This window comes from Syntrophobacterales bacterium (assembly GCA_031274925.1).
Lineage (GTDB): Bacteria > Desulfobacterota > Syntrophorhabdia > Syntrophorhabdales > Syntrophorhabdaceae > PNOM01.
This window is the reverse complement of the sequence record JAISPL010000004.1, coordinates 1-54,215: the sequence shown is the minus strand read 5'-3', so window position 1 is coordinate 54,215 and position 54,215 is coordinate 1. Positions and strand designations below refer to the sequence as shown.

The following is a 54,215-nucleotide window of genomic DNA, read 5'->3' as shown; positions in this document are numbered from 1 at the left end:
CTTCAATCCGCACCGCAATGGTTTCACCCTCCTTCGAGAGATAAGCGCCCTGGGTCGTAACAAAAAGTGTGTTGAGGTGCTTTTTCATATACTTTTCAAAACTCCGGACAGATACCGCTCTGCGGATTTACGCCTTGTGAGTGTCTTAGGCAAGCATTCGGCAAGAAGTGAACAGTTGTCGCACTTTTTGGTATAGATTGGCTCCGGAGTCTTCTTTGTTTCAATTAGTTCCCGGACCCGTAGGGCTGTCTCTTCCAGTTCGGCTCGCAACGTATCATCAAAGGCCACGTCATGGCGTCGCCTCGTCCTGCCGTAGAACAGCGCACCTTTCAGGACCTCTACGTTCAGCATTTCTTCGAGGCATACCGCCTGGGCGCATAGTTGGATTATGTCGGAATGGTCCATCTTCGGCTTGCCACGCTTGTACTCAACCGGAAACGGTTGCCAATATTCCCCGGATCCGAGGTGAAACTCGACGACGTCAGCGATGCCGACCAACCCGAGACGCATAGAGCGAAGCGGAACCCCTCTCGCAATCCTGACGCTGCCTCTCGACTCGCTTCCCTCATCATGGACGCGCTCATGCATGATCCGTCCTTCAGCGGTGAATCGATTCTCCGCCCACGCCTGCTCCGTGTGGATCAATGCGCACTGCCGTGGGCAAAAAATATAGTGCTGCAACGCAGAAATCATTATGAGGTCTTCTTCGGCGTAAATGGTCACTTTCTTCTCCTGTCACCGCGAGCCTGTGGGTGGATGCAATAGAGTATCTCCATGAAGAAACCGCTCTCTTCCAGTAAATCCTTTTTCAAAATTTTTAACTGTCGGTCAAGAAGACAGTCTTTTTAGTATACCACACAGACTATGATGTTTGCGGCGATTTTAGGGAGCTGGCTCTAAAAATAGGTCATTTCGACCAAATAGGACTTATCCGCCTTATACGCCACTCATCCCTTCTGCTTTCCTTTACTTTGCCATCACCTTTTCCCAAAAGAGCGAATCCTCGCTACCCTAAATAATCCTGAAAATCAAGGAACAATTCATCACAAACTCGCCCTGACCGCTCCGATGAGTTTAAATTCCGTCTTTTTCGAAACACAAGAAGCCACGCTCCCCTCACGATATTCTACTTGCCGATATAAGCCTCTTATATAATCTGGTCATGGAGTTCGCAACCGCCTGCCCACAAACCCAGTCGCAAAAGAAAACCACGGCGTTGAAGACAATTTCCGCCATCCTATTGCGACAGTAATCACAATAACCTCCGTAAGAGGAGACAAGGATTCCCTTCTAAGCTTAATACCCTAGCGCCCGCCCTAAACCAATCGCTTCAACGCCACACCAGGGAATCCTTGATCATCAAGTGGACCATCCTTAGGAAACCTAATAACTTCAGCATAATCTTCAAAAGACCGTGGCGATCTCTCAATGGCAGGGGTTTTAATCAGTTCAAAAAGTCTGTGAGCGGGAGCATTGCCCTTCTCGTTATCGTGAGTATAGACCCAAAGACCTCGCACCGCCATTTCTGCCCGCGCTGCCGAACGATCAAAGTCGAAAAGGTTTGCAAGGGCACTCCATAGAGCCATCAAATCATCAGTGTCCACACCGGTATTTTTGGCTAAAAACGGATTAAAATAACCGTGAGATCGGTAAAGGCCGTAAGGTATTAGGGTCTTACGGCCCATTTCCGTCGTTCCGGTTTCCATCCTTTCCTCTGTAGTACGCGCCTGTCTGGTAATGGCCAAATCAAGAGGTAAAACCGGATTAATGGACCGTGCGAAAGTGAATTGCGCCGGACCGCGCACCTGCCCCGCATTAAGCCGGGCATCCTTTTCACCTGTCGCGAGGACAGCCCCGAACATACGAATATCGAAATACTCCTTGCACAACTGAGACTGAAGCCTGGGGATCACTTTCTTACCTTCCTTCTCTTCTTTGCTGATTGGAGGCTCCACTTTGCCCGCAACTTGTTCTTTTAATGTGTTGAGCGCTACTTTGCTTTGGATAAAAATGGAAACGTTTTGCGTAAGTTGAAGATAGTCACGTACCTTACGTTTAAGCGCGACATCGGTCACCAGACCATGCATGGTTTCAGGATCCACACGGGGCAAGTTTCCGGCGTCAGGATCTCCGTTCGGATTTCCGTTCGTTACGTCAAACAACAAAACAAACTCATGGCGCTTCGTCGGATCAGTATAGCTCATTGATTCTCTCCTTCATCTTTCTCTTTTTCACGGTTAGCCCGAAATGCGGCCCGCCGGTGGTAGAATCCCAAGGCAAAATCAGCTTGCCCTTCGAGATTCAGGATTTTCGGAAAACCTCCAGCCTCAACCATAGAGGACATCACTTTTTCTATCGACTCATTCAATTTTCTGCCGACCTCTGGAAGATGGGCTGTAGAAGCCACATTCATGAGCCGTCCAAAGATTGCCTTAGGCGCCGTTGAGGCACCGCCGTAAGAATTGTTTACGACAGTCCTTTCCAAACGCTTTCCAATTTTAAGAAAAGTCGCTACCTGCTGGGCTTCTTCAAGAATGGCCAGCAGACACCCGCATAAATAAGCGGAGTTTTGGTGATCTGAATTTAACTCATACATACAATCAACCTCCTTTTTATAGTAAAGTCCAAGCTTGATTGATGAAGCCAAAACTTGTAATCTCCAAGTTTCGCGTGCGTCCTGGAGGATATTTGGTATGCGAAACCGATTGACAGCTGCAACCCACAACTCCTCAGGGGGATCGTAACCAAGATACGCGGTCCGCAAAAGCTGCCGGGTAAGATTCGGGTTCTTTGTTTCTAATGCCTGCAGCAATGTGCCTATCGAAAGAGGCCGCGCTTCTTCTCCCCAAGCGGAAACAATACGAGACGCCTCCAGAAACTTCGCAAGGTTCTTTTTGACCTTCTCAAGGGAGACTGCGACCCATTCTCGTAAGGCAATTCTGCCGACATTGGGAGAGAGGATGCCCAAATAAAAACCATAATCATTGAGGCTAAGACTCGAATCCACAGAAGACCACGGGAGCCTGAGCAACTCCAACAACTGTGAAACGGTCGCCGATGCCGGTCCTTTCGGAATCCCGGCAAGCGCTGCTCCGAAGTCAACGGATGACAGGCTGCTCAAGTCGAACACCTTGTCTCCAACTTGAACCGGGGCTCGATCTTTCACCCAAAACAACGCGATCTGGTTGGCCAGAGAATCTTTCTTCTTGTCAAAAACCAATACGCGTCGGTGTTGTTCAGAATTACTCAAATAATTGAAAGCTCTGGAGGCCGTATCGCCGCATTCAAAACAAAGTCCGATGTGAGCCTTTTTGAAGGCGTCAGGCCCCGATATGAAAGATGCAAAGGCGTCAGCATTGATCGAATGCAGGGGTGTATTCCCTACCAGCTTAACTCCCACAGGGATCTTCCCTAAAAGTGCTGCTTCTTTGCCACATACGGCGCATTGCCCCCGTATCAGCCGTTTGTCCTTCTTTCCTCCTGGAGTGCTTCTTGACTGCAGTTCAACCGTCCAGAATCGGCGGGCATCGTCATGTTCGAACAGATGCTGTCCCAACAAGGGACCTGCCCCCGGGACAAAAGAGAGCCAATCCTTAGTCAAGATTTCACCTAATCGAGGGTCCTGGCGCAATCTGCCCTGTTTTAACGCGGCATCCAACCAGTTCATGGCCTCCTTGAGAGCAGGGTCTTTCAAACCCTCCCATGCTTGAAATTTTCTGAGCAATTTGCAAAACGCTTTGTGCTTTTCATCAGCCCGCTTGTCCAACCCGTTCTTATCTTTATTCACGCCTAACGCATATCCGGCTTCATCAATCAGCAGGTGAGCCTCCACCCCGGAAGTCCGGCCGCTAAACGGCCGCGGATGGTTTAACTGGGTTTCTTCCAAGTACACCCTTTCCTCCCATAGGTGCACTATCCACTTGACAGGTTCTTTGTAGTAATAGAAACCAGGATGAGGCAATACGCCTTTCGGTTCAAGATCATGCCCAAGGTCTACCAGTGCCCTAAACATTCCATCCCTCCAAATGATAAAGTTCACGATATCTGTCCTTAGGTACGTTAAGCCACCCTCCCTTGACCTCCGCTGAGAAGAAAAGCGCCTGAGCATATCCGCCCACCGGGCTCTCTTTGCCGGGCCGCTTGAACTCCATCTCAACTCTTTCTACACTTTTAACAAAAGCTATGTCGAAAAGCATCGTGCCAACTGGCAAATCAAGATATGGTGGTTCTTCGTTACTCATAGGCATGACACAGGCAGCGCATTCCCGTGTGCCAAGATAAGGTGTATGATAATGCTGCCCCTTATCTACACGCCTGCGGAACTGATCAATATATTTATAAACCGAATCAACACAGTGAGGCCGGAGCCGTATTTCAGCCTCAATACTGTATGCAACATTTTTCAACATAAGGCTTGAGCGTTGCTGACGTCCATCCTCTATATAAAAAGGTTTGCTCCCTTGCCGGTCCGCCAGTTCGTTCTTTAAAATTACCGTTTGACTGCCTAACTTTAATATGCCAACCCTACGGATCTCATATCTGAATTCCGGTTTCCAGAAAATGGCTTCAAGAACACCACGCGCCGCACTTGGCGTGATGACCGGATAACTAACTCGCTCTACCTTAAATTCCGGACGGGAAAAACACGCATATTCGCCGCTGACATTGATTTTAATTAGCTCATCGTTCTGGCTCATTTGACCCTCCGCTCGCGCATTCGAATCATACTAACTTTGACTTCCGATAGAGCTTAGAGATCTGGCGAAATTTCGCAAATGCAGAAGGCTCCATCATAACCATGTGTCACAAACAATCATTAGCTTCAACTTTCTTGAAAAACTATACAACAGGCGTGAAAAAATGTCAATCTTTATTTCTTTTGTTGGGCTATATTACTTTTAGTAACCTTGATTTTAAATACTACCTCGGTTAGACTATTCCAAGTTGCGGCGGAAACAGCCGTGGATTGAAATATTTCTTTTGTTGGGCAGGAGAATGCCGTCGTGAAACGTTGACGACGTCATTCTCCCGTTACACAATAAGGTCGCTGGGGTCAGTATATCCTTCTATTATGCCTATTTTTTTGTCGTACTTACCTTTCCACAGGTAGAGCCCTTCCGCGCATTGCTCAAGCCAGTCCTTCTTCTGCCCCACTTCATGCCGATATAGGTTTACGAGATACGGCTGGAGCGCCCTCCAGGTAGCACGACTAGGAACCGCCTCCCATGCTGCAAACCGGTCAATGGCGTCTTCATAGGGCACTACCACCGCTACTGTTTCCTTAGGGATTAAACGGTACTTTTCCGCTGTTTTCGGATAATTGAGGTCTTCGCGAAATTTTTGAATCTCATTTTTGTCTAATCCCTCTCTCCGGAAATGGTTATAAAGCATACTAAAATACTGTTTGTATAGATCAGGGTCATGCAGTCGTTCAGCGGAATTCTCACGAAGCAGTAATTTGGCTTGTTCCATGCCTATCATGTAGGGCCCCTTCGGCGCCCTCCCCTCTTTGGGCTCAAAAATAAACACCCTTCCCTTCTTATGGCAGTTCTCCCTGTTACATCGTCCTGCCGCCTGCACTATCCGGTCCAATGGGCCAACGGCTCGGCAAACTATAGGAAAATCCAAATTGACTCCCGCTTCGACGACTTGGGTACTTATAAGGCGCACCGGCTTAGGGTCTTCAGGATTTAATCTCTTTTTGATCTCCTCAAGAGTCTTCTTCCGATGGGCCCCACAGAGAAGGGTGGAGAGGTGGAAGGTATCGGCTACGCCATTCATTGCGGTTATCAGGTCAAGGGCGTCCTTGCGGGAATTGAGCACCACCATGGCTTGCGCAGCACCGCTCACTTTCCTGGCCAGACGCCCCCACGATAGAGGCCTGCGGTAATATACGTACTTAACTCGTTTCAGCACTGCAAAATGGTCAGGATATTGCGGGACTATTTCATGAACCGGCACACCATGGAGTTCTTCAATCCATGCGCTATCTTCATAAGCAGGCTGCGTTGCGGTACAAAGGACTACGGTCGAGCCATATCCGCCTTTCTCAACAGGTGCAGCAAGGGCTCGCACAACATCCAGAGTAGGTCGCAACAACTCAAGAGGCAATGTCTGTACCTCATCGAGAATTATGATAGACCGGGTAATGCGATGGAGTTTCCGTACCTTGGACGGCTTGTTGCTAAACAAACTCTCAAAGAGCTGCACCGTTGTTGTTACGATCAAATGTGCGTCCCAATTCTCCGTCGCCAGGTTGCGGCGGACCGAACGTTCATCCTGACGTTCATCCTGGCGGTCTTTCTTCCGGTCTTCCGAGTCTATTGATGTTTCCATGGCAGAGTGGTGTTCGAGCACTGCGTCGTTCCCGAAAATTTCACCGTACACTTGCGCGGTCTGGTCAATAATACTTGTATATGGAATTGCTACAATTACTCGTGTCATTTGTTTGTGGATTGAGGCATGTTTGAGGGCAAAGGCAAGCCCGCTTAGCGTTTTTCCTCCGCCGGTGGGCACGGTAAGACTGTAAATGCCTGGTTCGCTAGTTGCCGAACTCAGGCAAGCCTCATATACTTCTTTGCGAATTCGGTTGAGCGGGGTGGAGTCGTTAAGGATTTTACGTTGCGTCGTCTCAAGTTTCTTCCACAGCATATCAAGTGTCTGCCACCCTTGACGCATATTTGCCTGCTTGGGATTGAAATGTTTCTCTGTATTAAGATAATCTGCGTCCACCAGGGCCGAGAAGAGCATCCGAATAAACAATTCCCGCCTTGTTGAGGCGTTGTTTACGTCATTACCGGTGAGGCTGAAAGATTGGAGGGGTAATTTTAGAGTTTTTATGCCGTTTTGCATCTGTTCCAGAGAGGAGGGACTTTCTTTTAGAAACGCGCTAAGCTTGGTTACAGCATTCCCGAGGTCGGACAGTCCGGCATGATGCCCCATGATTGCAAGAGACAACTCTTTCCATCCCTCGGGGTCCTTCTGCATATTCCAGATGAAATGATAGACTAGGGCGGCTCCCCATATGGAATGAGGTACCTTTTTGTGCTGCAATTTTTTAGCGCAGGCGTCAAGATAGTCTTGAAAGCATGGATTGATCTTGCCGAGGTCATGCAGCAGCCCAATATTGTACGCGAGTTCTCCCGCGCCGAATTTCTCCGCGAACTCTTTTGCTTTTTCTGCGACCTCCTTCAGATGTTGATCAAGATAATGCCATTCGCATTTATCGTTCGGGGTATGGGCATGCAGTCTATCCATAAGACACCACCCGTTTATTCGACGGGCCAATGAAACATGAGTTGCGGGACGTCTCATCTTTCCTGTCTTTATTATTTTTATACTCAGTTTGTATATGAAGAAGGAACTCTCTGAAAGGCAAATAAGGATTCCGGGCCAACAAATGCTCCAAATCATCCCCCGTAAACTTTGGTTGAAACAACAAATAAAGAGTATATAAGTTTTTCAATTTGTATCATTCGGAAAAGATTAAATCAAGACAACTTGAGGCTTATTCCAGCCAAAAAGCTGCAAGATACTTCAAAAGAGCTGGATTCCGCTTGACACATTGATAAATAAATGCCGAAAAAAGAAGGGCGCTAAATGAATACTAGGTTTGATGCTGTATCGTTTGAGGAGTTTTAAGATGGTTATGCGGCTTATGCCCGGTTTAAACGAAGAGTTCTCCGGGCAAACACCGTCCGTTCTTTGCCGGCTCTCAGTGAGCGCAACCGCCACCATGCCCGCCACATGCGTGCTGCATGGTCAATTCAGGAAGTTCTCCCGCCTTCAACATTTCCATGTTGCCTTTCACTGTGGGCATTACAGCCCCGTATACCCTGATGCCTCGGGAATTAAGCCCCCGAATTGCTCCTGCGCCGATCCCGCCTACAACTACGGCGTCTACGTCCTGGCCGCCGATTGCCATGATGGGATTGCATGCGCCGTGAACATGATTCACATCTGCGTTACTGATAGTAACAACCCGCTCCGTCGCCGTATCTATCGTGACAAAAGCCGGAGCCGAGCCGAAGTGATTATAAACCGTACTCTCCATTCCTTCATCTTTCTGTACCGCAAAGGCTACTTTCATACAAAAACCTCCTGTTTATAGACAATTTTTTCTGTTTCTGCACTGACACATTATTATAATCATATGTTCATAATTGTGTCAAGACCGTGGTTCTCGAGTTGTTATTATCTTGTGTCACGGAACACATGAGAAATCCACACCACGCGAACGTCCGCTACGAAAATTCACTGCAAAACCCCGTGAGTATCGCAAATGCCCTGACATTGGCTTTCTACGCTCTCGCAAATAAAGGCTATACTGCACAAAACACAAGAGATTTCATAGGAGATGAATGGGTTAGGGAGATAAAAATCAGGCACAATCCGGACACTATGAGAATTATCCTCGTCCACAATGGCATCGTGCGTGGAGCGTCCAAGCAGGGAACCAAGCCAACGGGACGCGCATGACTTACGACAAGAAGTTGTTCGACTCCACAGCACAAGAATTATAGAAGACGAGACGGAATCGCAGAAATCAGGCGCGGAGGCACGGATCAATGAAGGAGATTTATGCATGGGGGATGTATACTATGTGCGTCCTCGTTGCGGTTAGAACAGTTTTATGGTCCCCTCTGCCGCCATAACCGTAACCCATCCGCATCCTGCAAATGCAAGGCGCCGAGAAGAGCATGTTCCAATACTGCCGCCAATGTCATGCCCATATCTTTTCCATCCTTTTTTCCTTCTTTCGCAAGATTATTTATATACCTATTATAAAGACCGAACGCGAGATACCGGCGAAGAGATTATAAAATATTGTGAAGAGGGCGTGCCCAGGCAGTTAACCGATACTTTTTATTGATTAACGGACTGATTCATTCTATTATCTTGCCTGGTGTATCATTTGCGTAACTGTATAAAGGTAACAATTCATTCGAATGACGAAAGAAGAGGCCCCGCCGGAGACGCTCCGTCATTAAACTCAGGGTGTCGTTGAACTTCGTCTTAGGCTCCTTCTATTATGGGTTTTCTCCGCAGGAGGGGTCAGGGAAATGCAGTTGCATAGTGAACAAGTTGCGGAATCAATAAACGTGAAAAGTCTGTGGTACGCCGCGAGAATCACAGGAGGCAATGATGAAGAAATCAATAGGCGCGAAGACGATACTCTACCCTACTCCATCGGTGGTGGTGGGCACTTATGATAAGGAAGGGAAAGCCAACGTCATGACCGCAGCGTGGGCGGGCATCTGCTGCTCCGACCCGCCGTGCATCGGCATCTCTTTGAGGAAAGCAACGTACACCTACGGCAGTATTGTCGAGAGGAAAGCATTCACAGTCAATATAGCCTCAGAGGCTTACGTGAAGGAGACGGACTATTTCGGCATCGCATCAGGGGAAAAAGCAGATAAATTCGCCGCAGCCGGACTAACTCCAGTGAGGAGTGAGGCAGTTGACGCACCCTATGTGCTGGAACTTCCCTTTGCCCTTCAGTGCAGGCTCATCCATACCATTGAGATAGGGTTGCATACCCAGTTTATCGGAGAAATTGTGGATATCATTGCGGATGAGTCGGTGCTCAACGACCGCGGGGTCCCCGATCCAGAAAAGGTGAGGCCTCTCGTCTTTTTCCCCAATATAAGGCAGTATTACAGCATCGGCACGCCCCTCGGAAAGGCATTTTCTATAGGCAAAAAACTATAGTCATCTCTCAAGGGCTATTTTAGCGGCAAAGTCGGCTCATCATGTTTATGGGAGATCCTCTCCACGAGTTGCCCAATGGTACCGTCCGTTCGCATTTCCCCAATTACGGCGTTAATCTTCCTTAGAAGAGAGACGTCCCCTTTACGCACCGCTATGGCAATCTGATTATAGCTCAAGGTATCGCCCAAGTTTTCAATCTTAAAACCTATTCTATTTTTTCCGTACATACCGACGACATCGTCGGTGACAACCGCATCGACCTCTCTTTTCTCCAGAGCCGCGAGAGCGTCGTTGTTGGTCCTATATTGCCGGATGCAGCCCGCACCTAACTTTTCTGCATCGTCCTTAAAGGTTGATTCCTCCATTACACCGATGGTCTTGCCTTTGAGGTCTTTAATTGTTTTGAAGGGTGAATGTTTTGACACCATAATCTGGGACCTGGCATGGTAGTAGGGAATAGAAAAATCTACCAGTTTCGCCCTTTCCTCTGTTATCGCCATACTGCCCAAGATCGTATCGTAGTCCCCCGTATTCAGTCTGCCGATTATATTCCGCGAATCCACGGCTATTAATTTTGCATCGACTCCCATTCTCTTAGCCAGTTCTCTGGCCACGCCCACGTCGAATCCGGCAAGCTCCTGCCTTGCGTTGTAGTAACAAAAAGGCGGGTAACCAAGGCCCATTGCGATCCTTATATGCCCTGCCTTTTTTATATTCTCAAGGGAGTCGTTCTTTCCCCCCTGGCACCCAGCAAGATATAGGAGCGATATAACGATGGCCACGGCAACTACCCACGAGACTCCGGTCCGCCTACTCATCCTCATACACTCTCCTTTTAGCCACCAATTTCTGCTTCGCGCTTACCAAATCTTTATATTTGTTTTTATTCCAAAATTCAAGAATAATCACAGTCTGACTTCTGACCCGTCAATAACCAACTCGGCCCGGTCCCATCAGTCCATCTTAAGAGAATGGGAAGTTCTAAATCCTCTGACTGCCAGTCCTTTGGACTGCTCAAAAAAACGCTTCACTAAGGAGGCGTCCTGAGGCTCTTCCTGAAACTGCCTTCGTCCAGGATCATAAGAGACGAACCTTCTTTCTCTGACTAGGGTGGATACGATCTCCCAGTCAATAGGACTCACTCCCGCCGGCAGGCGCCCTGCAAGATCCGAGAGCCTCTTTACCCCCGGCTCCAAGTCGGCCAGATTTTTCACGTAGTTGATAAATCTTGTGAGTTTCATAAAGGTAAAGAGCGTATCCCTCGGAATGAGCGGATTTACGGGGAACATTGCACTTGATCTCAGGGATCTCACCCTGTCCTCCCAATTAAGCCCTACGGTTTCGTCGAAAATAGGACTCCCAGGCGCGAGATAGAATATGCTGGGCCCCGGAAGGAGCCGCTTGCCCATGAGGAAGATCAGGGTCTCTAGAATTTCCCCTGGCGTTTGATCGGGAAGGCCGATGATAAAATGAGTCTCAACGAGATAAGGAGAATCTTCGAGCCAGGGCAGGAGGGAAAGGAAATTCCAGGGGAAGAGCCTTTTTTGCCTCTCCATGACCGGTTTTGAGATATCCACGAGGGAAAAATTGAGCCTCCGGAACCCCGCCTCGTACATTCTCTTCAAGGCAGTCGTGTCCAAGTTTCCGGTATAGATTCCATTCATGGCGGAGAGGGTAAATCCCTTGCCATTGAGGAGATCCAGAACATGCCTGAAAAAGTAAGGATCGAGATTCAGCATGTCATCCTCGAAATCGACAGCGCCAATGCCGAGATCCTTGAAAACCCCGATCTCCTCTTCAATACTCCCAAGACTCCTTTTCCTGTAAGGGATGGATGGTCGGCCGCAAAAGGAGCAGTGAAACGGACAGCCTCTTGATGTCAACAGGAAAGAGTAATTCTTCCTGCCAATCCGATATTTGGCAGGATCAAGGAATCCGCGGTCCGGTATCATGTCGATATCCTCTTCAATGTTGGGTTCGGAAATGCGGAAACCACCCCCTTCCTTGAAGCAAAGGCCATTGATGGTGAGATCTTTACCGGCCACACCCCGGGAAAGTGCCGTTAGCAGCTCAAAAAGCGGGGTCTCCCCTTCTCCTCTTATCACATAGTCAACCGATGCGGACTCAAGCACATGGCGGGGAAAAAGGGTAGGGTGGATTCCTCCCATGACCGTTACAATCCCTCGGTCCACCTCTTTGGCAAGCCTCGCGACCTCAATGGCTTCAAGAGAGTAGGTGGTAAACAGGGAAGATATGGAGACCACATCAGGTTTTTCCTTTGCAATCTCCTTCTTTATCTCGTTCTTATCAAGGCCAAACCGGTAATACCGTCCGAAAAATGAAAACGGCGTACGCACCCCGTCACGGTAATAGTCCGCAAGGTCGGGAAAAGGATGCATCCCAGGGACCACGCGTCTGTGCCCCGTCCTCATATCCATCACTATTACATCCGAGATATCCCGAATCCTAACAGCCAGATATAGGAGCGCCAAGGGATAAGTCCGTATGGACGTGTCGTAGAAATCCTCGATGGGCGGTTGTATGAGGAGCACTTTCACGGCAAAGAGTATAATATGGTTTACCTGTCGTTGACAAAATCTTTGAAGGGTCAAGTTGTCCTGTTCAAATCAGGACTCTCTTGAAGCCATCTCTAGAGCATTTTCTATTTAATTATTTACGTTTTATGGTACATTTTACCGAGCTAATCGGTGGAGTGAACCGGGGCATTTGGCGAAAGTTGCAGACCATCTCACATCTTCCGTCCTCTCCTTCGTGGGTCGTCGTTTATTGAAAAAAACATTGGGGTATAGTAACTTAAGGTATGTTGGACAGTACGCAAAAACGGGAGATCATCACCGCTCACGGATCTAAAGACAACGCGCTGGAGGACATCCATACTCTTTCCCGGCAATGTTCGGAGCACCCCGAGGTCGAGATAATCGGTGGGAAGGATGCCCGCGACCGCATCATTGAACGCTCATCCGCTCTCTTCATTAATACGGAATTCGTCCTGGTCGTCATTGACCCCGACAAGGAACTGGTCCACGACGTAAAAAAGCAGCTTCTCTCACTGAAGGAACGCGTTCACGTCATCATCTACCTCACCTCCCCTCCTTCTGACGGTCATCGGCTTATTGAAGGCAAGACGGTCGTCATGGAGCATAAGAAAGAACGGCGCATTGAAGAGCGCGTACGGCTGCTCATCAGGAAATATGAAAAAAAGATGACCCATCAGGCCCTGCAGCTACTCACCAACAGGATCAAAGACGAATCAATGATCGACATGGAAGTCATGAAACTTGTCTCCTATGTGGGAGAACGGGGCGAGATAAAGTCGAAAGATATTCTCGCGGTAGGAACCGAGACCCATGAGGAGAGCATGTTTGCCCTTTTCGACGCTTTCTCAAGGAAGGACAAAAAACAGGCCCTTGCGGTATTCGAGAACCTTCTGGGGAACGGCCTTCACGTTCTCGCCATTCACAGCTTCCTCGTAAGGCAGACAAGGCTTCTCATTCACGCTAAGGACATGGAGGAGGTGTTCACCGCGAACCAAGAGTATTCGGTCTTCTCAAAGACGTTCGCCAAATGGAAAGGCAGTTCAGGTATCAAGCCCTCGGAGAAGAAGCACTATCTGCCTTTCCAGAAACCCTATTATGCGTTCAAACTTTCCAAAACAAGTGAGCAAATCTCGAAACAGGACCTCATCGCCTTTTTAGATATGTTGACCGCTCTTGACGTGGCCATAAAAAGCGGCACAAAGCATGAGCGCGTCCTCATGGAAGAGGCACTGATAGAGGCTTAAGGCATGGTAAAAATCATACTTTTTATCCTCACCATAGCTTCCACCTATTTCGTGCAGGGTCTCGCATACAGCATTCCCCTCATGACCATACTCCTCTCCCACGAGATGGGTCACTACTTCATGAGCAGGCATTACGGCATGCCCGCGACCCTCCCCTACTTCATCCCTTTCCCTCTCTCGCCCTTCGGTACCTTGGGCGCCATAATAAAGGTGAAGGGCTCCATCACAAACAAAAGAGCTCTATTCGATATCGGTGCCGCCGGCCCCCTGGCTGGTTTTATCGCGGCAGTCCCCTTTGCCATGCTGGGTATCAAATGGTCCACGATTCAGATCGTTGCTCCGGACGCACCCTTTGTCCGACTCGGCGACCCTCTCATATTCCAGATCCTCCAACATCTCATCGTGGGCGAGATACCTACCGGCTACGATCTGGTACTCCACCCGATAGGGTATGCGGGATGGGTCGGCTTTTTCATCACAGCCCTAAATCTCCTTCCCGTAGGACAACTTGACGGAGGGCATGTGCTTTACGCCGTATTTGGTGAAAAAAGCAAATGGATCTTCATAACAGTCGTCATAGCCCTCGGACTCACCGCGATTTTTTATAATCCCGGCTGGCTCCTTCTCGTCATACTCCTCATTATCTTCGGCAGACGTCATCCTCAGCCTGCCGATATGGAAACAGAACTCGACAGCCAGAGGAAGGCCCTTGCCTTTGTGATCCTCCTTATATTTCTACTCTCCTTTACCCCTGCGCCATTCCCCCAATTGAACTTCAATCTTCCCGAGAGCAAGGGTATACCGATATAGGCACCTGCGTCATTCGTGAAACAGAAAATCCCTGAGCGCCCTATTCATGGGATTACTGATATACCCGACAATTTCTCCATACAACAAGGCTCTAACATTCCATGGAGTTGCTTACTGCTTAAAGGCTCCCATTGAGCAGGCCGGATATCAACCTTTCCGATCCCGGACTGACGCGCACCAGGAAAACCATAATCTTTCAAAGATACTGTTTTTAGAACATGATACATTTTAAGAGACGTTTTTACGTTGGTTGCATCTTTTCAATTCCTCTCTTTTTTTCTATACCGTTTGGTGTATAGGAGTCATTTTTCGACCAAGAATAGTCAAGCAAATAAGCCGGCAGCTTCGCGTTTTTATTCCATATAGAACCAAAGACACACAACCTGTGAAAACGTTTTTTATCATCAAATAGTTTTGCATTTCGAGGTAAATCAATGATAATGTGTAAAATAAGGAGGGAATACCATGAATACACTTCAATTTGATAACGAACAACTGTGGCTATACGTCGAGTTTATGCTGAACACGTTCAGAAGGGTTGATGGGTTCTGGTTTCTCGGAGTGGAACATACATACGGTTACGATGCAGCAATCAGGATGAACGAAGAAGTGTGGCACAGGATGGGCAAGATCATGACCCGGGAAATCAAAGAGAAGTTCTCTATTGAGGAAAAAGGGCTGAAAGCCGTCGCCAAAGTCCTCAGGTATTCTCCCTGGTCGCTGATAAGTGGATTTGACATTGAGGAGAAAGACGAAGAAGTGATACTGTCGGCGCCCCATTGCAGTTCTCAGGAGGCTCGGCTAAAAAAAGGTGTAGGAGAATATGACTGTAAGGATATGCACTTGGGTGAATTTGAGAGTATCGTTAAGGAGGTTGACAGTAACGTTCAGGTCGAATGTATCTTTGCTCCTCCCGACCCTCATCCCGAAAAGCTATTCTGCAAGTGGCGCTTCACTATGAGCGGAAGCAAAAAAGACGTCTCTAAAAATCTTACCCAAAATTCAGCGCAATAACCATTTTAGAATACCCATTGCGGGTCTAATCAAGAAGAACATCCCGTGTTAGGACTGGACAAAATGCCAGCCTTGCGCGGCGCGGCCTCTCAATAGAATACGTCTCCTGGCGAAGTAGGCGGGGGTACCTCTGGCGGCACCGTTTTCAATGGTGAATTGACGTTTACCGCGAAAGCGGCGCCATTCCCAAGAAGTCAACAAAAACTCAGGATAGATTTCTATGTACCACTTATGTCTTGGCGATTATTTGTCACTCCTGATAATCCGACGGTTATCTTCCCCATAGATAATGACAAGGACCAGCATTTTACAAGGTCCAACTTCATTGCATTTTTTAATTATCTCTTGAAATGCCTAGGACGGGAATCGAACCCGTACAGCCGCGAGGACCGAGGGATTTTAAGTCCCTTGCGTCTACCTGTTCCGCCACCCAGGCATGAGCTTTGTTATAAGCGGAAAGATCGTATATTGTCAACGAAAATACTCCCTCAACCAAGCGCTTGGATCTATATAACTTGACTTCGCGCTACCTACATGCTATATGACTACTATGATCAACGCAACAATTATATCCAAATTAAGCTGGCGGTGGCAGCAAATATTGTAGGTGTGAGACCGTAATTATCTGGCCATGGACGGTTTCACACCGTTCATGGCCGATTTTGTTTAAAGGCCATGAGTCGTATCATGGCCTTTTTTATTTTTATATTACAGGCCTTCGCCGCTCTGCCGTGCCTATTCCCCGAAAAGGTGCATGAGCGGCCAGGGTATGAGCAGTACCATAATCACATTTAAAGGGGGTACCCCATGAGCAGCAGGAAGTTAACAGTTGTCATCGTTCTCTTTGTTTTTTTCACCGTCTCCCTCCTCGTCTGTCCTTTTTCCGCGAAAAGCCAAACCATCACCCTGAAGTATGCGAACTTCCCTCCCGCCACTACCTTCCCCTGCGTCCAGATGGAGAGATGGGCAAAAGAAGTCGAAAAGAGAACGGGCGGAAAGGTGAAGGTCCAAACATTCCCCGGCAGCACGCTCCTGCCTGCGAAGAATATCTTCGACGGGGTATTGACCGGCATGGCCGATATCGGCAACTTCGCCATGAGCTACCAGCCGGGTCGCTTCCCGATCTCGGAGGCAGTTGACCTTCCACTGGGATTCGCCTCCGCGAAGGCGGCAAGCCTTACATTATACGATCTCGTGGAGAAATATAAACCCAAGGAATTTGAAAAGGTGAAGATTATCACCTTATTTACCTGCCCTCCGGCAGACATCATGACAAGTAAGCCGGCAAAGTCCTTGAAGGATTTGAAAGGCATGGAACTCAGGGTATCGGGTACCGGCGCCGATGTAATCAAAAGATTGGGGGGGATCCCTGTCGCCATGCCTCAATCCGAGACCCCTGAGGCGATACAGAAGGGTGTGGTGAAGGGAATCGTCTCCTCCCTGGAGGTATTGAAAGACATCAACTTTGCCGCTTATTGCCCCTTTGCCACGGAGGCAAACCTCTTTGTCGCCTCCTTTGCGGTGGTGATGAATAAAGATAAATGGAACTCTCTCCCTTCCGATGTAAAGAAAGTGATCGACGACTTACGAAGGGAGCAGGCGGAATGGACGGGAAAATATGTGGACAACCATGTAAAGGAGTCCCTTGCCTGGTCTAAGCAGAAGTACAACCACCAGGTAATCACATTTTCAAAGACAGACAGAACCGAGATGCTGAAACTCTTAAAACCCATGGTCGACGACTACACAAAGAGGGTGACGGGCCAGGGGCTTCCGGGAGAGCAAATATTGAAAGATACCTATCTCTTGAAAGCAAAATACGAGAAAGTAAATAAATGACAGGCGCGGCAAAACGGGCGGCATAACGGACATTATCCAAGGCACCCGCCTTGCCGATCTTTTACTTGGAGAAAACGATGAATCATCTTGACAGGCTGAATATATTTCTCAACAAGCTCTTTCTAATTCTGGGAGGCGTCGCGGTACTGGGACTCATGATCCTTGCCACCAGCAACGTAGTGCTCCGTATTTTTCACATGCCTTACATGGGGGCTTACGAGATCGTCTCGTTCTTGGGAGCGGTGGTGATCGCCTTTGCCCTCGGTTACACCCAGAAAAAGAAAGACCATATCGTCGTTGACATTCTTACCGAAAAATTTCCTGGTCCGCTCAACCGGTTCCTTGACCGCATCAACTATTTCGTGACCCTCATATTCTTCTCAATTGTAACATGGCAGATCTTTGTGTGGGGTATGAAGATATGGGAATCCCATGAAGTCTCCGAAACTATGAAGATCATATACTATCCTTTTGTTTTTTGCGTCTCACTGGGCTTCGGAACGTTGTCTCTCACGCTCCTCATTGATTTGCTTAAAACATTTAAGAAGAAAGAGGAAAATTAGATGGACGGACCTATCGTTGGTATATACGGCATCATCATTATGTTCGCTATCCTGTTCCTGTTTAAAATACCTGCAGGGTTTACCATGGCCCTTGTCGGTTTCTTAGGAGTAGCGTATGTCACCTCCATGAAGGCGGCCCTTGGCATGATAGGAACGGAGCTCTGGAATATCTTCTCGAGTTACGGTCTCACCGTAATCCCCATGTTCATCCTGGTAGGCGAGTTTGCCCATTACGGCGGCTATAGCAACGGCCTCTACAAGGTGACTTACAAGTGGTTCGGCCAGTATAAAGGCGGCCTTGCCATAACGACCATCATGGCATGCGCCATCTTTTCCGCAATCAGCGGCTCCAATACTGCGACCGCCGCCACCATGAGCACCATTGCCATACCGGAGATGAAAAAGTACAACTACCATCCCCAACTGAGCGCTGGTTCGGTAGCAGCTGGCGCAACATTGGGCGTTCTCATCCCACCCAGTATCGTCCTTGTGGTCTATGGCCTCTATACGGGGCAATCCATCGGTAAGCTTTTCTTCGGGAATGTGATCCCCAGCGCCATATTGACCATCCTTATCGCGGCCACCGTGATCTATATATGCCGGCGGAACCCGGAGTGGGGACCTAAAGGCCCAAAAAGCACATGGCTGGAAAGACTGAAAGCCCTTCCAGACCTCATCGATATCACGATTCTCTTTATAATCATCATGTATGCCCTTTTCACCGGAGTGGTCACCGCGACGGAAGCTGCGGCGGCAAGCTGCGCCATAGCGCTCGTCCTGTGCCTCGTGCGGAAAAAAATTACATGGGAAGGCTTTATCGCCTCAATTGTGGATACACTCCGCATCTCCTGTCTCGTATTCACAATAGTGGCGGGTGCTGTCATCTTCGGCAGGTTCTTAGCTGTGACACGTCTACCTTACGAGGCTGCATCCATGATATCAAGCCTCACCCTTCCTGGCTGGGCGCTTTTCTGGATCATTATACTCTGCTACATTATAGGAGGCTGTGTTATGGATGCCCTCGCGTTCCTTCTCGTTTCACTACCCATATTCTACCCTATCGTCATGCAGATGGGATATGACCCAATATGGTTCGGCCAGGTAATATGTATTGTCACCACCATGGGATCAATCATGCCCCCAATAGGTATCTGCTGTTACGTCGTGGCGGGGATGGCAAAAGACATCCCCTTGGGGACCGTGTTCAGAGGGAGTCTCTACTATATCCCGTCTTACATAATTTCCATAATACTTCTCATGCTTTTTCCGTACGCGACAGTCCTTGTGCTGTCGAACATCGTGAAATAGAAGTTTATTGACCGGCAATGCCCGGGGCGGCCCGGGCTGCTGTCTTTCTTGACATTGTTATTTTGGTATCATTCCGTGCAGCAACACCCCCATTCTAATCGCGGCTTGCTTATTTTTTCGAGCATACGGTCAACCGCCTCAGGACCGATATGGCGCCGTACGGATTAAGCCTCGGCAGGCATTTTCTCACACCACGTAATGGGACACAAGCCGACGGGGATAGCGAAAACAAGGGCCGCGGCAGGCATTTTTGCGTTTTCATGTGTCAGGATCGGACACAGTTATATTTTCGTAACGGCGGAAAGATGCAACCACCCCGCGCCACTTTTGAGTTTACCCCACCTTTTCCCGGTGGTGTCGGTCAATTCCTCGACAATGGTATATACGCCGTTGTCGTTTATCGTCCCCGCAACGGCAAAGCTATCCCCTGCGTCTTTGCGGTAGCTTGTCCCCTTATCTACCCTGACCGTGTACGGCGTAATGGGACCCGGCTCCGGTGGGGGTTTGTTCGATTGCCGAAACATGCACGGCGGCAACCCACCCAAATACTTTGCCGCCGTCCTCTGATACAAGGTGAAGCGGATATTTCCCGCTACTTGCTGTCTGGGTTACCTTGCAACGGCTTGCGGGGCGCGTGTTGGCGGCTTTTGCGGCGTCTGCTGATACATACTCGCCGCCCGTAAACTGTACTATGTCCCCTTTCTTAAAGGCTGTGGGCGCGGAGGGCTTGTCCGTGAATTTGTCAAAGTAGCCTTGCCCGTACTTCTCCCGTTGCTTCTTTACCTCCTCGCCTTTGTCTTTTGGTTTTTCGTATTGCGTAAGTATCGTTTGACGCTTCACGAACAGTTTTCGCGCCTCTAAGGGCGGTCATAACGCCACCCTGCAGTTCTTTCACATGAATTCAAGCTGCATGGTCAAGTCGCCTATTGACAAGCACGTTGCTTTCGCAAAGTCAAACAAAGCGTGCTTTCGGCGTATAGATTGTCCATAAGACCCGCCACGGCAAAGTCGTTTAACCCCTTGCTTTTGAGAAAGTCCCATATTGTTTTGTCGTTTGCGGTGGTCGCGCAGGTGAGCTTATCCCTAACAATGCCACGACTTTGTTGATAAACACGTCCCATGGGTAGGAACTGCCGCTGCGTAAAAGCTGCGGACAATCTTTCGTCTTGTTCCACTGATTATGTTGTACGACATTTGCAACAAGGATATTATGCTCCTTACATAAATACGCCGTAAGCTCCGCCGCCATGTCCGTCGCGCCTTGTAAATCGCCGTCGCTGTTCATGCAAATTTCAATACCTATGCCTTTACGGTTTCCGTCCCCGGCGTGGAAGCCGTCCTCATTGTCGGGCAAGTGCTGGTATATGTTCTTTTCGTCCATTGTGTAATGCCACGATACGGGTCCGTTTGTGGCTTTTTCGCCTTTGATGTACGCTGCGTGGCTTTTCACGTCCGCACCTTTTGACCTGTTGCCCGTGTTGTGAATCGTTATAAACGTCATGGGGTTAGCCCTGCCGGGTCTATTCCTCCGCCCCGCGGGTATAAGGTCCTGCATAATGTTCATTCTTTACCTCCTTTTCCATTAGCAGCGGTCCCGTAGCCTATCTGACTTGAACATTATATCCCTCCATGTCCACATCGTACCGTCAATTATGAGGCTTAAGGAGTTCTATCGGATAGGGGATGAATGATCAGGGTCGTCTTCACCTCAACGGGGGTGGAGCGATTGTTAGAGGACCCACTGGTCCCATCGCCTAATTGACCCCAAGGATTATACCCCCATGCCCATACCGAGCCGTCGCTTTTTATTGCCAGGGAGTGATTGCTACCAGCAGCCAGAGCCGTAATACCAGTTAAATAACCCACGCCGTCTTTGCCCTTCACCTGCACGGGGGTATTTCTATTAGTAGTGGTCCCATCGCCCAGTTCACCGGAACCATCATTCTGCCCCCATGCCCACACAGTACCGTCGTATTTAAGGACAAGGACATAATTGTATCCCCCGGCAATGGCCTTGATACCGGTTAAATTCTTCACCTGCACGGGGGTGGGGTGAGGCTTGCTATCGTTGGTCCCGTCGCCCAGTGTACTCCAACCATTCCATCCCCATGTCCACACCGTACCGTCGTATTTAAGGGCGAGGGAGCGCCAGCCTCCCCCGGCAATGGCCGTAATACCGGTTAAATTACCCTTGCCGAGCGGGCCCTTCACCTGCACGGGGGTGGGGCGAATAATAGTGGGCGGCGGGTCTAGGGGCATTTTGAAATTGCAAGACTCACTGGTCCCGTCGCCGATTTCACCGCAATGGTTCCATCCCCAGGCCCATACCGTACCGTCGTCTTTAAGGGCGAGGGAATGATAGTGTCCTGCAACCAGGGCCGTAATACCGGTTAAATTACCCTTGCCGAGCGGGCCCTTCACCTGCACGGGGGTGGGGCGATAGTCAACGGCAGTCCCTATGCCAAGCTGACCAAAAGCATTCCATCCCCAGGCCCATACCGTACCGTCGTCTTTAAGGGCGAGGGAAGTGTGGCTTCCTCCGACGCCCCCTGCAAGAGCCTTGGCGGTGAACGCCGTCGTTAGTGGTACTTGTGGTATTGTTTGTTGTAGTGGTTGCACCCGCTCTACCTGCTGCATGGGCCCGCTCACCTGTATCTCCGGCTTTGTATCTGCGCTTACCATAAATGGCATCAGCGTCAGCATAAGCACAGCTGATAAGAGTATGGCTAAGCACATGTTTTTTCTGTTTTTCATAATTAAGATCTCCTTTTCCGGGAAGCAAGTCTCGGATAATGTGTGTTTTGATTTCTTGTAATCACCCTTCAAAGAAACACTACTTCAATATACCCACTACGTCTTTTTACCCATTCAGTTATCTCATTGCGCAGATCAAAATGGGTTATCAATCGCATTATGTATCTATCGTAGATGCCTTCACATTCTTTTGTAAATATCTTGGCGGCAAACACTCGCCATCTTCCTTTATTGAAAGTTTTTAATTAGATGAAGCTGTATTACCATGAATCTTGCTTTATCGCCCAAAGGTGCAACAATCTTTTTACGGGCAATGGTAAACATGCCGCCAGCAAAAGGCGGGCGGTCTGCCTTAAGCCCGAGACATACGGAAAGACCGGATCCGGCTCTCTGTAATAGCCGCCGATGGCGGCGATAACCCGTGGCAGGGTCCGTTCTGACACTTCCCGCTGTACAGCAAAGCACCGCCGCAGGCTATATGCTTATATGACACACATCGCCCCATCGTAGCCCCTCCGCTAATTTTGAGAAATGTTCTATCTTCATCGTCCCGGCCATAGACCGTGCCGATACACCTGTTTTTGATATATAAAAAAAGAACCTTCCCTGGAGAGAAGTTCTCCAGGGAAGGTTCTGATGCGCTTAATGAGAGGCCGACCTTCAGGGGACAAGCGGTGGTCCCCGGAATAGGGGTACGCCACTTCCGGCGGGTCGAAGATAGCCGCATTACCGGAAGCAAGGGGAGCAAAGAGACGTCAACGGGCATGCCTGGAGACAGGTTCAGAGGCAAAGTGCCTCCCCTTGTTGCCAGTGTGGGTAGAACGTTATGTTGTGTTGTTTCATACAGAGGGAAAAATTATGGTGCTGTCATTTAAATTTAGTATATTTGTAACAGACGGATATTGTCAAGGAATAACGTCAAAAATCATAAGAATATTGGATGCAAAAATATCTGGAATTCTTCCATGGAGGGAGGGATAAATAGGACGCGGAGGATAAGAGCGACATAATTGACAGGAAACGGTGATTTACTGAGGTGAGGGTAATTGGCACACATAGGGTCTTCCTGTGGCGGGGTTTTCGAGGATGACGACGGGCGTCCTGTAGACCTCTTCTAAGATCTCCTTCGTCAATACTTCCCCGGGAGAACCATCCCTGGTTAAGGTTCCATCCTTAAAGAGCAGAATCCTGTCACAATAATGTGAAGCAAGATTGAGGTCATGGAGGATGGTAATGATGGTCAGATTTTGTTCACTGTTCAGTTTTTTGACCAGATCCATGACTCTCGCCTGGTGCGTAATATCAAGGTAACTGGTAGGTTCGTCAAGCAGAAGGAGGCGCGGTTCCTGTGCCAGCGCCCTGGCAATAAAAACTATCTGCCTCTCTCCGCTGCTCAGACTGTTGACGGACCTCTTCCCAAGATCAAGAGTCCCGGTAAGGGCCATAGCGTCATGGGCGTGAGCGAAATCCGTCCTGTTCTCCAGCGCTGACAACCCCTTAAGGTGAGGTATCCTCCCCAGAAGCACAAACTCAAAAACGGACATGGGAAGATCCGTATCCCGGAGATTGCCCGCAACGGCGACCATTCGGGCGAACTCCTTGAAGCTGAAATCACTCACATTCCTGCCATCCAGAGTAATGAGGCCATTGGCGGGCTTTATTACTCTGGAGACAGCCCTCATAAACGTGGTCTTGCCGGAACCATTGGGTCCGATGATTGTTACGAATTCTCCGGTCCTAACCGTTACGCTTATATTCTTCAATACCGGGTCAGACCCGTATCCACACGTGAGGTTTCGTATCTCGAGCATCTACTGCCTCCCAAGAGACAGCTCTTTTTTGGTAAGGGCATAAATAAAAAGAATCCCGCCCAGGATTCCCGTTATTACCCCCACCGGCAATTCCATTGGCATGACAAGGGTCTTGGCCGCAGTATCGCAGAGGATCAGAAAGATGGCTCCCGACAAAAATGAGGCGATCATAACAATCCTGTGGTCTACCCCCACCCACATCCTGACAAAATGGGGAACCACGAGACCCACAAAACCGATGACCCCGGAAATAGATACAGACACTCCGGCAAGGAGAGACGCGACGACGAGAACCGACTGTTTCGTGCGCTCCACGTTGACACCAAGATGTAGCGCCTCATCCTCCCCTAAAGCCAGGGCGTTAAGGTCAACACAGAAAAGATAGGAGACTGCCAATCCGGAAAGGGTCACAAACAGGGAGAACTTCACGAGGATCCAATCCGCTTCACCGAGAGAACCAATGATCCAGAAAAGGATATCATGGAGTTGCTCTGTCCTGGAAATAGACATAATGAGGAGAACAAAAGAAGATGATATGAAGCTCACCATGACCCCGGTGAGGAGAAGGCTCGGGGCTTTTAAAGCCCCCCTACTGGCGTTCATGAGGTAGAGAAAAAGGATCACTAGGAGGCTGCCTGCAAATCCGGCGGCTGGTTGGGCATATACCCCTAACATATGGCCAAGACCCATAATGGCAGCCACCGAAACCCCCAAGGCTGCTCCACCGGATATACCTAAGGTATAAGGTTCGACGAGATTGTTCCGAAACGTCCCTTGAAGGATGACTCCTGCGAGGCTCAGCGCCCCGCCCACCGAAAACCCGAGAATCAGCCGAGGAATGCGTATATCGACAAGAATACTGCGGAACGTGCTTCCATCGTCCGTGAACAGAATAGTGAGGATCCGTCCCGGCGGAATAGCTGCGGCTCCTGTACACAGAGAGAGAAGAGATACGCCGGCAAGCGCCAGAAAAAGGACCGCGATCACGAAGATCCATCGAATGTTTCTTTTCACTACTGTCTGTCTCTTTCCCTGCGTCCGGGGTGAAGTAGCCCCGCTACGGTCTCCAGGGCCTCAACGAAGGTAACAGGGGTGGGGCTGCACATCTTGTACGGATCCATCACGTATACCGCGCCGTCCCTCACAGCCTTCATTGTGCCAAATCTCTGCCACCTTACTTTCTCGCTTTCTGCGACAGCACCTTCCATGGCGACTATGAGGATGACGTCAGGATTAACGGCAAGAACACGTTCCCTGCTCAAAAGCCCTCCTTTGCCATCCTGAATGATATTGACGCCATCGGAAAATTCGATAAAATCATTGAGAAGAGATTCTTTCGCGGCGGCAAAGAGAGGGTTTGCTCCTATTTGAAGAAAGACCTTGGGTCTCGTGAGTTCTTTTGCCGCGGCTCGCATCCGCTTAACTTTATCAAGGCTCGTCCGGGCAATCTTCGTTGCCTCCCTTTCCTTTCCCGTGAGCCTGCCCATCTCTATGAACTGCCCGTTCATTTCATCGAAAGATTCAGGCTCTTCAAAGACGGCTACCTTGATCCCAAGGTTTTTAAGTTTTTTAACTGACCTGGGGTCGGTAAGGGAGGTGGCAATAACGAGATCGGGCTTTAGGGCTGCCACTTTTTCCACGTTTATCCCGGTCACGGTCCCGATCTTGGGTTTTTCCAGTGCCGCTTTGGGCCTTTGGCAATAGACCGTAACACCTGCGATGTTCTTCTCCAGGCCCAGAAGGTACAGCTTTTCCGTAACGGCAGGGCCCAAAGAGACTATCCTTTGCGGGGGGAGCGAGGAAGCGCCTGAAAACCGGGCAAGGGCCGCCACAAGGCACATGATAAGGAAAATGAAAGACAACATCACATAAAGACCTGCCGCATGCGCTTTGCTGCCCAAGTAATCCCTCCTGAAAATATCAGAAAACTGTTTAAACACTTCCCTAAAGTGGCTCTGCCGCCCCGCCGCCTCTCTTCTCTCCTCATGAATTGCCTTTTGCCCGACACCCACGCAGAGCCTCAGGACTCCCATTTTTACCACCCCCGAAAACCTTCGTCAATATGGGATTTGGGCGTACGGCTTGCCTTCACGACGACGGGGACATCCCGGCCGGAACGGGAAATGAGACTGCCCCAGCGCCCATTGGGGCCGCCTTCTCAAAAAGCATACGACAACCCTGCTACAAACTGCCTCTCGGCGGAGGGATAAAAGTTTCTTACCGGCAGGCCGCCAAAGGTATAGCTTGCCGCCCCATACTCGCTGTACCGTTTCCCTGTGACATTCTTTATGCCGAAGTAGGCCTGCGTTCCTTTAAACGTGTATTTCACATTAAGGTCAATAAGGGTCGTCCCTGGAAGCATGGGAAGCTGATTCTGCTGGTCGCTTATGAGATACCGAGGGCCTAAATATGTCAAAATGGCGTTGGCGGTAAGACCTCTCCATATGTAAGTAAGTTTCGATGAAAACTTATCTCTGGGCACAAGCGGGATTCTGTTGCCGTCAAAAACCCTTCCGCCGAATGTTGCATCGGTATATGAGTAAAGCAGGTCAAGGGTCAGGTTCTTCGTGAACGTTAGATGCAGGGCGGCCTCTACACCCTGTCGTTTTGTCTTGTCATAGTTGCCATTGAAAATGGTGTAGGGATTGTAATAGATTTCGTTATCTGTTTTCGCCTGAAAATAGGTGACGCCCCCTCCGATCCAGTCCGCAATATTGTACCTGACGCCAGCATCCAGTTCCTTCGTGACCTGGGCAGCGAGATTAGGATTGACAGGAGGCGTGTTATAGGGATTAAAAAACTCATCGGTGGCGGGCAGTCTGAACCCTTTCGCCCACGTAACGAAGATATTACCCTTCTTGCCAAGGAGATAATTTGCAGAAAATCGGTATGCGTCTTTCTGCTCATGGTCCGTGACATTGATAGGTTTGATGAAACCGCAGCTGTCATTATAGTCGAAGTCATAGGTTACTTTCTGAAGCCGGTATCCCAGGCCAAAGGTCAGGTCTTTGATTGGTGTAAAGTCGTCATTCACATAGAAAGCTCTATCCGTCCTCGTGATCCTGCTCGTGGAATTGATACGATAAGAGGGAATGATACTGAAACCCGATATGTCGGCAGGCACATGGTAATAGTCAAAACCGGCCACGAGTGAATTCTTGAGGCCGAAGACCGGAGTATTGACGGTTATCTTGGGGGTAAATGCGTATGTCTGGGTAGTGTTTCTTCCGTCATAGAGGAATGCTTCATAGTAATACGGATTGCGCCGGTCCCGGTATGAGCCGTAAACCGAAAGGGTTATCTCCCTGGTAAGCTTTATATCCGCCCCGAGATCGGTAAAGCTGTCCTCGGTAAAGCCCCGGTCAAAAGGCGTTTTGGAATTCCGGCGATTATATAGACCGTGCGCGAGGTCTGTATAGGTCAAAGACCCTGGCAGGCCATATCTGTCTTTGTGGTATCCTGCTTTCAGGGAAAAAGAAAGGTTCTCAAGCGCATCCAATGTGAAGCTCCCAAAGAGATCCTTCATCTGGAGATTATTGTTCTGCTTGTATCCATCCGTATTGTAGGACGATCCAAGGGTGTAGTAGCTGAATTTACCCTCTTTTCCGAAAGCGCTCATGGCGGACGAATAGGTGGCATGACTTCCCGCCGTCGCGCCTGCCTTGAATGCGGGCTTACCCTCCCCCTTTTTTGTAATAATGTTTATTACTCCAGCCACAGCGTTGTCGCCGTAAAGCACCGTCGCGGGTCCTCTGTAAATCTCGACGCGCTCTATCGCCTCAATAGGAATCTGGGCAAGGTCGGTACCGGAGAGATCTATGCTGTTTATACGCCTCCCGTCAACAAGAAAGAGTACATTCTGGGGTGCAGCCTCGCCATAGCCCCTTATATCCACCTGGGCGGACTTAGGGTTATTAGTAAGGTTAGAGGTAAAAACACCCGGTTCCTGTTTGAAGACATCAATAACGGTGAGCGCCCCCATCTCCTCAATGTCTTCCTTCGTGACGATAGAGACGTTCGCAGGCACTTCCATTAATGGTTGTGGCATCCTTGCGGCGGTTACGACGATGTCGTCAAGCCTGTAAGGGGTCTGCTGTGCAATACCAGGGCAAGGCAAAAAGATCAAAACACATAAAGATAGACCGATTACAGCAGATGTACGCATAATTTCTCCTTTTCATGGCAACGCGGGTAAAATACAGAATCGCTTTGGTGATGAAAAAAGGATTTAAGGTGGATCGTTTCTCATGTGCCCTCCTTATGCCTCGTAAGGATTAACGTGAATTTAGACCGATCCAAGGTTTCCTGGCTCAGGTATTGCGGCTTATCGCGCCTTCCCACCCGTTTTAAGGGCAGTGGCAGGGCAGTAAAGCCCCTGCGTGCCGCCTTGACCTTCACAGTTGCGGGACAGCGGAAGATTCTCACTTCCTTCCCTTGAAGACCAGCTACGCTTTGTTATTTATTATTGCATGGATTCCAGGCAGTCTTCAACACAATTTACCGGACGCTCCGGCCGACGAGGGTCCTGTCACTCAAGTCCGTCATGGCGTGGTCCTGCCGTATTCCGGAGGCCAGAGGCCACCAGAAGGCCGCACGACATGTTCATCTTCATTTTAAAAGTGTATCCGTCAAGCGGGATATAAGAGATTTCGCTAGGATGGGTGAAAAGATAGAGGATAAGCGGTGAAGTTCCGGTGTGGCGGTAGCTTATAAGAAAGGCTCAAAGGCTTGAGGCGGACGAGGCATCAATTAAAGGCGGCAGGCAAGAATGCATAGTGCGTCAAATTCTTCTCTCTGCCTGGTTATGCTGCTTTTTTGCATCCTTAATAAGCAAGAGCTTTATAATGTATGTCTTATCCGGGGGTGTGGTCCGTAAATATTTTGTCAGGACCAACTTCTTGCAAAACTGCCCGGCCCTGCAGGGTTTCGAGGAAAGGCGGATTACCCTTGAGACACCTGAAGCCGGGCCCGGGCAGTTTATTCTTTTTCATCATCACCGATGAAGGGCGTCTTTCTTTTTCCAAAATCAATGCCCAACTTTCTGAGTTTACGCCTAAGAGTCCACGGCGGAAGCCCAACGAGTTCGGCTGCCCCTCCAGGGCCTTCTATTTTACCCCGAGACGATTCCAGGGCACGGTAAAAAAGGCTTCTCTCTACGTCTTTGTGAACCAACGGCCTCTCTTGCTCGTCATGATAAGTCCTGGGGGGAAGCGGCGGGGCTGATACGGATCCGAGAACGACATCAAACTGGAGCGGGAGACCGCCGGATAGAATTATAGCCCGCTCCACCGTATTTTCAAGCTCCCTTACATTTCCGGGCCAGTCGTACGACATGAGCGTGTCGACCGCTCCAGGGCTGAGAGTCGGCATCTTGCTAAGCGCCATTTCCTGGGATTTCTTCAAAACAAAATATTTTGCCAGCTCCGGTATATCATTCTTGCGTTCTCGGAGCGGCGGAATAGAAATGGGGAATACCTTCAGCCGAAAGTAAAGATCTTTTCTAAACTCTCCGGTTAAGGTGAGCTTCTCCAAATCTCTGTTTGTAGCCGAGATTATCCGTACATCGGTCTTGATGGTGGTAGTCCCGCCGATACGTTCAATCTCTTTTTCCTGTATCACCCGGAGGAGTCTCACTTGAGCCTGGAGCGTTAACTCGCTGACTTCATCCAAGAAGATCGTTCCCCCGTTGGCCCTTTCGAAGCGTCCGGGCTTCTGCGCCAGCGCCCCCGTAAACGCACCTTTTTCGTGACCAAAGAGCTCGCTGTCCATAAGGCTGTCCGGGATAGCTCCGCAGTTTATCTTCACAAAAGGTCCATCGGCGCGCTGCGAAAGATAATGGATCATATTAGCAATTACTTCTTTGCCTGTCCCTGTCTCCCCATGCAACAGTACGGCGCTGGGTAGGGTGGCTACTTTACGGACCTGCTCCATAACGCTTCTTAAACCAAAGGAAGCTCCCACCACTTGCACACCAGACGTCCGCCTGAGTTCGTCTTGAAGATACTGTTTGTCGCCGGCAAGGCGGTCTTTCAGCCTTTCCAACTCCCTGTATCGCTTGCTGTTGGCAAGGGCGATCGCAGCCGGTTCGTTTAGCATCTTCCAAAGAGCTTTATGCCATTCGTTGTATTTTTCTTTCCCTGCAGCACGGACGGCAAGAGCCCCTATGTATTTACCCTCCAGTATGAGTCTGCCGATCATAATTTCTGAAGGCTCCCAGTTGAGGCGATTCGCCACATGTTGAAAAAAACTGTCACGACGGGAGTCCGCAATCCTGACCCGAGGCAGGCGCTCCGGCTGCTCAATTTCTTCTCTCTGCTTTTGCGACAGATGAATCTTCTCAGAATGGCTGATACCGCCGCCCACTGTGGCGGTCGCAACAAGCTCCAAGGCCCCAAGTTCCGCGTCATAGGAAGTAAGCACGATCTCATCGGCCGGCATGACATTGCGGATATACAGGAGAGACTCACAAAGCGCTTTTTCTATATCCAGGCTTCCGCAAATTTTCATAGTCAGCTCGGTAAAGAACTGACTCAGGCTGATATAATTTTGAAAGCTACTAGAATAGGCTTCGTAGCTCACAGGGTAATCCACGTATCACCTCCAAGGGGACGGATTGTTAATGGTAATATGGCACGTTTTATTGTCTTTTCCAACAAAAATACAATCCATAGGCCTAATTATCTGTCTTCTCCAGATTTAATCTGACGCCTCTCTTCTTTATTGTGCCGTATTCCCGCATCCGATCATCTTTTCCTTGATACAATGGGTCTGTGGCTCCACAAGGAGTCGTCTGCTGTCTGGGACTTTATATAGTCCCCACTACTTCATTTCGCCTGACCCCGTTTAGGCAGTTCAAGCGTTTTGTTTCAATAAAGTCACTATGTGATTTTGTCGATTACGAACCGGAGGATCAATCGGAAATCCGTTGGACTATATTCGACAACTTCTGCTAACTATCTAACAACGCCTACTCAATTCTTTTCTGCTCACTCACTTCCCTTATAATACCCTGATACCTCACGATGGTTCCGTAAGCATCGCGTTGGGCTGTTCCGGCAAGGAGGCAATTCATGAAGGATCCGTCTCTTTTCTTGAGTTTCAGTTCAAAATCCTTCACAAAACCTTTTTCTTCGATTGCCCTTACGCACATCTTTCTTTCATCGGCGTTTGCGTATGTATTGACTACATCCATACCAATAGCTTCCTCTCTCTTATATCCGAAGAGATCCAAAAACGACCCGTTGACATCAGTGAGAAAGCCTTTCTGGTTTGCAATAAATATGGCGTCCTTCAAATCTTCAAAGAGCAGTCTAAATTTCTCTTCACTTTCTTTAAGGGCCTGTTCCGTTTCCTTGCGCCTCGTAATATCAAGCAGTACGCCCAAGACCCCTGTTACCTTGCCCCATTCTCGAATTGGGGTCGTATTGACCTCAACCCAGACAATGTTTCCCGAGGCATCATAATAAGCAAATTCATATGGCGGCACGAAGACTCCTCGCAGGGAGGCCTCGAAATGGCGCCTCACCTTCTCTCTTTCCTCGCGCCGCACGAAATCGAACAGGCTCCTTACCGCGAACCACTCTCTGGGACGTCCCGTTCTTTTGGCGACCACATCATTCACAAAAGTAAACCGCCCTTCGACATCAAACGAAAATACACCGAAATGCATATATTTTAGCATCATTCTGAAATGTGCTTCGCCTTTTTTAAGCGTTTCTTCTTCGGCCTTGCGTTCAGTATCGTCATACAAGCCGACAATCGCATGAGTGATGCCGCCCTGGCCATTGTAATAGGGGTAATATGAAGCATGGTGGTACCTTAGTCCCTGTCCAGGGACATTAATCCAACCTTCTTGGTGAACTTCTTCACCCCTAAAACATCTGTCCAGACATTTTTTTATGACCTTGGCGAAGATTTCCTCTCCCCACACGTCTTCAATGGAATTGTTGACTACATCATGATTGAGTCTTCCCAATACACTGCAGTAGGCATCGCCTACGAATTCATAAGTGTAGTTTCTGTTCACGAGGGTCATGAAATCATCAGGAATAACCGCAGCCACAGTCTCCGAACTGCGGTCAAAACTCTTTTCCGATCCGCGACTTAAGGAGGCGTGGTCGCCAAACTGAGAACGCATTCTTTTCTCTTCCGCCTCATACTTTCCAGATGGTTCCCCGAATAGTTGTTGGCGTACGCCTGCGCTCTCCATCATCTTGGCCGCCTCCTGAAACGGCATCCTCTATCACCGTATGTCTCACACATCTGGCCCTTCCGGCTTAAACTTCCCCAGTAGACCTCTTTACTGGTCCATTTTTTGCTTCCATTTCTCTTGCAACCATTACAGGTCATGTCTTCTTCGTCATGCCTTCGTGAAAAAGTTCTCCGATATCCATTACTCTTATAGTCCCTGTTGGGTCGTCTTCTTTCAGGCCATCCTCAAACATGGTCATACAGAACGGGCAGGACACGGCCACAATCGTGGGTTTTTCCTTCAACGCCTCTCTCGTCCGCTCCCTGTTCACCCTGGTGTCAGGAGTTTCTTCCAGCCACATTCTCCCTCCACCGGCGCCGCAGCAGAATCCGTCTCGTCCGTTATTCTGCATTTCTATAGGCTGCTTGCCGGCCAAACTCTGGATAAGGCGCCGCGGCTCCTCTATTATATTGTTGTAGCGGGCAAGATAGCATGAGTCATGGATAACTATACGCTCATCCTTTAACTCGCCATTAGGCTTGAACGTTCCTTTCTTTGCAACTATGTCTAATATCTCGCTGTGGTGAAAGACATCAAAGTCGGCTCCGTACTCCTGGTAATCGTTTTTGAGGGTATTGTAGCAATGCGGACATGCGGTAACGATCTTGCGAACCCCCATTTTTTTGAGCAGGCTCACATTTTCACGGGCCATTCTGTCGAAGACGTACTCGTTACCCAACCTTCTCATGGTGTCACCGCAACACATCTCTTCGGAGCCGAGGATGCCGAATGATATTCCGGCGTCCCGCATAATTTCCACGAGAGAGGTGGTTATCTTCTTTGCCCGGGAATCATACGCCCCCAGACACCCGGTATACAAAAGGTATTCATGCCCTTCCGCTTGGGAGAAGCGCGGCACAGCCTGATTTTGCGCCCATTTTGCCCTGTCGGACGGGGCAAGGCCCCATGGGTTGGACCTCTGCTCCATATTTTCAAAGAAAGAGATAAGCTCATGAGGAAATTCAACCTTCTCCATAACAAGATGCCTTCTCATCCAGAGAAGCTTCGGGATATGCTCGATAAATACCGGGCACACATCCATACAAGCGCCGCATGTGGTACATGCCCACAGTGCATCGGGAGAGATGCTCGCATCGCCGTCTCCGATGATCGGCACGGCTGCCTCAATAGTCTCTTCGACTCTTCCCAATGTATCGGACGGTCTTGACGCCATCATGTTCGGACCGTTCTCAAAGAGATTCTTCTTGCCATGGAGAACTACTTTCTTGGGGCTCAATGCCTTGCCCACCGCATTGGCGGGACAGACTGACTGACATCTCCCGCACTCTGCGCAGGCCAGAAAATCAAGAAGATCTTTCCAAGAAAATTGGTTTATCTTCGAGACACCGAAGGTGGAGTTTGCCCGGAAGACCATCTTTGGCAGAGAACTGACAAATGATAGGCTCCGGAAAAAACAGTTGGGCAAAGACGCGAGAATGTGGAGATGCTTGCTGAAAGGAATGAAATCCAGAAAGAATAGAAACACGATCGCATGTATCCACCAGAAGACTCGCGATAACAGCCCTAAGCTGTCCTGGTAGATGTTCGCGGAGATAAGAGCCGACAAAACCGAAGAGATCGGCATGTAACTGCGCGACCCTGGATTTATGGCTATCTCCGTCGCATTCATCCCAAAAAAGGCTATCATCAGTAAACCCACAGACGAGAGAATCACGTATGCTTCAGGGGTAGCCTCTATATAGGGAGGTTTAAAAAATGTCCTCCTGGCGATGGCAATTATCACAGCGACCAACACCGCCGCCGACATTACATCAGCAAGGAAATTGAGTGCCATGTAAACTCCGTCCCCGATGAACTCCAAGGAGAACCTCGGAAATATGCCGGTCATGACAAACTCCATGTTTATGAGAAACAAAACCACAAAACCCCAGAAAAGAAAGAAATGGTTGAAACCAAAAGGTCTTTCAATAACACGTTTCTGAAAGAAACCATAGCTGACCATCCCTTTAAATCTCTGCCATAAATGATCAAACCTATTTTCCCATTTTCCAAGAGAGACCAGCGCCAGAAGCGTATAAAGCCTCCTGAAAAATATGACAAGGCAGATTAGCAGAAGCACCGCAAAAATAATTGATTCGAGTGTTGTCATGGAGACCCCTTTTATATTTTCTGACCGGTCTCTCCAGCCTTGTGCTTCAGGCCTTCAAGGAGGCTCGGTATAATCTCAAATACATCGCCCACTATCCCCACATGGGCGACTTCAAATATGGGCGCATTCCTGTCCTTGTTGATGGCAATGATGTGTTCAGCATCTTGCATCCCTACCAGATGCTGAATAGCTCCCGAAATCCCGCACGCGATGTACAGCTTAGGACGCACCGTTTTGCCTGTCTGGCCTACCTGTCTATCGTACGACATCCATCCCGCGTCCACCGCACACCTGGACGCTCCTACCACCCCGCCCAGCATACCGGCGAGATCCTCAAGCAAAGCAAAGTTCTTCTTCTCCAACATGCCTTTTCCGCCGCTCACTATTATATTCGTAGTCCTGATATCCACACCATCTGTTCCAGAATTTATCCGCGCCATTTCGAGAATTTTGGTCGCAATGTCTGCCTCATTCAGGACAATTGATTCTCTGATAAGATCACCCGCCTTCCCTTCCAGAAATGGCGGCACGGGCATGACCATCGGCCTGACCGACGCCATCTGTGGGCGGGCGTACTCCGTGAGAATCGTGGCCATCACGTTGCCTCCGAAAGCGGGACGGGTCTGCTCCAAGAGCCTTCGGTCTTTATCTATGCCAAGGCCCGTACAGTCGGCGGTAAGTCCAGTGTTGAGTACGGTCGAAATAGCCCCGGCCAGGTCCCTTCCCTGCGGTGTAGCCCCTATAAGGACAATCTCCGGACGATACTTGTTGGCTAAATAGACAAAACTATCAAGGTAAGGTTTGGTCCGATAGAGCTTCAGAGTTGGGTTGTCAATCAGGTAAACCTTGTCAGCCCCATATCCGAAAGCCGTCATGACAAAGTGCTCCACTTTGTCACCCAGAATAACAGCCGAGAGATCCACGTCCAAGTCATTAGCCAGCGTCTTTCCTATACCTAACAACTCCCAGGAGACCTGGTTTACTTGTCCGTCCTGAAGCTCGACAAATACCCACACCCCTTTCCAAGACTCGCTTGCGGATACGGCTATCTCCTCGGTCTCGCTCTCTTCTTCGGCAGCTGCAGCCGCTGACTCTTCTCCTTGAATGGGCAATGCCTCAAGACATTCGGCAGGACACATCTTTACGCATTTTTTGCAGCCGGTACACTTTTCCAGATCAATGATCGGCACACCTTTTGCGTCATACTCCACCGCATCTGCTGGGCAGGCGGGCTCACATTTCCCACAGGCAATACACTTGTCCGGAGTAAGACGGATCTGCCATTTTGCCTTTTTCTTGTTACCTTTGATCGACATTAATCACCTTCCATTCGGCAAGTTTCTTCATGATTACGTTGGCCATCCCTTGAGGATTTTCCTCGTTTCCTGTGAAGATCTCACCTTTTCTTGCCTCCGGCGCAAAAATGCGCTTTACGTAGGTCGGAGAGCCCTTTAAACCAATTGTTTCTGGATCCATTCTGAAAAAATAATTATTCCATACGGGAATATCCACATCTTCAGCATAGAGCCGCCGAGGGGTAGAGGGATATCGAGGTGTATTCGCTTCCCTTTCTACAGTGATCAGAGCAGGCCATTTGGTTTCGACAATCTCGTGCCACTCGTCCGTCTTCCTTCTCACAACTATCTTCTTTCCCACGGTGTCCACTGAAATTACCTTATCAACCAGCGTAATCTGCGAAAAACCCAATCTGGTTGCAATCCCAGGACCCACCTGGGCAGTATCCCCGTCTATGGTTTGCCGGCCGCAAAGCACAAGGTCTACCGTGTGCGTTTTGGATAACTCGCTTATCGCATGGGCAAGCACTTTGCTTGTAGCGAGCGTATCGGCGCCTCCAAAAACCCTGTCACTCACGAGAATGCCTTCATCGGCACCCATGGCGATTGCTTTACGTATGACGGCGTCGGCGGTAGGCGGTCCCATAGAGAGAATGGTTACTTTTGCCCCATGTTTATCCTTTATTTTCAGGGCCTCCTCAATCGCAGGGGTGTCAAAAGGATTAGTTATGAACGGGATACCATCCCGCACCAGTGTGTTCGTGACCGGGTCAATCTTGACCTGTGTCGTGTCCGGAACCATTTTAATACATACAATGATATGCAACATGTCAGCGCCTCCTGCTGGATCCAATATGAGACGGCTCTTTTCTCCGCCACTTTTAGGGATGGCGAAGCTGACACCGTTCACTTCTTTATTACATTACTATAATTACTATTACAAAAACCCAAGCACTAAAAACTCGGGCCGTTACACATCTTCTATAAGCACCACCCTAGAATCTGACTCATTGCACGTAAGAAGAGTGATATTAGGATGTCGGCAGGCGTCTATCACATTCTCCGGACCTATCCAACACTCGGTACACTCCGGGTTGAAAGGGAGAGAACAGCTTCCGGTGGTCTGAATCTCGGGTCCGGCCACCCAGGGCTGCCTCACCACCAGATAAACCTTATAACCGTCATCTGCAATATTCCGTGCGGACTCAATCCCCGCCGCATCGCCAGCTACCACCACGGCAGCCGGTATCACCGGCTTGTTGCGCAACAGAAGGTCCTCCATCCTTGTCAGGCGCGCGGCTGTAGCTTTTACCAAGTGCATTCCTGTCTCGGTGCTGAGACCCCAAATATTCACCATGGCAACATAGAATGGGTTCATGCCCGCCCTTCCGGTTGCATCCAATATGGCCATCCGGTAGGTCTGTGGAGAACACGCCACAACAAGTATCCGGTCAAGAAAAAAAACAGGGATGTCCTGGCGGATCATTTGCTGCCCCCCCTCAGCACATATGTACTGCTGCTCTCTTACAAGTGCCACTCCGGGGAGAGTCAAAGCGAACTCGGAGATAGAATGCACATCCGCAACCGGTCCAACATTTGCGCCGCAATTGCAAATGTAAACTCCTATCTTGCATGTCCTTACGTTTCCGCTCTCGCTCATTTGTCTTCCTCATCAGGATACGATCGCCATACGCAATGCTTCACCAGGCAAGTCTCTGGTTTCCTGAAGACCAGTCTCCAAACCATCCCTCGGCATGCCCCGCTTTCAAAACTTCTAACTGTCAGGCTCTTTACGGTATGGCAATTATGATAGGCAAGAATTATGCCTTGGATATAATCATAGTAAAATCAATATGTTACAAGGAGTGACTCTTGCCATCCTGACGAAACTGTCAGAAATTATATACAATTCCGTCAGAATAGTCTACTAATCTGACACATGAGTAAGAATACAACTAAACCTGTCTTTTCAAAACTTCCATGCTCTTTGACAAGCCTCTGTCTTTGCTGTAAATTTGTTAGCGAAGATTATCAAATGAACCTCCCCGCCGCAAGCGGCGGGATATCCCGGGTTAAGACTGACTATTAGGCAAGCGCCCCAAGAGGTGGGGAATTAGACCCGGAGAGATTAAAGTTGATGTTACATTTTAAGGAATCATGACAGTCAAAATAAGAGGCTTCCATTCCGCTTTCACATTGTCTATTGCCCTGCACCTCTGTATGGTGCTGTTTTTTGCGTACGTGTCGGCCAGCCCACTCAGACTTCCGGAAATCATCGTGGCTGACCTTACGCTCATGGAAGGCCCGGAAGAGGTGGGGAAGCACCTGTCCGGTCAAAACGACAAGAGAGAAAGAGGTGGAGATAAGCCAAGACTCGCAGGCAAGACAATTAAGACCGGGTTGGAACAGAAATCATTGGTTGCAGGTCCTGTGCCTTCAGAGACTGCTCAGCCAGAAAGGCGTGTAAAGGTCCTGACCCACCAATCCCCGTCTATACCTGCTTCTGCGGAGGAGACAGGAGACAGGCAGACTGCTGGAGGACGTGAGGAACAGGGTGAAAGCCTCTCCGTGGAGACCGGCGGCGGCTATGGGACAGAAGGGACCGCAGGACAGGGTACGGGCGGAAGACTTGAAGGAGGAAGCAATTATTACTATATCCGAGACATGGTCAGAAGGAACATTGTCTACCCTGAAAAGGCAAGGAGAATGGGCATAGAAGGAAAGGTACTCCTCTCTTTTATCGTTCTTGAGAATGGTGCCACCGGGGAAATCAAGGTGATAAGCGGTTCCGGCCATAGAATCCTTGATCAAAGCGCGAAGGAAGGCGTGGAAAAGACCGTAATCCACAGGAAAGTAGCTCATCACGTGGTGTCGGTCACCCTGCCCATCGTCTACAAACTGCAGTAGCTTGTGTCTGTTTCAGATCTCTGGGGGGGTATGGGTTATCCCGGCGGATCACATTGCGGAGACTTTAGATATCCTCATGTACACTCTCCGGGGAACCAACGTCTAAAAGTTTTCGAACCCTACGGGAAAATATTTTGAATATTCCAATGCTTTTTCATAGGCAGTCTCCAGATTCTTGAGATTTCTCTTAAACAAATCATTGGCCTCCTCCAGCAGATTTTCCCGCAAGCACCGGCCAAGTCATACCCACCAATATTGCCAACGGAGAGGAGTCACTCATTCATGGCAGACCGACCATGCCGGAACCTTGGGAGCCAGAGGGCAATAAGCACATCTCTATTGCTTACCCGGAAGGTCTCAAACATGAGTTTCAAAAAATCAAGGCAATTCTGTTTATTCACCTTGGAATCTTATGTGAGGAAGTGAGAATTTTTGCCAAGATATTCTTTAAGGAGATTGGCCGGGACAAAAGATAAGAAGGACTCCAGTGGCAACGGCGCCTATATCATGAATTCCACACATTACACGAGAATCAGGAAGGGTCCGCTTTCAAGGCTAAGCCTGCCAGCACTCCGGCAACAACGACAATAGTATCTATATTAAAAACATGTTCTTTCTCTTTCGACTATACGCAACAATACATTTTCTGGACTCCCTTCAGTCGCCTCATGATCTTCCCGTATCACCCCTTCTCTGCGGACAAGTTGTCCCGACTGTTTTAAGGGTAAGGGCATATAGGCGCCACCGTACTTCAATTATCGGCAACCGAATAGAATACCCTAAGATCAGCCAACAAGTTTAAATATTTACCCCTCTTTGGTTTCGCTCACTCTCAAGCACCCACATACATATCATTCATTTTACTTGAATTGGTCTGTTTGATATAATATGTTTTAAAAATGGAACTTCATCACTTGGAAACATTCGTGAAGGCGGATGAGTTAAAGAGCTTTACCGAGGCCGATAAGACCACGCATCTTGCCCATCCCATGGTAAGCAAACAGATCATAGACCTTGAGAGATGCTTCCAGGTCAGACTGATCGACCGGACCAAGAGGAGCGTGGCCCTCACAAAAACAGAGGCAATCCTTCTAAAATATGAGTCAGAGTTTCTCTATTCAAGAAAGGAGACATCTATGGCCATTGCCCCCTGCCGTGGCAGGGGGTCAGGAAGAGCGCCGTGCATATAGCAAAAACGATCCCCGGGAAGGATTGAAGGATTCTACTTTCATCTCCAGGGAGGCTGAATCAGCCACAAGAACACCTTTGAGGACGCCCTTTGAGAGGCAAAGATCATTCGCCATCCCGGATTTGAAAACAGTGGCCAAGCTTATGGGAAATAAGGTCATGAAGGGGACGGTTAAATGCAGGATGGAATTGCCTGTATTTCGCGGGCGACGACCGCCAACGATTATGCTTCAGGCGATCTGAAACGCCTCCTTGCAATAGAGGGTTTGACAGGTGCAAAAGTCTTTCTATGCGATTACAAAAAAGGCAAATCATCCTCCACACCAAAGAGGAGCCTCTTTGAATATCCTAGACAAATGGAGAAAGAATGAAAAGTCTTAAATGGGTTCTTGCAATCATAGCATTCGTTTTCACAGCATCTCTGGCGGAAGCGAAGGTCCAAATTGATGTATACGGGAAATCATTCAAGCGCCTTACCATTGCGGTGCCTTCTTTCAAGGGTGAAAGACCGGACAACATAAAGACGGAGATGAATGAGCTTCTTAACAAGGACCTTGAGCTTTCAGGGTTTTTCATTGTGGCGCCTAAATCGTTGCTCGACAAGGAACTGACCGATGAGGGTGTGGACAAAGAAGAGATTAATTTCGGCAACTGGCGGTCCATAGGCGTCGAGCTTCTCTGCAAGGTAAGGCTCGCAAACAAAGAAGACAAGGTCGCCCTGGAAGCATGGGTGTATGACTCTATGGATGGTTCTCTTATGCTTGCGAAACGATATATAGCTGAGCCGATTGACTGGAGAAGGGTGATCCACAGACTCGCTGACGAGATCATCCAAGTGGCTACCGGTGAAAAAGGGATCATGAGCTCGCGAATCCTCTTCGTCTCAGGATCGCGATTCAATAAAGAGCTATACACAGCGGATATCGACGGCGCAAGCCACAGAAAACTGACCTCCTTCAAGAGCATCACTCTTTCCCCGTCCGTCTCTTCTACAGGAAAATATGTGGCTTATACATCTTATAAAGAAGGAAAACCGAATCTGTTCATCATGGATTCGTTGGGAAGCAGGGATATCCGTGCCGACAGAGAAGATGGAATGAAACTTGGCTCCCACTGGCTCAACGCGAATACGCTGGTTTTTTCGTACACATCTGGGAGGTATTCCACCATTTACTCGCTCAATGTTGAAACAGGAGAAAAAAAGATCATTATGAAAAAGGACGGTATCCTGGCATCCCCCTCCGTTTCGCCTGACGGCTCAAAGATGGTTTTTGTCTCCGACATGTACGGCTCGGCCCAGATTTTCATAAGGGATATGAGTATCGGCGAGACAAAGAGACTCACTTACTCGGGAAATTACAATTCTGCACCCTCCTTTTCTCCTAAAGGGGATCGCATAGCATTCGTGTCCAAACTTGACGGCTCGTTCGAGATATGCACCATGAGACCGGACGGCTCGGAACAGATAGTGCTGACCAACGGAAACGGCGCCGTAAATGATTCGCCTTACTTTTCTCCATGTGGCAGATATATAATTTACTCATCCAGGAGCGGGGGCAAGTCTACCATCAATCTGATGCTTTTCAACGGCGAGAATCGACGGGTACTGAAGTTGATCGAAGGGGGCGGGGAGCAGCCAAAATTCATGCCGTAGCCGCAGCGCGGTGCACCCTGATTGAGCAGTCATTTATCACTTTTAAGGAGGTTTTTATATGAAATACTGGTCGGGTTTGGTCATCTTCCTTGTGGTGCTGATGGTCTATGGATGTGGTACCCCTAAGGTCATATCGTCGGGAGAGATTAAGGAGCCTCAACGTCATGAGGTCATCACGGACCATAGCAATCAGGAAGGGGAAGGAGTTATTTCAGAGGAAGAGTTGGCTAGGGCCGAGAAAGACCGACTGCTCGGACAGCGCCGCGGCGCCGGAGTTCATGACCAGGCCGGAGAAAGAGAGCAGAAATCAGCCCTCTTTCAAGACATCCTCTTTGATTATGACAGCTACGCCATCAAAACGGAAGATATCCCAAGGCTTAAAAATATAGGCGCGTGGCTCAACCGCACCAGGAACGTGAAGCTCACAGTGGAAGGTCATTGCGACGAGAGAGGCACCCAAGAGTATAACCTCGTGTTGGGCCAAAAACGCTCCGAAGCAATAAAGGAGTACCTTGTCAAAACAGGAGTCGAGACAAATAAGATCAATGCCGTTTCGTATGGCAAAGAAGTCCCGGTTGATCAGACTCGCACTGAGGAAGCATGGGCCTTGAACAGACGTGTTCATTTTAATGTCAATTAGAAGGAGTAAGATATGAGATTATTCGCGATCACTTGTCTTTCTCTCATCTTAGCAGGGTGCGCATCAGCCCATGAGACGAGCCAGCTTAGGCGGAACATTGCGTCCACCGATCAGGAACTGAATCAGGTCAAGGCTGAGTCGGCCCAGAAAAGCGCCGAGTTATCAAAGGAGGCGGAGAGCATACGGAAGCAGCTGTTCAATTTGAATGCCGCCAACGACGAGCGAGAAGATAAGATGAGGATGATCTTGGGAAAACTGGACGAATTGCAGCACCAGCTTGATACGTATTGGGTGGAAACGAAGAGGGAGATCGTGGCTTTGAAAAAAGGCGGTCCGGCAGGAGCCTCCGCCGCCCCCACTGTTGCCATGCCGAAAGGAACGCCTGAGACCGTGGAAGAGATGAACGAAGCGCCTTACATGGAAGCCTTCGAGATGTTTCAGAAGGGTAGTTACGACGATTCGGCTCAGAAATTCCTGAGCTTCGTGGAGACCTATCCGAAGTCGCCACTCGTAGCTAACGCCTACTTCTGGCTCGGGGAATCGTACATGGTGCTCATGGATTACGACAAGGCAATACTCTACTTTCAGGAACTGTTCGACAAATATCCAAAGAACGCCATGACCCCCAAGGCGCTCCTTTCCCAGGCCGACGCGTTCGCTGCCACAAAAGATAAAAAGAGTTCTATGACCGTCTTGAAGAAGGTCATAGAACTCTTTTCGAAAACAGAAGAAGCTGCTATCGCGGAGCGGAAGCTACGAAGCCTGAATCTCTAAAGATTCTCCTTCTTTCGCTTCCTCCGGTTTTTCAAAGGACGTCATCTCGTAACTTCTGTACTTTGAGTAGCCCGTGCCCGCCGGAATGATTCTTCCCATAATAACATTCTCTTTAAGACCGCGCAGGTAGTCAACCCGTCCCTCAATGGATGCCTGCGTCAGCACCTTTGTAGTATCCTGGAAACTCGCTGCGGATATAAAACTATCGGTAATGAGCGACGCTTTCGTGATGCCAAGGAATAAAGGCTCGGCCTCGGCCCGCCGTCCTCCCTGCTCCATGACTCGCCTGTTTTCTTCCTCGAATACCCACCACTCGACCGGCTCGTCGATAATAAAATTGGTATCGCCTACATCTTTTATTCGCACCCTCTTCAGCATCTGCCGAACGATGACCTCAATGTGCTTGTCGTTAATCTTCACGCCCTGAAGCTGGTACACCTCTTGAATCTCATCAACCAGGTACCGCTGGAGAGCTTTAATGCCGTTAATTCGCAAAACATCGTGCGGATTGACCGGCCCGTCCATGAGGGGTTCGCCTGCTTTCACATAATCGCCCTCGTGGACAATGATGTGTTTTCCTCTCGGAATGCTGTATTTTCTTGCATCCCCCCTCTCGGGCTTCACAAATATCTCTCTCTTGCCTTTGGTCATCTTACCGAACTCGACAAAACCGTTCACTTCGCTGACCATGGCATTTTCCTTCGGTCTTCGTGCTTCGAAAAGTTCCGCAACCCTTGGGAGACCACCAGTGATGTCTTTTGTCTTCGTGGTCTCGCGAGGCATTTTCGATATGACGTCACCGGCAAAAATTATGTCTCCTTCGCTGACCACTATGTGTGCACCCACAGGCAGCATATACCGTGCGGGGCTGTTGCTGGACGAGACGACCTTTGTTTTGCCCTTGTCGTCCTTTATGGATATGCGCGGCCTGAGGTCAGCATCTTTCGGTTCAATGATGACCTTGTACGAAAGGCCCGTAAGCTCGTCCTTGCTCTCCTGCATGGTTACGCCTTCCGAGATATCGCCAAACTTTATCTTACCCGATTCCTCAGAGAGAATGGGGATTGTATAGGGGTCCCATTCCGCCAAAATCTGTCCTTCCCTCACAAAGTCACCGTCATTCGCCTTGAGTCTGGCACCGTATATGACCGGATATCGCTCCCTTTCCCTTCCTGCTTCGTCGAGGATGGCTACCTCACCGTTCCTGTTCATAACCACCGTGACATTATCTCTGTTCACGACGGCTTTCACGTTTATCAGCTTGAGATGTCCCTCATTTCGCGCCTCAAGAGTGGATTGCTCCACGCGCCGTGATGCCGCGCCTCCAATATGGAATGTCCTCATGGTGAGCTGTGTTCCCGGCTCGCCGATGGACTGGGCCGCCACTATCCCCACTGCTTCGCCGATGCTGACGAGCCGCCCCCTGGAGAGATCTCTCCCATAACATAGGACACATACCCCTCTCTTGGACCGACATGTGAGAGAGGATCGGATCTTTATCTTCTCGTACCCGGCGTCCTCAATGGCTTTCAGGTGGACTTCTCGTATCTCTTCATTCTTCGCGACTATGACCTCTCCGTCGGGATCCTTGAGATCTTCAAGCACCACCCGGCCCAAGATCCTCGTGCCGAGATGTTCTATTACTTCGCCTCCCTCAATGAGGGAACTCACTTCAATTCCATCAAAGGTGCCACAGTCCGTCTCAGATACGACCACATCCTGCGCGGCGTCCACAAGTCTCCTCGTCAGATATCCCGAGTTGGCCGTCTTGAGAGCCGTGTCGGCAAGACCTTTCCTGGCGCCATGGGTTGATATAAAATACTGGAGGACATCAAGGCCTTCTCTGAAGTTGCTTGTGATCGGAGTCTCAATGATCTCACCGGAAGGTTTGGCCATGAGTCCCCTCATACCTGCAAGCTGTCTGATCTGCTGGGCACTTCCTCTTGCGCCCGAGTGGGCCATCATGAATATGGGGTTCAAGCTATTCTGGTATTCCGTTTTGCCCTCGAAATTCTTTACCTTCTCGGATCCGAGTTCCTTCATGAGCTCGTCGGCGATCCTCTCCGTCACATCCGCCCATATATCGATTACTTTGTTGTATCGTTCACCGTCCGTTATAAGACCTTCGGAATGCTGCCTTTGCACATCAATGACCTCTTTATTGGCCTGGTCTATGAGGTCCTTCTTCTTTGTTGGGATCTTCATATCGTCGACGCTAATGGAGATGCCCCCTAAGGTGGCGTAGTAATACCCAAGATCTTTAAGCCTGTCGGAGAGGATGACGGTCACCTTCTCCCCGCCCTCACGGTAGCACTTATCCACGAGCCCTGCGATAGTCTTTTTATCCATCACCTGATTCATAAGGGGCCACATGTCCTTCATGATACCGGAGCGCTGATCCGGTTCAAGTTCCATGAAGGCGTTCTCAACGACATCCCGAAGCATTACCCTGCCTGTGGTGGTATCGAGAATCTCACCATCTATTCTTACTTTTATCTTCGCATGGAGATCCACCTCTCCTGCATCATAGGCAATGATCACTTCCTCTGGGTCTGCAAATATTTTGCCCTCGCCCTTTACGTATTTCCGATCAATGGTCAGATAATAGAGGCCGAGGACGATGTCCTGGGTAGGTACGATGATAGGCTTTCCGCTTGCCGGGGAAAGGATATTATTCGTCGACATCATGAGAACTCTCGCTTCAGTCTGGGCCTCAATGGAAAGCGGCACGTGGACTGCCATCTGATCGCCATCAAAATCCGCGTTGTAGGCTGGACATACGAGAGGGTGGAGTTGTATCGCCTTTCCGTCGATCAATTGGGGCTCAAAGGCCTGAATGCCGAGGCGGTGAAGCGTCGGGGCTCTGTTCAGGAGCACGGGGTGTTCCTTTATCACTTCTTCAAGCACGTCCCATACCTCCGGTCTCTCCTTCTCCACGATCTTTTTCGCGTTCTTTATCGTGGTGGCGAACCCTTTCTGAATAAGGCCGTTGTAAACGAAGGGTTTGAATAACTCAAGGGCCATATATTTGGGAAGGCCACACTGATGGAGCCGAAGCTCCGGCCCTACCACGATGACGGACCTGCCGGAGTAGTCCACCCTTTTTCCGAGGAGATTCTGGCGGAATCTACCCTGTTTTCCTCTTAGCATATCGCTTAAGGATTTAAGCGGCCTCTTGCTCGCACCGGTCACGACTCTGCCCCTCTTCGAGTTGTCGAAGAGGGCATCCACGGCTTCCTGGAGCATACGTTTTTCGTTTCTGATGATAATCTCCGGCGCATTGAGTTCCATGAGCCTCTTCAGCCGATTATTCCTGTTTATGACCCTTCTGTAAAGATCATTCAAATCCGAAGTCGCAAACCTTCCGCCGTCGAGTGGCACGAGAGGTCTCAGTTCCGGGGGCAACACAGGAATGATATCAAGTATCATCCATTCCGGCCTCACTCCTGAAACCCTGAAGGCATCGACTACCTTCAGTCTCCTAGCAAGCTTCTTCTTCTTTGCATCGCTCGCCGTATCCCTCATCTCCTCCCGGAGCTTCGTCGTAAGGTCATCTATCTCAATCTTCTTGAGGCACTCTCTCATCGCCTCGGCTCCGATGCCTCCCACAAAGGAAACACCGTACTTTTCCCTTCCTTCCAGATACTTCTCCTCACTTATCAGCTCACAAAATTCATAGGGAGAATCGCCCGGCTCAATGACGATGTACTGTTCGAAATAGAGTACCCTCTCCACTTCTTTGATGGTCAGTTCAAGGAGCGTCCCGATTTTGCTCGGCATGCTTTTTAAAAACCAGATATGGGCTACGGGACAGGCTAGCCGTATGTGGCCCATCCTTTCTCTTCTCACTTTCGATTGGATTACTTCCACACCGCACTTCTCGCAGATTATACCCCGGTGCTTCATCCGTTTGTATTTTCCACAAACGCACTCATAGTCTTTTACAGGCCCAAAAATCTTGGCGCAGAAAAGTCCATCCCGCTCGGGCTTAAAGGTACGGTAGTTTATCGTTTCCGGCTTTTTTACCTCTCCGCATGACCACTTTTCTATCAGTTCCGGAGATGCGAGCGATATCTTAATAGCTGCATAACTTAACGGGTCTTTTTGTTTGTCAAATACCTTAAAATAGTCGTCCAATGTTATGCCCTCCTATTCCTCTTTCATGAGGTCCACATTTATACATAAGCTTTGCAGTTCCTTTACCAGAACATTGAACGATTCCGGCAAACTCGGCTCCAGCACATCCTCTCCCTTTACGATCGCCTCATACGCCCTTATTCTCCCGTTCACATCATCTGATTTGATGGTGAGGAACTCCTGCAGCGAATACGCGGCTCCGTACCCTTCTAAGGCCCACACTTCCATCTCCCCGAGTCTCTGGCCGCCAAACTGAGCCTTCCCTCCGAGAGGCTGCTGGGTTACGAGGGAGTACGGTCCGATGGACCGGGCATGGATCTTGTCATCGACGAGGTGGTGCAGTTTCAGGAAATACATAAAACCCACGGTAATCTGATGGTGAAAAGGCACACCGGTACGTCCGTCGTAGAGTGTGGTCTGCCTGCTGTCGGGCATCCCGGCAACCCTGAAAAGCTCGTGAATTTCCTCTTCCTTGGCGCCGTCAAATACTGGCACAGCTATGTGTACGCCGTTTCTCATCTGCTCGCCAAGATTAATTATGTCCTCGTCGGACAGTTTTTCAACAAAGCCTATCAACTCATTATTGTCGAATATTTTATGGAGGTATCCTTTTATCACGTCCGGGGAGCATGTGCACTTGTAGTAATTGTCGATCATTTCCCCGACCCGCTTGCCCAATTCCTTGGCGGCCCACCCGAGATGGGATTCAAGGATCTGCCCCGCATTCATACGGGACGGCACACCAAGAGGATTAAGTACAATGTCGATAGGGGTTCCATCTTCCATGAACGGCATATCTTCCTCAGGAAGAATCACGGAGACGATTCCCTTGTTACCGTGGCGGCCCGATATCTTGTCGCCCACGGCGATCTTTCTCTTCATGGCCACATACACTTTGATCGTCTTAATCACGCCAGGGGGAAGTTCATCACCCTTCTTGATCTTGTTTATTTTATCCTCGTAATAAAGCCTTATGACCTCTATCTGGTTGCCCTTGCTGTCCATAATTTTGGAGACCTTCGCTGATATCTCGTCGTTCCCGAAATCTATCTCCGAGAACCTGTCAAGACGGACACTGTCGATCTTCTCTCTTGTAAACGGCTCGCCTTTCCTGATAAAGGCCTTACCTTTCTCATCCTTGATGTCCTTGGAAGCGGTCTCGCTCAAGAGAAGGTTTCTTATTTTGTCCCTGGCGCCCTCAAGGATGATCTTTATCTGGTCTTCCTGGTCTTTCAATATGTTGGATATCTCTTTGTCTTCAATATCTTTACTTCTGTCATCTTTGTCTATGCCTCTCCGGGACAATACTTTTACATCCGTCACGATGCCTTCTATTCCATGTGGTACCCGTAGTGACGTATCCTTCACGTCTCCTGCCTTTTCGCCGAAGATCGCGCGAAGCAGCTTCTCTTCCGGCGTAAGTTGGGTCTCGCCTTTCGGGGTCACCTTTCCTACCAGAATGTCCCCTGGTTTTACGGTAGCGCCTATCATTACAATACCGCTCTCGTCGAGGTCTTTGAGTGTCTCTTCACCTACGTTTGGAATATCTCTCGTCACCTCTTCCTTGCCGAGCTTTGTATCTCGGAGCACGCACTCTAACTCTTCAATATGGATGGAGGTCAACACATCTTCTTTTACAAGGCGCTCGTTTATGAGTACTGAATCCTCGTAATTGTATCCTCTCCAAGGCATGAAAGCCACCATCACATTCTTGCCAAGGGCGAGCTCCCCTCTCTCTGTTGACGGCCCGTCCGCGAGGACATCGCCTTTCTTTACGTAATCGCCTTCTTTGACAATAACCCTCTGATTGATGCAGGTATCCTGGTTCGACCTTCTGAATTTCAGAAGATTGTGTACGTCTATTTTGGTAATAGGATCGTCGTTCTCACCCTTCTCCTCATACTTGAGGATTATCCTGTTGGCGTCAACGCTCTTGATCACTCCGGTGTGTTTAGCCGCGATGGTCACCCTGGAATCCCTTCCAACAATCTTCTCCATGCCCGTACCGACATAGGGGGCCTCCGTAATCACCAGAGGTACCGCCTGTCGCTGCATGTTTGAGCCCATGAGGGCGCGGTTTGCATCATCATGTTCCAAGAAGGGGATCAACGCCGCCGAAGCACTGACAAGTTGTTTAGGGGAGACATCCATGAAGTCGACTTGCTCGGGCGTAATAAGGTAGAATCCTCCGCCCTTCTGGGCGGAGACAAGATCTGCAAGAAAGTTACCTTCCCTGTCCACAGGTGCGTTCGCCTGGGCGATAAAATACTGCTCTTCCTCAAGGGCACTGAGATATTTTATGTTATCTGTAACCTTTCCGCTCACCACTTCCCTGTAAGGTGCCTCTATGAATCCAAATTCGTTGACCTTGGCGTAAGTAGAAAGAGATGCGATCAAGCCAATGTTCGGGCCTTCAGGAGTCTCAATCGGGCATATCCTGCCGTAGTGGGTGGGGTGAACATCTCTCACCTCGAAACCTGCCCTTTCCCTCGTGAGACCACCGGGCCCTAAGGCGGAGAGTCTCCTCTTGTGGGTTATCTCGCTCAGCGGATTGGTCTGGTCCATGAACTGGGAAAGCTGGCTGCTAGCGAAGAAATCCTTCACGGCCGTGGCCACGGGTTTTGGATTAACAAGGTCGTGGGGCATGAGGGTTTCCATCTCGGGAAACGTAAGCCTCTCCTTAATTGCTCTCTCCATCCGCACGAGGCCCATTCTGAACTGGTTTTCGAGAAGCTCGCCCACCGTCCTCACGCGCCTGTTTCCCAAATTGTCAATGTCATCTCCGGGACCTCTTGCGTCTTTCAGCTTAATAAGCTGCTTTACCACTTCAATAATATCATCCTTCCTGAGTACCGAGACATCAAGAGGGATATCAAGACCGAGCCTATGGTTGATTTTGAGCCTTCCGACTCTGGATAGATCATACCTCTCAGGGCTGAAAAACATGTTCTGAATGAGGGCTTCTGCGAACTCTATGGTCGGTGGGTCTCCCGGCCTAAGTTTCCTGTATATCTCAAGGAGCGATTCCTCTTTCGTCGAGGTCTTGTCCGTAAGAAGTGTATTGCGAAGCGACGAGCTTACGGTGAGATTATCAATGAAGAGTACATCGAAATTAGTCACACCCTTGCTTATCACCTTGGCCAGGTCTTCCTTCGTGATCTCCCTGTTAATGGGAATGAGGATCTCTTTGGTATGGGGATCCATAACCGTGTCCGCCGTGATCCTGCCCACCACGTCATCTTCTTCCACTTGGATCTCGGTGATATGGGCGTGCTCCATTTTTTTGAGTACCGTTTTGGTGATTTTCTTGTGCTTTTTTACCAGAACTTCCTTCGTGGCCGTATTCACGATATCGGAAGGCGCTTTCTGGCCGACGAGGAGCGCCGGAAGTGTCTCTTTAAAAAGCTTGTTATCCTTTATGTGTACAATTTCTTTGTCGTAGAAGTAATCAAGTACCTCTTTTTCCGAATACCCTAAAGATTTTAGGAGCAGTGTGGCGGGTATCTTCTTTTTTTTATCTATTCTCACATACACGAACTCTTTGGAATCAAATTCAAAATCAAGCCAGGAGCCCCGGTATGGGATTATCCGTGCCGTATATGAAACAGTCCCGCTTAAGGGCACTTTCGACTGATCGGTATCAAAATAGACGCCTGGAGACCTGTGAAGCTGACTTACAATAACCCTTTCAGTGCCGTTGATGATAAATGTACCCCTTTCAGTCATAAGGGGGATCTCTCCGAAATATACATCTTGCTCTTTGATCGCCCTGATGTCTCTGGTCTTTTCAGGGTCCACATTCCACACCACAAGCCGTATCGTCACCTTCATTGGCGCGGCAAAGTTGAGTCCTCTTACGAGGCACTCTTCTTCCGTGTTTTTCGGTTCACCTATCTCATACTTCACAAATTCAAGGGAAGTGGTGTCGTGGGAATCTTTCATGGGAAATACACTGTTGAATACCGCCTGCAACCCCACATTGTCCCGTCTGTCGAAGGGGATATCTGTCTGGAGAAACTTCTCGTAGGAATCAAGCTGGATTTCTATCAGGTTGGGGATATCAAGTATTCCCTTTATCTTCCCGTAATTTTTTCTAAAGATCCTATTGTTAAAGGTTTCCCTCATAATTTTTGTTCACCTCTTAACGGATCAGCGTATAACAGCCATAATGACCGTTATACGCTGCATCTCGATTGTCTGTCACAACTGATACCCTCTACTCTACTTTTATCTGGCCGCTTACCTCTTCAAGCATCTTCTTGATATTGGCTGCTTCGTCCTTTGAAACGGCTTCTTTTACTGGTTTGGGCACGCCCTCGACCAAGTCCTTTGCTTCCTTGAGACCCAAGCTTGTGATCTGCCTTACGACCTTGATCACCTGGATCTTCTTATCTGCATCATACCCTGTCAGGATCACGTTAAACTCTGTCTGTTCTTCTGCCGGTGTGGCTGCGGCGGCGGCTACCGACGCTCCTGCTGCAGCGGCCATCACGGGCATTGCTGCAGATACCCCAAACTTCTCCTCCAACGCCTTTATGAAATCGGAAAGTTCAAGAACCGTCATGTTCTCGATAAACTGTATTACCTCTTCTTTTGTAGCGCCCATTCATCTCCTCCTTTACGCTGCTTCTTCTTTTTTGGTTTTTATCGCATTCAACGTCCACATAAGCTTATTAAGATTGCCTGACAGCACATAAACGAGCCGTTGCGGCATACCCTGCAACAGTCCCATTAGTTGGCCAATAAGCGCCTCTCTTGACGGCAGCGTCGCGAGCTTCAGGATCTCTTCGACGCTTATCGCCCTGTCTCCAAGGTAACCCGCCTTGAGCTTCAAATTCGGCATCTCTTTCGACAACCCTGCGATCACTTTTGCGGTGCTCGTGGGGTCCTTATTGATGCAGATAATCGCGTTGGGACCGGCAAACCGATCCTTCAGGGCTTCGGCCTTAGTACCTTCCGACGCGATCCTCAGAAGGCTGTTCTTGACCACGCTGAACTCGGCATCCACGCCCCTCAGTTCTCGCCTAAGCTTGGTCAACTGAGCGACGTTCATACCGCTGTACTCCGTGAGGAACATGTAGTTCAACTCTTTAAGCTTAGCGCCGAGTTCTTCAACTACTTGCTCTTTTTTTTGTCTTTCCAATGGTTTTCATCCCTCCTTTCTAATATAATATGTATGGAAAGTCAGGGAGACGGCAATGTGTGTAAAGTCTCAGTAGGCCGTAATCGTTTAACTGACATATGAGCACCTACTTTCTCTGACCTTTTCCCTATCTCGTCAGACTCCGCGCATAAGCAGGGTCGACTTTTATTCCGGGACTCATTGTAGTGGAGACGGCAATGCCTTTTATATAGGTTCCTTTGCTGGAAGGAGGCTTGAGCCTAATAACGGCGTCAATAAGTGAATTTACGTTCTCTAGCAGTTTTTCTTTCCCGAAACTTACTTTTCCCACAGGAATGTGAAGATTGCCGGCCTTGTCAACTCTGAACTCTACTCTGCCTGCCTTCATTTCCTTCACGGTTTTGCCTATCTCAAAGGTAACCGTGCCCACCTTCGGGTTCGGCATAAGCCCACGCGGACCAAGGATCTTGCCGAGCTTACTCACCTGGCCCATCATATCGGGCGTAGCGATAGTTTTGTCAAAATCAGTCCAACCTTTTTGAATTTTGTCGATCAGATCTTCGGCACCGATAAAATCCGCACCGGCTTCTTCGGCTTCCTTTTCTTTTTGTCCTTTAGCGAAAACAAGGACCCGCACTTTCTTGCCCAAACCGTTGGGCAGGACCACGCTTCCTCTTACCATCTGGTCGGCGTGTCGCGGATCAACTCCCAAACGCAGCGCCAACTCCACCGTCTCATCAAATTTTGCATAGCAGATTCCAGGCAGTAGGTCCATGGCCTCATCCATCATGTACCTCTTCTCCCTGTCTACTTTCTGTTTGGCCTCCGCATACTTCTTAGCTTCCTTTGCCATTAATTACTCCTTTTTCTTAGCGGTCATCGGTCAGCGAATCAAGCGGAAAACCGTACCAGAGGCACGGCTTCTTTTTGCTACATGCTGATAGCCATCTCAACGATAGCTGATTTTTTTATCCTTCCACTACTTCAAGCCCCATACTCCTCGCAGAGCCTTCAATAATCTTAACGGCTCCCTCCATATCCTTCGCATTGAGATCCTGCATCTTCAACTGGGCAATCTCTCTTACCTGTGATTTCGTGATACTGCCCGCCACTTCTTTTTTTGGATTGCTCGCGCCTTTCGCCAGTTTTGCCTCTCTTTTAATAAGAAACGTCGCGGGAGGCGTCTTGGTCACAAAGGTGAAGGTTCTGTCGGAAAAAATGGTAATGTGAGCCGGGATAACCGTACCTTCCTGGCTTTTCGTCTTTTCATTAAAAGCCTTGCAGAATTCCATTATATTAACACCGTGCTGGCCAAGGGCCGGCCCAACAGGCGGTGAAGGGGTTGCCTGACCTGCTTGCAACTGCAATTTCACCATAGCAACAACTTTTTTCGCCATCTCAAACTCCTTTACGTTTTTTCAATCTGTATAAAATCCAGTTCTACCGGCGTGGTCCTGCCGAAGATGTTGAGGAGTACTTTTACTTTTCCTTTCTCGGGCTTTATCTCTTCCACCGTGCCGGTGAAATTCATAAAGGGCCCTTCCGTCACCTTGATGGTGTCACCTTTTTCGAAGCGTATCTTCGGCCTGATCTTTCCTTTGCCTTCCTGGATTGCATAGATAATATCCTTCACTTCTTTATCAGGTAAAGGAGGGGGATTCATCTTATCGTATCCTACGAAACCGGTTACCTTTGGAGTGCTCCGGACCAGATACCAGGTATCGTTGTTCATTAGCATGTTCACAATGATATAACCGGGAAAAACCGTCCTCTGGGATTTCTTGATATTACCTTTCACCCTCTCCATAATTACTTCGGATGGAACAATTATTTCTCCGAAATAATCATCCATGTTGGCCGTCTTGATAACATCTTCCAAGGCCTCTTTCACTTTCTGTTCATAGCCAGAATAGGTGTGGACAACGTACCATTTCTTTTCTGCTGCTTCCACAGTCATATTTTTATCCACGCAGTAATGGTTGTATCAACTTTGTAATGCTCACATCGACTATTCCCAAGAATGTTGCGGCAATCACGGTGGTGATAAGGACCACATAAGTGCCTTTCAGGGCATCTTTTCTTGACGGCCAGGTTACTTTCTTTGCCTCCGCATATACTTCTCTGAAGTAATCCTTGACTTTATCAGTATTTTCTTTAAACTTGAAATCCATGATGTCTCCGTAATTTACAGGCCAGGAGGGATTCGAACCCCCAACACCCGGATTTGGAGTCCGGTGCTCTAGTCCGTTAGAGCTACTGGCCTTTTATTTTGTCTCCCTATGAGCGGTATGTTTTTTACACGTATTACAGTATTTCTTGAGTTCCAGCCTGTCCGGTGTCTTCTGCTTGTTCTTTGTGGTTGTATAGTTCCTGTTCTTGCAATCAATACATGCAAGGATCACTAATTGCCTCATCTTCTACCCCTTATTCTATAATCTCGGTTACAACACCTGCTCCCACGGTCTTTCCACCTTCCCTGATAGCGAAACGGAGTTCCTTCTCAAGGGCGATGGGGGTGACGAGTT

The 54,215-nt window shown here is 49.1% G+C and carries 45 protein-coding genes, 2 tRNA genes and 1 riboswitch; of the genes, 14 read left to right on the top strand and 33 right to left on the bottom strand.

From position 1 onward, the window contains the following. Positions 1 to 84 precede the first annotated feature (84 nt). The 6 genes from cas4 to LBQ00_00560 all read right to left on the bottom strand — a co-directional run bounded on the left by cas4 (position 85) and on the right by LBQ00_00560 (position 8,089). Complete coding sequence (cas4, locus tag LBQ00_00585; GenBank protein MDR2017382.1) at positions 85 to 723, bottom strand: CRISPR-associated protein Cas4; 639 nt, start codon at positions 721 to 723, stop codon at positions 85 to 87. Positions 724 to 1,316: 593 nt separating this feature from the next. Then, on the bottom strand, positions 1,317 to 2,204 hold the full coding sequence (gene cas7c / locus LBQ00_00580; GenBank protein ID MDR2017381.1) for a type I-C CRISPR-associated protein Cas7/Csd2: 888 nt from the start codon (positions 2,202 to 2,204) through the stop codon (positions 1,317 to 1,319). Further along, on the bottom strand, positions 2,201 to 4,012 hold the full coding sequence (locus LBQ00_00575; protein MDR2017380.1) for a type I-C CRISPR-associated protein Cas8c/Csd1: 1,812 nt from the start codon (positions 4,010 to 4,012) through the stop codon (positions 2,201 to 2,203). Before LBQ00_00575 ends, cas7c begins: the two co-directional genes overlap by 4 nt. Beyond that, the gene (cas5c, locus tag LBQ00_00570) at positions 4,005 to 4,697 is read right to left on the bottom strand and encodes a type I-C CRISPR-associated protein Cas5c (protein MDR2017379.1); all 693 of its coding nucleotides are present in this window, start codon (positions 4,695 to 4,697) and stop codon (positions 4,005 to 4,007) included. The genes LBQ00_00575 and cas5c overlap by 8 nt, the downstream gene beginning before the upstream one ends. 334 nt (positions 4,698 to 5,031) lie before the next feature. Continuing rightward, the gene (locus LBQ00_00565; GenBank protein MDR2017378.1) at positions 5,032 to 7,257 is read right to left on the bottom strand and encodes a CRISPR-associated endonuclease Cas3''; all 2,226 of its coding nucleotides are present in this window, start codon (positions 7,255 to 7,257) and stop codon (positions 5,032 to 5,034) included. Between the two features lie 457 nt (positions 7,258 to 7,714). Beyond that, positions 7,715 to 8,089, bottom strand: a complete 375-nt coding sequence (locus LBQ00_00560) for a diguanylate cyclase (protein ID MDR2017377.1) — start codon at positions 8,087 to 8,089, stop codon at positions 7,715 to 7,717. 125 nt (positions 8,090 to 8,214) lie between these two features. On the opposite strand from LBQ00_00560, the gene LBQ00_00555 reads away from it, so the two are divergent. Together LBQ00_00555 and LBQ00_00550 are read left to right on the top strand one after the other, a co-directional pair. Further along, positions 8,215 to 8,478 (top strand): hypothetical protein, encoded by a 264-nt coding sequence (locus LBQ00_00555; protein ID MDR2017376.1) that lies wholly within the window; start codon positions 8,215 to 8,217, stop codon positions 8,476 to 8,478. 663 nt (positions 8,479 to 9,141) lie between these two features. Beyond that, complete coding sequence (locus tag LBQ00_00550) at positions 9,142 to 9,711, top strand: flavin reductase family protein (protein ID MDR2017375.1); 570 nt, start codon at positions 9,142 to 9,144, stop codon at positions 9,709 to 9,711. Between the two features lie 14 nt (positions 9,712 to 9,725). Here LBQ00_00550 and LBQ00_00545 read toward each other — a convergent pair whose 3' ends face one another. Beyond that, positions 9,726 to 10,535, bottom strand: coding sequence for a transporter substrate-binding domain-containing protein (locus LBQ00_00545; GenBank protein MDR2017374.1), 810 nt, complete (start codon positions 10,533 to 10,535; stop codon positions 9,726 to 9,728). 129 nt (positions 10,536 to 10,664) lie between these two features. Beyond that, on the bottom strand, positions 10,665 to 12,323 hold the full coding sequence (locus tag LBQ00_00540; protein MDR2017373.1) for a B12-binding domain-containing radical SAM protein: 1,659 nt from the start codon (positions 12,321 to 12,323) through the stop codon (positions 10,665 to 10,667). Between the two features lie 209 nt (positions 12,324 to 12,532). On the opposite strand from LBQ00_00540, the gene LBQ00_00535 reads away from it, so the two are divergent. The 3 genes from LBQ00_00535 (at position 12,533) to LBQ00_00525 (ending at position 15,337) form a co-directional block, all read left to right on the top strand. Further along, positions 12,533 to 13,513 (top strand): hypothetical protein, encoded by a 981-nt coding sequence (locus LBQ00_00535; protein ID MDR2017372.1) that lies wholly within the window; start codon positions 12,533 to 12,535, stop codon positions 13,511 to 13,513. A gap of 3 nt (positions 13,514 to 13,516) precedes the next feature. Continuing rightward, positions 13,517 to 14,323 carry a site-2 protease family protein gene (locus LBQ00_00530; GenBank protein ID MDR2017371.1) on the top strand — a complete coding sequence of 269 codons (807 nt, stop codon included), beginning with the start codon at positions 13,517 to 13,519 and terminating at the stop codon, positions 14,321 to 14,323. A 465-nt stretch (positions 14,324 to 14,788) separates the two neighbouring features. Next, the gene (locus tag LBQ00_00525; GenBank protein ID MDR2017370.1) at positions 14,789 to 15,337 is read left to right on the top strand and encodes a DUF6125 family protein; all 549 of its coding nucleotides are present in this window, start codon (positions 14,789 to 14,791) and stop codon (positions 15,335 to 15,337) included. A 351-nt stretch (positions 15,338 to 15,688) separates the two neighbouring features. Here the strand turns inward: LBQ00_00525 and LBQ00_00520 are convergent. After that, positions 15,689 to 15,773: transfer RNA gene (locus tag LBQ00_00520), tRNA-Leu, on the bottom strand. Positions 15,774 to 16,144: 371 nt separating this feature from the next. On the opposite strand from LBQ00_00520, the gene LBQ00_00515 reads away from it, so the two are divergent. The 3 genes from LBQ00_00515 (at position 16,145) to LBQ00_00505 (ending at position 19,047) form a co-directional block, all read left to right on the top strand. Continuing rightward, complete coding sequence (locus LBQ00_00515; GenBank protein MDR2017369.1) at positions 16,145 to 17,176, top strand: TRAP transporter substrate-binding protein; 1,032 nt, start codon at positions 16,145 to 16,147, stop codon at positions 17,174 to 17,176. A 77-nt stretch (positions 17,177 to 17,253) separates the two neighbouring features. Next, on the top strand, positions 17,254 to 17,739 hold the full coding sequence (locus tag LBQ00_00510; protein ID MDR2017368.1) for a TRAP transporter small permease: 486 nt from the start codon (positions 17,254 to 17,256) through the stop codon (positions 17,737 to 17,739). After that, entirely contained in the window at positions 17,740 to 19,047 is a 1,308-nt protein-coding gene (locus LBQ00_00505) for a TRAP transporter large permease (protein MDR2017367.1), read from the top strand. A 453-nt stretch (positions 19,048 to 19,500) separates the two neighbouring features. Here LBQ00_00505 and LBQ00_00500 read toward each other — a convergent pair whose 3' ends face one another. From LBQ00_00500 to LBQ00_00440, 13 genes are all read right to left on the bottom strand, one after another. Then, a complete protein-coding gene (locus tag LBQ00_00500; protein ID MDR2017366.1) occupies positions 19,501 to 19,887 on the bottom strand; it encodes a hypothetical protein in 387 nt (128 codons plus the stop codon). 172 nt (positions 19,888 to 20,059) lie between these two features. Next, positions 20,060 to 20,611 (bottom strand): peptidoglycan recognition protein family protein, encoded by a 552-nt coding sequence (locus tag LBQ00_00495; protein ID MDR2017365.1) that lies wholly within the window; start codon positions 20,609 to 20,611, stop codon positions 20,060 to 20,062. A 95-nt stretch (positions 20,612 to 20,706) separates the two neighbouring features. Further along, the gene (locus tag LBQ00_00490; protein ID MDR2017364.1) at positions 20,707 to 21,801 is read right to left on the bottom strand and encodes a hypothetical protein; all 1,095 of its coding nucleotides are present in this window, start codon (positions 21,799 to 21,801) and stop codon (positions 20,707 to 20,709) included. A 1,028-nt stretch (positions 21,802 to 22,829) separates the two neighbouring features. After that, entirely contained in the window at positions 22,830 to 23,612 is a 783-nt protein-coding gene (locus tag LBQ00_00485; protein ID MDR2017363.1) for an ABC transporter ATP-binding protein, read from the bottom strand. Further along, positions 23,613 to 24,626, bottom strand: a complete 1,014-nt coding sequence (locus LBQ00_00480) for an iron ABC transporter permease (protein MDR2017362.1) — start codon at positions 24,624 to 24,626, stop codon at positions 23,613 to 23,615. It abuts the gene before it with no gap. Beyond that, the gene (locus tag LBQ00_00475) at positions 24,626 to 25,645 is read right to left on the bottom strand and encodes an ABC transporter substrate-binding protein (GenBank protein ID MDR2017361.1); all 1,020 of its coding nucleotides are present in this window, start codon (positions 25,643 to 25,645) and stop codon (positions 24,626 to 24,628) included. The genes LBQ00_00480 and LBQ00_00475 overlap by 1 nt, the downstream gene beginning before the upstream one ends. A gap of 125 nt (positions 25,646 to 25,770) precedes the next feature. Continuing rightward, positions 25,771 to 27,777 (bottom strand): TonB-dependent receptor, encoded by a 2,007-nt coding sequence (locus LBQ00_00470; GenBank protein MDR2017360.1) that lies wholly within the window; start codon positions 27,775 to 27,777, stop codon positions 25,771 to 25,773. 133 nt (positions 27,778 to 27,910) lie between these two features. Continuing rightward, positions 27,911 to 28,048, bottom strand: a riboswitch (cobalamin riboswitch). 541 nt (positions 28,049 to 28,589) lie between these two features. Next, positions 28,590 to 30,203, bottom strand: a complete 1,614-nt coding sequence (locus tag LBQ00_00465; protein MDR2017359.1) for a sigma 54-interacting transcriptional regulator — start codon at positions 30,201 to 30,203, stop codon at positions 28,590 to 28,592. A 376-nt stretch (positions 30,204 to 30,579) separates the two neighbouring features. Beyond that, positions 30,580 to 31,824 (bottom strand): PAS domain-containing protein, encoded by a 1,245-nt coding sequence (locus tag LBQ00_00460; GenBank protein MDR2017358.1) that lies wholly within the window; start codon positions 31,822 to 31,824, stop codon positions 30,580 to 30,582. Between the two features lie 133 nt (positions 31,825 to 31,957). Beyond that, positions 31,958 to 33,973 (bottom strand): (Fe-S)-binding protein, encoded by a 2,016-nt coding sequence (locus LBQ00_00455; GenBank protein MDR2017357.1) that lies wholly within the window; start codon positions 33,971 to 33,973, stop codon positions 31,958 to 31,960. A gap of 11 nt (positions 33,974 to 33,984) precedes the next feature. Further along, a complete protein-coding gene (locus LBQ00_00450; GenBank protein ID MDR2017356.1) occupies positions 33,985 to 35,289 on the bottom strand; it encodes an electron transfer flavoprotein subunit alpha in 1,305 nt (434 codons plus the stop codon). Next, the gene (locus LBQ00_00445) at positions 35,273 to 36,097 is read right to left on the bottom strand and encodes an electron transfer flavoprotein subunit beta/FixA family protein (GenBank protein MDR2017355.1); all 825 of its coding nucleotides are present in this window, start codon (positions 36,095 to 36,097) and stop codon (positions 35,273 to 35,275) included. Before LBQ00_00445 ends, LBQ00_00450 begins: the two co-directional genes overlap by 17 nt. A gap of 141 nt (positions 36,098 to 36,238) precedes the next feature. After that, positions 36,239 to 36,928 carry a hypothetical protein gene (locus LBQ00_00440; GenBank protein MDR2017354.1) on the bottom strand — a complete coding sequence of 230 codons (690 nt, stop codon included), beginning with the start codon at positions 36,926 to 36,928 and terminating at the stop codon, positions 36,239 to 36,241. Between the two features lie 497 nt (positions 36,929 to 37,425). On the opposite strand from LBQ00_00440, the gene LBQ00_00435 reads away from it, so the two are divergent. The 6 genes from LBQ00_00435 to ybgF all read left to right on the top strand — a co-directional run bounded on the left by LBQ00_00435 (position 37,426) and on the right by ybgF (position 42,431). Continuing rightward, positions 37,426 to 38,175: a TonB family protein gene (locus LBQ00_00435; GenBank protein ID MDR2017353.1), complete on the top strand. Its 750-nt coding sequence runs from the start codon at positions 37,426 to 37,428 to the stop codon at positions 38,173 to 38,175. 899 nt (positions 38,176 to 39,074) lie between these two features. Beyond that, positions 39,075 to 39,365 carry a LysR family transcriptional regulator gene (locus LBQ00_00430; GenBank protein ID MDR2017352.1) on the top strand — a complete coding sequence of 97 codons (291 nt, stop codon included), beginning with the start codon at positions 39,075 to 39,077 and terminating at the stop codon, positions 39,363 to 39,365. A gap of 174 nt (positions 39,366 to 39,539) precedes the next feature. After that, complete coding sequence (locus tag LBQ00_00425; GenBank protein MDR2017351.1) at positions 39,540 to 39,734, top strand: hypothetical protein; 195 nt, start codon at positions 39,540 to 39,542, stop codon at positions 39,732 to 39,734. Next, on the top strand, positions 39,731 to 41,017 hold the full coding sequence (locus LBQ00_00420; GenBank protein ID MDR2017350.1) for a hypothetical protein: 1,287 nt from the start codon (positions 39,731 to 39,733) through the stop codon (positions 41,015 to 41,017). Before LBQ00_00425 ends, LBQ00_00420 begins: the two co-directional genes overlap by 4 nt. Positions 41,018 to 41,075: 58 nt before the next feature. Then, positions 41,076 to 41,657 (top strand): OmpA family protein, encoded by a 582-nt coding sequence (locus LBQ00_00415; GenBank protein ID MDR2017349.1) that lies wholly within the window; start codon positions 41,076 to 41,078, stop codon positions 41,655 to 41,657. A gap of 12 nt (positions 41,658 to 41,669) precedes the next feature. Beyond that, entirely contained in the window at positions 41,670 to 42,431 is a 762-nt protein-coding gene (gene ybgF / locus LBQ00_00410) for a tol-pal system protein YbgF (protein ID MDR2017348.1), read from the top strand. Here ybgF and rpoC read toward each other — a convergent pair. The 11 genes from rpoC to LBQ00_00355 all read right to left on the bottom strand — a co-directional run. Then, complete coding sequence (gene rpoC / locus LBQ00_00405; protein MDR2017347.1) at positions 42,411 to 46,568, bottom strand: DNA-directed RNA polymerase subunit beta'; 4,158 nt, start codon at positions 46,566 to 46,568, stop codon at positions 42,411 to 42,413. The genes ybgF and rpoC overlap by 21 nt on opposite strands. A gap of 12 nt (positions 46,569 to 46,580) precedes the next feature. Further along, positions 46,581 to 50,693 carry a DNA-directed RNA polymerase subunit beta gene (gene rpoB, locus LBQ00_00400; protein MDR2017346.1) on the bottom strand — a complete coding sequence of 1,371 codons (4,113 nt, stop codon included), beginning with the start codon at positions 50,691 to 50,693 and terminating at the stop codon, positions 46,581 to 46,583. A 91-nt stretch (positions 50,694 to 50,784) separates the two neighbouring features. Next, complete coding sequence (gene rplL, locus LBQ00_00395; GenBank protein MDR2017345.1) at positions 50,785 to 51,174, bottom strand: 50S ribosomal protein L7/L12; 390 nt, start codon at positions 51,172 to 51,174, stop codon at positions 50,785 to 50,787. Between the two features lie 12 nt (positions 51,175 to 51,186). Beyond that, complete coding sequence (gene rplJ / locus LBQ00_00390) at positions 51,187 to 51,711, bottom strand: 50S ribosomal protein L10 (GenBank protein MDR2017344.1); 525 nt, start codon at positions 51,709 to 51,711, stop codon at positions 51,187 to 51,189. A 127-nt stretch (positions 51,712 to 51,838) separates the two neighbouring features. Beyond that, the gene (gene rplA, locus LBQ00_00385) at positions 51,839 to 52,543 is read right to left on the bottom strand and encodes a 50S ribosomal protein L1 (protein MDR2017343.1); all 705 of its coding nucleotides are present in this window, start codon (positions 52,541 to 52,543) and stop codon (positions 51,839 to 51,841) included. 115 nt (positions 52,544 to 52,658) lie between these two features. Beyond that, positions 52,659 to 53,087 (bottom strand): 50S ribosomal protein L11, encoded by a 429-nt coding sequence (gene rplK, locus LBQ00_00380; GenBank protein ID MDR2017342.1) that lies wholly within the window; start codon positions 53,085 to 53,087, stop codon positions 52,659 to 52,661. Between the two features lie 11 nt (positions 53,088 to 53,098). Beyond that, on the bottom strand, positions 53,099 to 53,647 hold the full coding sequence (nusG, locus tag LBQ00_00375) for a transcription termination/antitermination protein NusG (protein MDR2017341.1): 549 nt from the start codon (positions 53,645 to 53,647) through the stop codon (positions 53,099 to 53,101). A 4-nt stretch (positions 53,648 to 53,651) separates the two neighbouring features. Next, a complete protein-coding gene (secE, locus tag LBQ00_00370; GenBank protein ID MDR2017340.1) occupies positions 53,652 to 53,861 on the bottom strand; it encodes a preprotein translocase subunit SecE in 210 nt (69 codons plus the stop codon). Positions 53,862 to 53,878: 17 nt separating this feature from the next. Next, a tRNA-Trp gene (locus tag LBQ00_00365) sits at positions 53,879 to 53,953 on the bottom strand. 1 nt (position 53,954) lies between these two features. Continuing rightward, on the bottom strand, positions 53,955 to 54,104 hold the full coding sequence (gene rpmG / locus LBQ00_00360; protein ID MDR2017339.1) for a 50S ribosomal protein L33: 150 nt from the start codon (positions 54,102 to 54,104) through the stop codon (positions 53,955 to 53,957). Positions 54,105 to 54,114: 10 nt separating this feature from the next. Beyond that, the coding region (locus LBQ00_00355; protein ID MDR2017338.1) for a hypothetical protein at positions 54,115 to 54,215 on the bottom strand (101 nt) is incomplete at its 5' end.

Coding starts and splice junctions, on each gene's coding strand:
- LBQ00_00550 (MDR2017375.1), top strand. CDS start 9,142: ATGATGAAGAAATCAATAGGCGCGAAGACGATACTCTACCCTACTCCA.
- LBQ00_00565 (MDR2017378.1), bottom strand. CDS start 7,257: ATGGATAGACTGCATGCCCATACCCCGAACGATAAATGCGAATGGCAT.
- LBQ00_00440 (MDR2017354.1), bottom strand. CDS start 36,928: ATGAGCGAGAGCGGAAACGTAAGGACATGCAAGATAGGAGTTTACATT.
- LBQ00_00505 (MDR2017367.1), top strand. CDS start 17,740: ATGGACGGACCTATCGTTGGTATATACGGCATCATCATTATGTTCGCT.
- rplA (MDR2017343.1), bottom strand. CDS start 52,543: ATGGCAAAGGAAGCTAAGAAGTATGCGGAGGCCAAACAGAAAGTAGAC.
- rpoB (MDR2017346.1), bottom strand. CDS start 50,693: ATGAGGGAAACCTTTAACAATAGGATCTTTAGAAAAAATTACGGGAAG.
- LBQ00_00515 (MDR2017369.1), top strand. CDS start 16,145: ATGAGCAGCAGGAAGTTAACAGTTGTCATCGTTCTCTTTGTTTTTTTC.
- LBQ00_00475 (MDR2017361.1), bottom strand. CDS start 25,645: ATGGGAGTCCTGAGGCTCTGCGTGGGTGTCGGGCAAAAGGCAATTCAT.
- LBQ00_00490 (MDR2017364.1), bottom strand. CDS start 21,801: ATGAAAAACAGAAAAAACATGTGCTTAGCCATACTCTTATCAGCTGTG.
- LBQ00_00455 (MDR2017357.1), bottom strand. CDS start 33,973: ATGACAACACTCGAATCAATTATTTTTGCGGTGCTTCTGCTAATCTGC.
- rplL (MDR2017345.1), bottom strand. CDS start 51,174: ATGGGCGCTACAAAAGAAGAGGTAATACAGTTTATCGAGAACATGACG.
- LBQ00_00430 (MDR2017352.1), top strand. CDS start 39,075: ATGGAACTTCATCACTTGGAAACATTCGTGAAGGCGGATGAGTTAAAG.
- secE (MDR2017340.1), bottom strand. CDS start 53,861: ATGGATTTCAAGTTTAAAGAAAATACTGATAAAGTCAAGGATTACTTC.
- LBQ00_00470 (MDR2017360.1), bottom strand. CDS start 27,777: ATGCGTACATCTGCTGTAATCGGTCTATCTTTATGTGTTTTGATCTTT.
- LBQ00_00485 (MDR2017363.1), bottom strand. CDS start 23,612: ATGCTCGAGATACGAAACCTCACGTGTGGATACGGGTCTGACCCGGTA.
- LBQ00_00450 (MDR2017356.1), bottom strand. CDS start 35,289: ATGTCGATCAAAGGTAACAAGAAAAAGGCAAAATGGCAGATCCGTCTT.
- LBQ00_00575 (MDR2017380.1), bottom strand. CDS start 4,012: ATGTTTAGGGCACTGGTAGACCTTGGGCATGATCTTGAACCGAAAGGC.
- LBQ00_00420 (MDR2017350.1), top strand. CDS start 39,731: ATGAAAAGTCTTAAATGGGTTCTTGCAATCATAGCATTCGTTTTCACA.
- nusG (MDR2017341.1), bottom strand. CDS start 53,647: ATGACTGTGGAAGCAGCAGAAAAGAAATGGTACGTTGTCCACACCTAT.
- ybgF (MDR2017348.1), top strand. CDS start 41,670: ATGAGATTATTCGCGATCACTTGTCTTTCTCTCATCTTAGCAGGGTGC.
- LBQ00_00510 (MDR2017368.1), top strand. CDS start 17,254: ATGAATCATCTTGACAGGCTGAATATATTTCTCAACAAGCTCTTTCTA.
- cas5c (MDR2017379.1), bottom strand. CDS start 4,697: ATGAGCCAGAACGATGAGCTAATTAAAATCAATGTCAGCGGCGAATAT.
- LBQ00_00460 (MDR2017358.1), bottom strand. CDS start 31,824: ATGATGGAGAGCGCAGGCGTACGCCAACAACTATTCGGGGAACCATCT.
- LBQ00_00525 (MDR2017370.1), top strand. CDS start 14,789: ATGAATACACTTCAATTTGATAACGAACAACTGTGGCTATACGTCGAG.
- LBQ00_00545 (MDR2017374.1), bottom strand. CDS start 10,535: ATGAGGATGAGTAGGCGGACCGGAGTCTCGTGGGTAGTTGCCGTGGCC.
- LBQ00_00415 (MDR2017349.1), top strand. CDS start 41,076: ATGAAATACTGGTCGGGTTTGGTCATCTTCCTTGTGGTGCTGATGGTC.
- LBQ00_00495 (MDR2017365.1), bottom strand. CDS start 20,611: ATGAACATTATGCAGGACCTTATACCCGCGGGGCGGAGGAATAGACCC.
- LBQ00_00445 (MDR2017355.1), bottom strand. CDS start 36,097: ATGTTGCATATCATTGTATGTATTAAAATGGTTCCGGACACGACACAG.
- LBQ00_00535 (MDR2017372.1), top strand. CDS start 12,533: ATGTTGGACAGTACGCAAAAACGGGAGATCATCACCGCTCACGGATCT.
- LBQ00_00435 (MDR2017353.1), top strand. CDS start 37,426: ATGACAGTCAAAATAAGAGGCTTCCATTCCGCTTTCACATTGTCTATT.
- LBQ00_00530 (MDR2017371.1), top strand. CDS start 13,517: ATGGTAAAAATCATACTTTTTATCCTCACCATAGCTTCCACCTATTTC.
- rpmG (MDR2017339.1), bottom strand. CDS start 54,104: ATGAGGCAATTAGTGATCCTTGCATGTATTGATTGCAAGAACAGGAAC.
- LBQ00_00555 (MDR2017376.1), top strand. CDS start 8,215: ATGAGAAATCCACACCACGCGAACGTCCGCTACGAAAATTCACTGCAA.
- cas7c (MDR2017381.1), bottom strand. CDS start 2,204: ATGAGCTATACTGATCCGACGAAGCGCCATGAGTTTGTTTTGTTGTTT.
- LBQ00_00425 (MDR2017351.1), top strand. CDS start 39,540: ATGCAGGATGGAATTGCCTGTATTTCGCGGGCGACGACCGCCAACGAT.
- LBQ00_00560 (MDR2017377.1), bottom strand. CDS start 8,089: ATGAAAGTAGCCTTTGCGGTACAGAAAGATGAAGGAATGGAGAGTACG.
- rplK (MDR2017342.1), bottom strand. CDS start 53,087: ATGGCGAAAAAAGTTGTTGCTATGGTGAAATTGCAGTTGCAAGCAGGT.